Origin of the sequence: Brevundimonas sp. ZS04 (genome assembly GCF_001956865.1) — a bacterium.
Taxonomy (GTDB): domain Bacteria; phylum Pseudomonadota; class Alphaproteobacteria; order Caulobacterales; family Caulobacteraceae; genus Brevundimonas; species Brevundimonas diminuta.
This window is the reverse complement of the sequence record NZ_MTHE01000009.1, coordinates 1-56562: the sequence shown is the minus strand read 5'-3', so window position 1 is coordinate 56562 and position 56562 is coordinate 1. Positions and strand designations below refer to the sequence as shown.

Annotated in this window: 53 protein-coding genes, 1 tRNA gene and 1 pseudogene (1 of these 55 only partly in view); 24 read left to right on the top strand and 31 right to left on the bottom strand. The window is 65.0% G+C overall.

Annotated features, from left to right (window positions below; translation table 11 throughout):
* The 5 genes in view from BJP32_RS12160 to BJP32_RS12140 are tightly spaced (each overlapping or abutting the next) and all read left to right on the top strand, a layout consistent with a single transcriptional unit that may run on beyond the window.
* On the top strand, positions 1-683 hold the 3' end of the coding sequence (locus tag BJP32_RS12160) for an N-6 DNA methylase (protein ID WP_083673984.1). 1021 nt of this gene lie to the left of the window's left edge; 683 of the gene's 1704 nt are visible here — the last part of the coding sequence; its start codon lies off the left edge, out of view; the stop codon is at positions 681-683.
* Complete coding sequence (locus BJP32_RS12155) at positions 676-3432, top strand: hypothetical protein (protein WP_076224318.1); 2757 nt, start codon at positions 676-678, stop codon at positions 3430-3432. Before BJP32_RS12160 ends, BJP32_RS12155 begins: the two co-directional genes overlap by 8 nt.
* Positions 3429-7784, top strand: a complete 4356-nt coding sequence (locus BJP32_RS12150; RefSeq protein ID WP_076224316.1) for a DEAD/DEAH box helicase family protein — start codon at positions 3429-3431, stop codon at positions 7782-7784. Before BJP32_RS12155 ends, BJP32_RS12150 begins: the two co-directional genes overlap by 4 nt.
* On the top strand, positions 7777-9990 hold the full coding sequence (locus BJP32_RS12145) for a hypothetical protein (protein WP_076224315.1): 2214 nt from the start codon (positions 7777-7779) through the stop codon (positions 9988-9990). Before BJP32_RS12150 ends, BJP32_RS12145 begins: the two co-directional genes overlap by 8 nt.
* Complete coding sequence (locus BJP32_RS12140) at positions 9987-10547, top strand: phospholipase D-like domain-containing protein (protein ID WP_076224313.1); 561 nt, start codon at positions 9987-9989, stop codon at positions 10545-10547. The genes BJP32_RS12145 and BJP32_RS12140 overlap by 4 nt, the downstream gene beginning before the upstream one ends.
* A 48-nt stretch (positions 10548-10595) precedes the next feature.
* Here BJP32_RS12140 and BJP32_RS12135 read toward each other — a convergent pair whose 3' ends face one another.
* From BJP32_RS12135 to BJP32_RS12120, 4 genes are read right to left on the bottom strand one after another with little or no spacing between them, the layout of a single operon-like run.
* On the bottom strand, positions 10596-11228 hold the full coding sequence (locus tag BJP32_RS12135; RefSeq protein WP_083673983.1) for a hypothetical protein: 633 nt from the start codon (positions 11226-11228) through the stop codon (positions 10596-10598).
* Positions 11229-11286: 58 nt separating this feature from the next.
* Positions 11287-11532, bottom strand: coding sequence for a hypothetical protein (locus tag BJP32_RS12130; RefSeq protein WP_076224312.1), 246 nt, complete (start codon positions 11530-11532; stop codon positions 11287-11289).
* Positions 11529-11996: a hypothetical protein gene (locus BJP32_RS12125; RefSeq protein WP_076224310.1), complete on the bottom strand. Its 468-nt coding sequence runs from the start codon at positions 11994-11996 to the stop codon at positions 11529-11531. Before BJP32_RS12125 ends, BJP32_RS12130 begins: the two co-directional genes overlap by 4 nt.
* Positions 11996-12439, bottom strand: coding sequence for a helix-turn-helix domain-containing protein (locus tag BJP32_RS12120; RefSeq protein WP_076224309.1), 444 nt, complete (start codon positions 12437-12439; stop codon positions 11996-11998). The genes BJP32_RS12125 and BJP32_RS12120 overlap by 1 nt, the downstream gene beginning before the upstream one ends.
* A gap of 31 nt (positions 12440-12470) precedes the next feature.
* On the opposite strand from BJP32_RS12120, the gene BJP32_RS12115 reads away from it, so the two are divergent.
* The 7 genes from BJP32_RS12115 (at position 12471) to BJP32_RS12090 (ending at position 19825) form a co-directional block, all read left to right on the top strand.
* Positions 12471-12734: a helix-turn-helix domain-containing protein gene (locus tag BJP32_RS12115; RefSeq protein ID WP_076224307.1), complete on the top strand. Its 264-nt coding sequence runs from the start codon at positions 12471-12473 to the stop codon at positions 12732-12734.
* A gap of 234 nt (positions 12735-12968) precedes the next feature.
* Entirely contained in the window at positions 12969-13811 is an 843-nt protein-coding gene (locus tag BJP32_RS12110; RefSeq protein ID WP_083673982.1) for a TnsA endonuclease N-terminal domain-containing protein, read from the top strand.
* Positions 13808-15985, top strand: coding sequence for a Mu transposase C-terminal domain-containing protein (locus tag BJP32_RS12105; RefSeq protein WP_076224304.1), 2178 nt, complete (start codon positions 13808-13810; stop codon positions 15983-15985). Before BJP32_RS12110 ends, BJP32_RS12105 begins: the two co-directional genes overlap by 4 nt.
* Complete coding sequence (locus BJP32_RS12100) at positions 15982-16941, top strand: TniB family NTP-binding protein (RefSeq protein ID WP_233126828.1); 960 nt, start codon at positions 15982-15984, stop codon at positions 16939-16941. The genes BJP32_RS12105 and BJP32_RS12100 overlap by 4 nt, the downstream gene beginning before the upstream one ends.
* A gap of 698 nt (positions 16942-17639) precedes the next feature.
* On the top strand, positions 17640-18899 hold the full coding sequence (locus BJP32_RS12095; protein WP_076224303.1) for a hypothetical protein: 1260 nt from the start codon (positions 17640-17642) through the stop codon (positions 18897-18899).
* A 217-nt stretch (positions 18900-19116) separates the two neighbouring features.
* Entirely contained in the window at positions 19117-19272 is a 156-nt protein-coding gene (locus BJP32_RS17355) for a hypothetical protein (protein WP_158043311.1), read from the top strand.
* A 70-nt stretch (positions 19273-19342) separates the two neighbouring features.
* The gene (locus BJP32_RS12090) at positions 19343-19825 is read left to right on the top strand and encodes a hypothetical protein (protein ID WP_076224301.1); all 483 of its coding nucleotides are present in this window, start codon (positions 19343-19345) and stop codon (positions 19823-19825) included.
* A gap of 144 nt (positions 19826-19969) precedes the next feature.
* Here the strand turns inward: BJP32_RS12090 and BJP32_RS12085 are convergent, their stop codons facing one another.
* The 3 genes from BJP32_RS12085 to BJP32_RS12070 all read right to left on the bottom strand — a co-directional run bounded on the left by BJP32_RS12085 (position 19970) and on the right by BJP32_RS12070 (position 22604).
* A complete protein-coding gene (locus BJP32_RS12085) occupies positions 19970-20347 on the bottom strand; it encodes a tyrosine-type recombinase/integrase (RefSeq protein WP_076224300.1) in 378 nt (125 codons plus the stop codon).
* A 394-nt stretch (positions 20348-20741) separates the two neighbouring features.
* Positions 20742-21104 (bottom strand): hypothetical protein, encoded by a 363-nt coding sequence (locus BJP32_RS12080; protein ID WP_076224298.1) that lies wholly within the window; start codon positions 21102-21104, stop codon positions 20742-20744.
* Between the two features lie 912 nt (positions 21105-22016).
* Positions 22017-22604 (bottom strand): hypothetical protein, encoded by a 588-nt coding sequence (locus BJP32_RS12070; RefSeq protein WP_143255469.1) that lies wholly within the window; start codon positions 22602-22604, stop codon positions 22017-22019.
* A gap of 1185 nt (positions 22605-23789) precedes the next feature.
* On the opposite strand from BJP32_RS12070, the pseudogene BJP32_RS12065 reads away from it, so the two are divergent.
* Positions 23790-23897: pseudogene (locus BJP32_RS12065) on the top strand (integrase); the annotation flags it as partial.
* A gap of 135 nt (positions 23898-24032) precedes the next feature.
* Here the strand turns inward: BJP32_RS12065 and BJP32_RS12060 are convergent.
* Entirely contained in the window at positions 24033-24347 is a 315-nt protein-coding gene (locus tag BJP32_RS12060) for a GyrI-like domain-containing protein (RefSeq protein ID WP_046652316.1), read from the bottom strand.
* Between BJP32_RS12060 and BJP32_RS17905 the strand changes: the two genes are divergently transcribed.
* Complete coding sequence (locus tag BJP32_RS17905; RefSeq protein ID WP_083673990.1) at positions 24263-24760, top strand: thermonuclease family protein; 498 nt, start codon at positions 24263-24265, stop codon at positions 24758-24760. The genes BJP32_RS12060 and BJP32_RS17905 overlap by 85 nt on opposite strands.
* Before the next feature lie 165 nt (positions 24761-24925).
* On the top strand, positions 24926-25765 hold the full coding sequence (locus tag BJP32_RS12050) for a trypsin-like serine protease (RefSeq protein WP_046652804.1): 840 nt from the start codon (positions 24926-24928) through the stop codon (positions 25763-25765).
* A 172-nt stretch (positions 25766-25937) separates the two neighbouring features.
* Here the strand turns inward: BJP32_RS12050 and BJP32_RS12045 are convergent, their stop codons facing one another.
* The 5 genes from BJP32_RS12045 to BJP32_RS12025 all read right to left on the bottom strand — a co-directional run bounded on the left by BJP32_RS12045 (position 25938) and on the right by BJP32_RS12025 (position 32379).
* On the bottom strand, positions 25938-26285 hold the full coding sequence (locus BJP32_RS12045; protein ID WP_046652315.1) for a DUF1493 family protein: 348 nt from the start codon (positions 26283-26285) through the stop codon (positions 25938-25940).
* 110 nt (positions 26286-26395) lie between these two features.
* Positions 26396-29785: an error-prone DNA polymerase gene (locus BJP32_RS12040; protein WP_076224295.1), complete on the bottom strand. Its 3390-nt coding sequence runs from the start codon at positions 29783-29785 to the stop codon at positions 26396-26398.
* The gene (locus BJP32_RS17170; protein ID WP_143255468.1) at positions 29782-31341 is read right to left on the bottom strand and encodes a DNA polymerase Y family protein; all 1560 of its coding nucleotides are present in this window, start codon (positions 31339-31341) and stop codon (positions 29782-29784) included. Before BJP32_RS17170 ends, BJP32_RS12040 begins: the two co-directional genes overlap by 4 nt.
* Positions 31232-31924: an ImuA family protein gene (locus BJP32_RS12030; RefSeq protein WP_198935291.1), complete on the bottom strand. Its 693-nt coding sequence runs from the start codon at positions 31922-31924 to the stop codon at positions 31232-31234. The genes BJP32_RS17170 and BJP32_RS12030 overlap by 110 nt, the downstream gene beginning before the upstream one ends.
* A gap of 197 nt (positions 31925-32121) precedes the next feature.
* Entirely contained in the window at positions 32122-32379 is a 258-nt protein-coding gene (locus BJP32_RS12025) for an XRE family transcriptional regulator (protein WP_233126826.1), read from the bottom strand.
* Positions 32380-32593: 214 nt separating this feature from the next.
* Here BJP32_RS12025 and BJP32_RS12020 point away from each other — a divergent pair, with 214 nt between their 5' ends.
* Both BJP32_RS12020 and BJP32_RS12010 read left to right on the top strand, forming a co-directional pair.
* The gene (locus tag BJP32_RS12020; RefSeq protein WP_233126825.1) at positions 32594-33082 is read left to right on the top strand and encodes a hypothetical protein; all 489 of its coding nucleotides are present in this window, start codon (positions 32594-32596) and stop codon (positions 33080-33082) included.
* 403 nt (positions 33083-33485) lie between these two features.
* The gene (locus tag BJP32_RS12010; RefSeq protein ID WP_046652310.1) at positions 33486-34604 is read left to right on the top strand and encodes a site-specific integrase; all 1119 of its coding nucleotides are present in this window, start codon (positions 33486-33488) and stop codon (positions 34602-34604) included.
* An 86-nt stretch (positions 34605-34690) separates the two neighbouring features.
* Here the strand turns inward: BJP32_RS12010 and BJP32_RS12005 are convergent.
* A tRNA-Val gene (locus BJP32_RS12005) sits at positions 34691-34765 on the bottom strand.
* A gap of 116 nt (positions 34766-34881) precedes the next feature.
* Positions 34882-35238, bottom strand: a complete 357-nt coding sequence (gene cpdR / locus BJP32_RS12000) for a cell cycle two-component system response regulator CpdR (RefSeq protein ID WP_003166166.1) — start codon at positions 35236-35238, stop codon at positions 34882-34884.
* A 61-nt stretch (positions 35239-35299) separates the two neighbouring features.
* On the opposite strand from cpdR, the gene BJP32_RS11995 reads away from it, so the two are divergent.
* Positions 35300-36190, top strand: a complete 891-nt coding sequence (locus tag BJP32_RS11995; protein WP_233126824.1) for an N-formylglutamate amidohydrolase — start codon at positions 35300-35302, stop codon at positions 36188-36190.
* Between the two features lie 241 nt (positions 36191-36431).
* On the opposite strand, the gene BJP32_RS11990 is transcribed toward BJP32_RS11995, so the two are convergent.
* Positions 36432-37118, bottom strand: coding sequence for a DUF599 domain-containing protein (locus tag BJP32_RS11990; protein WP_003166164.1), 687 nt, complete (start codon positions 37116-37118; stop codon positions 36432-36434).
* A 125-nt stretch (positions 37119-37243) separates the two neighbouring features.
* Between BJP32_RS11990 and ppa the strand changes: the two genes are divergently transcribed.
* Positions 37244-37801 (top strand): inorganic diphosphatase, encoded by a 558-nt coding sequence (gene ppa / locus BJP32_RS11985; RefSeq protein WP_076224292.1) that lies wholly within the window; start codon positions 37244-37246, stop codon positions 37799-37801.
* Positions 37802-37948: 147 nt separating this feature from the next.
* Here ppa and BJP32_RS11980 read toward each other — a convergent pair whose 3' ends face one another.
* Both BJP32_RS11980 and BJP32_RS11975 read right to left on the bottom strand, forming a co-directional pair.
* Positions 37949-38620, bottom strand: coding sequence for a bifunctional 4-hydroxy-2-oxoglutarate aldolase/2-dehydro-3-deoxy-phosphogluconate aldolase (locus BJP32_RS11980; protein WP_046652282.1), 672 nt, complete (start codon positions 38618-38620; stop codon positions 37949-37951).
* A gap of 89 nt (positions 38621-38709) precedes the next feature.
* A complete protein-coding gene (locus BJP32_RS11975) occupies positions 38710-39549 on the bottom strand; it encodes an alpha/beta hydrolase (RefSeq protein WP_046652281.1) in 840 nt (279 codons plus the stop codon).
* A gap of 50 nt (positions 39550-39599) precedes the next feature.
* Between BJP32_RS11975 and BJP32_RS11970 the strand changes: the two genes are divergently transcribed.
* The 4 genes from BJP32_RS11970 to hmgA all read left to right on the top strand — a co-directional run bounded on the left by BJP32_RS11970 (position 39600) and on the right by hmgA (position 43612).
* Positions 39600-39857: an Lrp/AsnC ligand binding domain-containing protein gene (locus tag BJP32_RS11970; protein ID WP_040347054.1), complete on the top strand. Its 258-nt coding sequence runs from the start codon at positions 39600-39602 to the stop codon at positions 39855-39857.
* Positions 39858-39921: 64 nt separating this feature from the next.
* On the top strand, positions 39922-41106 hold the full coding sequence (locus tag BJP32_RS11965) for an acyl-CoA dehydrogenase family protein (RefSeq protein ID WP_046652280.1): 1185 nt from the start codon (positions 39922-39924) through the stop codon (positions 41104-41106).
* A gap of 4 nt (positions 41107-41110) precedes the next feature.
* Positions 41111-42229, top strand: a complete 1119-nt coding sequence (locus BJP32_RS11960) for an acyl-CoA dehydrogenase family protein (RefSeq protein WP_046652279.1) — start codon at positions 41111-41113, stop codon at positions 42227-42229.
* A gap of 90 nt (positions 42230-42319) precedes the next feature.
* The gene (hmgA, locus tag BJP32_RS11955; RefSeq protein WP_046652278.1) at positions 42320-43612 is read left to right on the top strand and encodes a homogentisate 1,2-dioxygenase; all 1293 of its coding nucleotides are present in this window, start codon (positions 42320-42322) and stop codon (positions 43610-43612) included.
* 71 nt (positions 43613-43683) lie between these two features.
* Here the strand turns inward: hmgA and BJP32_RS11950 are convergent, their stop codons facing one another.
* The 13 genes from BJP32_RS11950 to BJP32_RS11890 all read right to left on the bottom strand — a co-directional run bounded on the left by BJP32_RS11950 (position 43684) and on the right by BJP32_RS11890 (position 56133).
* Positions 43684-43986: a hypothetical protein gene (locus tag BJP32_RS11950; RefSeq protein ID WP_076224290.1), complete on the bottom strand. Its 303-nt coding sequence runs from the start codon at positions 43984-43986 to the stop codon at positions 43684-43686.
* Between the two features lie 73 nt (positions 43987-44059).
* Positions 44060-45028, bottom strand: coding sequence for a glucokinase (gene glk, locus BJP32_RS11945; RefSeq protein ID WP_046652275.1), 969 nt, complete (start codon positions 45026-45028; stop codon positions 44060-44062).
* Positions 45029-45039: 11 nt separating this feature from the next.
* Positions 45040-46929 (bottom strand): phosphogluconate dehydratase, encoded by a 1890-nt coding sequence (gene edd / locus BJP32_RS11940; protein ID WP_046652274.1) that lies wholly within the window; start codon positions 46927-46929, stop codon positions 45040-45042.
* Positions 46929-47630 (bottom strand): 6-phosphogluconolactonase, encoded by a 702-nt coding sequence (gene pgl / locus BJP32_RS11935; protein WP_046652272.1) that lies wholly within the window; start codon positions 47628-47630, stop codon positions 46929-46931. Before pgl ends, edd begins: the two co-directional genes overlap by 1 nt.
* A gap of 178 nt (positions 47631-47808) precedes the next feature.
* Positions 47809-49263: a glucose-6-phosphate dehydrogenase gene (gene zwf, locus BJP32_RS11930; protein WP_046652271.1), complete on the bottom strand. Its 1455-nt coding sequence runs from the start codon at positions 49261-49263 to the stop codon at positions 47809-47811.
* A gap of 47 nt (positions 49264-49310) precedes the next feature.
* Positions 49311-49952 (bottom strand): bifunctional phosphoribosyl-AMP cyclohydrolase/phosphoribosyl-ATP diphosphatase HisIE, encoded by a 642-nt coding sequence (gene hisIE / locus BJP32_RS11925; protein WP_046652270.1) that lies wholly within the window; start codon positions 49950-49952, stop codon positions 49311-49313.
* A complete protein-coding gene (hisF, locus tag BJP32_RS11920; RefSeq protein WP_046652268.1) occupies positions 49949-50716 on the bottom strand; it encodes an imidazole glycerol phosphate synthase subunit HisF in 768 nt (255 codons plus the stop codon). The genes hisIE and hisF overlap by 4 nt, the downstream gene beginning before the upstream one ends.
* Positions 50706-51464 (bottom strand): 1-(5-phosphoribosyl)-5-[(5-phosphoribosylamino)methylideneamino] imidazole-4-carboxamide isomerase, encoded by a 759-nt coding sequence (locus tag BJP32_RS11915; protein ID WP_046652266.1) that lies wholly within the window; start codon positions 51462-51464, stop codon positions 50706-50708. The genes hisF and BJP32_RS11915 overlap by 11 nt, the downstream gene beginning before the upstream one ends.
* Positions 51461-52060, bottom strand: a complete 600-nt coding sequence (gene hisH, locus BJP32_RS11910) for an imidazole glycerol phosphate synthase subunit HisH (protein ID WP_046652265.1) — start codon at positions 52058-52060, stop codon at positions 51461-51463. The genes BJP32_RS11915 and hisH overlap by 4 nt, the downstream gene beginning before the upstream one ends.
* Entirely contained in the window at positions 52057-53490 is a 1434-nt protein-coding gene (hisB, locus tag BJP32_RS11905) for an imidazoleglycerol-phosphate dehydratase HisB (RefSeq protein WP_076224289.1), read from the bottom strand. The genes hisH and hisB overlap by 4 nt, the downstream gene beginning before the upstream one ends.
* Positions 53491-53650: 160 nt before the next feature.
* Positions 53651-54958 carry a histidinol dehydrogenase gene (gene hisD / locus BJP32_RS11900; protein WP_076224287.1) on the bottom strand — a complete coding sequence of 436 codons (1308 nt, stop codon included), beginning with the start codon at positions 54956-54958 and terminating at the stop codon, positions 53651-53653.
* Positions 54958-55839 (bottom strand): ATP phosphoribosyltransferase, encoded by an 882-nt coding sequence (gene hisG, locus BJP32_RS11895; RefSeq protein WP_076224286.1) that lies wholly within the window; start codon positions 55837-55839, stop codon positions 54958-54960. The genes hisD and hisG overlap by 1 nt, the downstream gene beginning before the upstream one ends.
* A 9-nt stretch (positions 55840-55848) precedes the next feature.
* On the bottom strand, positions 55849-56133 hold the full coding sequence (locus tag BJP32_RS11890; protein ID WP_112999704.1) for a YerC/YecD family TrpR-related protein: 285 nt from the start codon (positions 56131-56133) through the stop codon (positions 55849-55851).
* A 116-nt stretch (positions 56134-56249) separates the two neighbouring features.
* Between BJP32_RS11890 and BJP32_RS11885 the strand changes: the two genes are divergently transcribed.
* Positions 56250-56562, top strand: a 313-nt coding sequence (locus BJP32_RS11885) for an FAD-dependent oxidoreductase (RefSeq protein WP_158043310.1), incomplete at its 3' end; no start/stop codon positions are given.

Genomic DNA, 56562 nt, shown 5'->3' with positions numbered 1-56562 from the left:
TGCTCACTCCACAAGGCAGTGGGGTCGTCGCCCGGCTTCAGCTCTCCGTGGCGAGCGGCGATCCGTGGCCGCTGCCCTCGACGAATGGAGGTCAAGCTGGCGGGGCCAAGCTGGCGGATTACGGCGTGGAAGCCCGCGCTGGATACTTCGTGTGGAACCGCGAGGGCGACAGGCTTTTGCCGCAACATCGGGAATCCGCCTTTCCGCTGATCTGGGCGAAGAACGTGAGGGTGGGGCAGCTCTGTCGCCCCGCCGGCAAAGATGGTCTGAAGACGGACTTCGTCCACTTCGACCGACCCAGCGCCTCGATCATCCGGACATCAGCCGCGGTGATGCAGAGAACGACCAACGACAAGCAGCCACGTCGGTTGCTGGCCGCAGTAGTCGCGCCAGATGTGGTCGAGACCTGGGGCGGCTTCGTCACCGAGAACCACACTATCGTTCTCACCAGCGAAGACGCCGAACAACTTGAGCTTGCCGTTGCGGTACTCAACACAGCTGCGGTCGACGACCGCTACAGGCTGGTTTCCGGCACCGCAGCCGTATCTGTCAAACTGCTCCGCGACCTCGATCTGCCGAAACCTGATGCCTTCCGCAGCGCGCTGAGCAGGCATGGCGGCGACGCCGAGGCAGCCGCCATCGAGGCTTACGGCGTCAACACCGCGGTGCCCGGAAATGGCTAGGCACCGCGACTCTCGCGCCCGCGGAGCGGGCTTTGCAGACCGCCTTCAGCAGCGTGGTGACAACGAGCAACGCCGGAAACAGCTAGCCGCCACCATTGCGGCGCATGCCCAGGAGCGCGTTAGCGCGCGGGTCGCGGCGTCAATCCGGCATCAACGCGACGTCGAGCAGTACCTCGAAGCGGCTCGAAAAGTTCCGCTCTACGCGGTCGGGGATTCCCAAGCGCGGGAGATCTCCTCGGTCTATCAGGCCTTGATGCGAACAGCGCTCGGCGTGATGAACACCGGCCAAGCCGAGGTCCTCCTGTGCTGGCCGTCGCACCAGCCATGCCTCTCCGCGCTCGTTGCACTTCTCTCGATAAGCGAGACGGCGTCCGCCCCGACGCGCCAGGCCGTTATCCAAGGCGCGAAGGGCCTGATTGCTGCCGCACCGGCCGGGCTTCGGGCCCTACTGTTTCCCTACGCCCGCACTGCGCATGCGCTTGCGCGTGAGGTCCACGTAGACCGCAACGCGCTCAGCAAGCTGCACCTGCAGCACCTGTCGCGTTCGGTCGAGCGGGAGGATGAGCCGGGGCTGAAGGACTATCACCAAGTTCTCACCCGAACCCAGAAGATCACCGGCCGGGGACTGGATGGAGCTGACTACGTCGAGCTCACACACCCGATCCTCGACGAGATCGTGCCTCATGGAAGCGCCAGAGAGGGTTGTCCGAAGACAGGCGAGCTCCTCTGGCACACGAAAACCAAGACCGACCTAAGCAAGCAGACTAGGTCGGGCGCAGCCGACCAGCCCGATACCGCGAAGTTCTTCCTCTTCGGGCTGCGGGCGAACGATCCGCTCGAACGAGAGCTGCGCGCAATCAAGAGCGCACCGGACATCGTCATTCTCGACCTCACTAAAGCAGGCCGTTCTCGGCTGGGGTGGGATTGGCTCCCCGCGTCCAAGACCGCACTGGAGAAGATTAGGGCCGCCTTTCCGAGCGCTGGCATCCTCGCGCTCACGGACGACCCGTGGACCTATGACGCGACGAGGTTCGAGCTCCTCGGCGTGAAGGCGCATCCGAAGCGGAACCACATCACCCCCGCATCCGGGCGGACTCTTCTAACACGCGCTGAGGGCATTCTCCGCCCGGCGAGCGCTTGCGACGAAGATGTGTGGCGCGGCGCATCGACGATTGATGTCGACGGATTTGTCGGCACGACGAGCGAAGTGATCGAAGCCTTTCGTGGCATTGCGGCGCGCCTCCGCGAGCGTGGCAACAGGATCGGCGCCGAAGCAGCCCGAGACATCATCGCGAAGCTGCGGCGCGCCGCGTGTCTGCCCGGCAGTCTGCGCGACTTCTCGGACTTCCTCGAACGCGAGAGCAACGAGAGGATCGCGCAGGACAACCTCGCCGCCTACCGGATCAAACCGGAGGTGGCCACGCTGCTCGACGTCCGCAACGGCGCGTCGTTGGTCGCCACGGATGAACTGGAAGCCGCAATCCGCGACGCGCGCGCGCTCCTTGAGAAGGCCGCGTCCGCGACGCCCATGTCGACGCTGGTGGAAGAAGCCGTCCTGCCAGCAGAGAGAGCGAGCTCTAGGACTGTGGTTCTCTTCCGCACCGAGGCCCTGGCTGACTTCTGCGCCTATCTGCTCGGTCGCGATCATCCCAAGCTGCAGGATCGGCTCGAAAACGGCTTCGTGAGGTTCACAACGAAGCAAGGCTTTCTCGACCTGGCGGCGCTCGAGCCCTCTGTGAAGAACCACTACAAGCGTGCCGTCATCGTCGCGCCGACGCGCCAGACCGTCCTCGAACTCTTTGCGCAGCCATGGCTGCCTGACCAGTTGACGTTCCTCGCCGACGGCGACACGCTGCAGTTTGCAGCGCGCGATGCAACGCGCCTCGCCGAACAGCTTTCGGATGACGAGCTCATTCGCCGGCTCAAGACTTTTGCTGCCCGAACCAACACTCGGCTGCGCGAGCTCGGGGACCATCAAGTCCAGCTCGATAGGTCAGTCGTTCCCCCGGAGGACGTCGAGTTCCCATCCGGTTCAGTCATCGACTTGGCCGGAGCGAGCCGTCGTGAGGACCGCTCCCTGATCGAACTGGTTATGGAAGACGGCCAACGGATCATCGCGCGGCCCGGAACCGTACTGGTCGGACGGGACGGCCACCGTTCCGTTCCTAGGTTCATCGAGGTCGCCGCAAAGGATGTGCACCGCGGTGAGGAAATCTGCGTCATCAGCCCCGCCTTCATCGAAAGGGCGCGCGGCATTCTCAACATCACCGCCGCGGCGGCCGAGTACATCGTTGACTACCATCAGCTCGTGCTGGAAAAGTTCAGCGAGATTCCCGGGACCAGCCAGGCTGCGAAGCTGCGCGAGCTTTGTAGCCGCATGGGCGCGCCTGAGATCGCGCCAGCGCGGGCGCACTACTGGATCGACCTGGAAGGCGAAGCCGACAAACCCCTCTACGAAGTCATTCCACACGCGCCTCAGGACGAAGTGACCTTCAAGCGGTTCACCGCGGCGCTCGGAATTGGACCCAACCTGACCAAGCGGTTCTGGTCATGGGCGGTGATTGCGCAGCGTTCTAGCCGTCTGCGCGCTGGCGTAGCCTTCCATGATGCCTATCGCGGGATTCTCACCGATCCCCATGCGGTTGCGGCGGAGAACAGAGAGCGGGTGGCCGACATCCGAGCGCTGCGCGCAGCCGCTGAGGAGTTCGTCGGCAGAGTGACTGACGTCAGGCCGGCAGGTGCGCGATGAAGGGCTTTAGCGATCGAGAGCTGAGTGCCGTCGATGTCGAGCTGAAGGAAGCTGTCTGCGACGCCATCGTTAACACGATAGTTAGCCGCGTAAGCGGCACGGACGAAGAAGGTCGCTTCGTCTTTGGGCGCTCGCCTCGGCGCGCCGTGGTCTCGGGTCAGCTGCTTCCGCGGTTCGACGCCCGTGGCGAGGACGAGACATCCGACATCACGATCGCAGCTCTCGGGGTCGACTTCTTCCTCGCCCGCGACGCCACAGGAACCCTGCTAGCCCAGCCCCAATTTTCGGTCTACGTGCGCGTCCTTCCTTCGTGGGACGATCTCGACCCAGAGGTCGGCTCCCTCGACTTCGACTTCCGCCTCAACCCTGAGATCCAGCGCGAAATCGACACGGAGATCAGGCAGAACCGCGTCGCGGCTTTCAAGACCGCTGGCGTCGAGAAGCCGGCCTGGCGCTCAATGGATGAGCCGGCTCGCGCTGAGATGCGACAGCGCCGCGCCCAAATCCAAGAGGAGGTCCGTCTTGCCGCCTATGCGAAGCGCGGCATCCGCTTGAACGCTGAGGACGTCAAAACGCTGAGCGATCCCAATGAGGTGGTCGAGGAAACGCAGACGACCGAACCGGATCAAAACGGACCCGACGAAACGTCTCCGCCAAGAGCGCCCGTGGCGAAGATGGTGCGCGAAGGCCGCGAAATACCTCACGCCCTGGTCGATCCATCGCCGATCCCACCGAAGTGGCGTCGGCTTGACCTCTCATTGCCGACTTTCAGTTGGCCTGCCGCTACCGATGGCGCTGCTCTGAGTTCACTGGTCGCCGCCTACAACGCCGAGCTTGCTACCCAAATCCGTCATCAACTGATCACGTGGCTCAAGGGTGATGGCTTGCGCGAGGCATGGCGTGACCTCAAGGTCCGACCAGAAAACGCCGAGAGCCGTGAACGTTGGGAAGCGTTCATTGCTGCCGCTCGCGAAATCGAGCCCGACCAGAACAAGTTACTGCCGGACCTTAGTCAGCTCGTCCTCAAGATCGAGCGGCAGGCCGACTTCCTAGACCGGGGACGCGTCTCGTATCGGGTGCTTCTCGACAATCAATGTCAGCAGCTAAGGCCCGGCGACGCGCTCGCCCGATGCAATGCCATCTTCGGCACGAGCCTGTCGGTCACTCTGCCGAAGGCGGAACACATCCCGCTGCAGCTCGATCGGGTCGAGCCGTCCTATCGATTCCGTCACTACCTCCAGTATCCGGCGATCGGTTTGAACTGCGGCGTCAAGCTCGATGCTACCGCTGAGTCCGTCGTGCTCTCCACCACATGGGCTCCTCGCTTCGTGCAGCCCCGCATCACCCCTACGAAGATCAGCATTGAAACCCGCTTCGGCGAACTCGCTCGCGCGGACTTGCCCGTCGAAGAACTCTCGGCACTGCCCAAGGCCTACGCCGAGTGGATCGATAAGAACGAAACCTCCCTGAAAGGCGCGGTTCGATCCGGCCTTGAGGCCCAAGAAGCTGATCGTGAAAGCGAGAGGCTCAAGCAAGACACAAAGGGCCAACGAGACGAAGCCGCCTTCATCGCGAAGGGCATCGAGGTGCTTGTCGAAGCAGCCTCGGCCGCAAAGCAGTTGGCGGGAGCAAAGACGGCTGCTGAGCGCGAGCAGCTAGAGCGCCGCGCCATTCCATGGCGCGCCTGGTCGATGATGAACGAGGCGTTCTTCAAGCGCGACGGGCAAGACCCAGACCGTGGCTGGCGTCTATTCCAGCTCGCCTTCATTCTCGCGCACATCCCGACCTTCGCATCGCGAATGGATGAGTTTCGGGAGTTCTCGAACGCCAGGCTCGATGAGGAGGCCGCCAGCCTTCTGTACTTCCCGACCGGCGGCGGCAAGTCAGAGGCGTTCTACGGCGCGCTGCTTTTTGCGCTCTTTGTGGATCGCCTGCGCGGCAAGGATCGCGGCATTACGGCGCTCATTCGCTACCCTTTGCGGTTGCTCACGCTTCAGCAGGCCCAGCGGCTCCTAAAGCTCCTGGCCTGGGCAGAGTTGGTTCGCCGCCAACATCGCGTCGGCAACTGGCCCTTCGAGATGGGCTTCTGGGTCGGCTCGGCGAACACGCCCAACAGCTACAGTGGCATTCGCGCCGATGTGCCGCTGTTTGGAGATCCAGCACATCTCGACGATGCCGCGTTGGAAGAAGGCGCGCAGACGAACGACGACGAGGCCGCGCGAGCGCGGCGCTACCGCGATATTCGGGATGCCTACAACAAGGTTCCCGAGTGCCCTGTCTGCAAGCGCGCCACCGGGCTTCGCCGCAACGAATCCGAAGGCCCGCGCGCGAAGCGGGCCGCGATCGTCTGCTTCGATGCTGGCTGCGCTTGGAACAAGGGCCATAGCGGTATCCATCCGCTGCCCTTCCTCCTCACCGACGACACGATCTACGAGCGCGCGCCGTCGATTGTCCTCGGCACCGTCGACAAGCTCGCCATGCTCGGGCAGCACACGAACACCGTTTCACGCGTGCTTGGCATGTTTGGCCTGGCGCGCTGGGTTGAGCCGAACGGACACCTGTTTGTCGAACGGAATGCTGAGCGATTGGCCGAGGGGCCAACGGCATCTGGATGTCAGCCGGTCTTCCCGGCCTACCGCGAAGGCACGCGCGTCTTCTACGACCCGTTTCCTTCCTTGATCATCCAGGACGAAGCCCACCTTCTCGAAGAGAGTCTGGGGACGTTCAGCGGCCTCTTTGACACTCTGCTTGAGAATGTCTTTGCACGCATCGGCGAGATCGCGGGCGATGACCTTAGCGTTGCGCGCGTATGGACAGGCGACGAATGGCGCGGCCTTCGCATGCCGAAGATTGTCGCCGCGACGGCGACGATCTCAAACCCCGAGCGACAACTGGAGACGCTCTATCAACGCCGCCCGCTTCGCTTTCCCTATCCCGGCCCAGACATCTACCGCTCATTCTTCGCTGAGCCGGCGACTCCTCCTGCGAATAACGCGGCGCGCGTCGCACTCGCAGCTGAACTTCCGTCGCACCTAGCACCCGAGGCGACGTCTCCCTGGATGCGCCTCTACGTGTCGTTGATGACCAATGACGCGACCCACACGGTGACGGCGGTTCACGTGTTGAGTGCGTTCCACACAATCATCAGCCGCCTTTGGGCCGATCTTCTCGACCCCGCACGTCGCGCTGCCGCAATCGAGGGCCTGAAAGCGGCGATCCCAACAACTCAGGACGGCGCATGGCGTCGCGCAGCCCTCGAACGAGCCGTTGGCCAAGGCCGAGAGGCCGAGATCATGGCTCTCGTCGACTTGCATCGGATCGCACTTGCCTACGTGACCAACAAGAAGGGCGGCGACCAGATCATGGACGCGCTCAGCGCTTCCGTGCAGCAGCATCACGACCGCGCGAAGCTTCCGTTTGAATCATTCGATAGCCGGCTGATTTCTGGCGGCGTCGACATGAAGGCGATCCAGCAAGTGATGAACGATGCGGGCGTGTCGTTCGAGGGCAAGGACTACCCGCCCATCGACACGACCGTGCGCAACATCGTGGCGACGGCAGCTATCAGTCACGGTGTCGACGTTGACCGCTTCAACAGCATGTTCTTCGCTGGTCTTCCGTCCGACATTGCCGAATACATTCAGGCATCAAGCCGCGTGGGCCGGACGCACGTCGGCTTCGTAATGCTCATCCCGACGCCTCAGAGCCGGCGCGACCGCTACGTCGTCGAAACGCACGACATCTTCCATCGCTTCCTCGAGCGGATGATCGCGCCACCAGCCGTCGAGCGCTGGGCCGAGAATGCCGTGCGCCGCGTCCTGGCCTCGTACATCCAAGCGTGGGCGATGCTTCGGGAAGCGGACGATTTCGCTCGCCTGGCTGACGACCGAAAGGCCGCGGTTCCCCCGGCGGATGCGCTCAGCCGCTTGCGAAACCGAACCAACGACATGGTCAGGTTCCGAAACGAGCTCGGCAGCTTCGCGCTGCGCTCGGCGGGATATCAAGGGCGAGGCCCTTCAAGGCTCGGGGAGCCACCGTATCGGGATCACTACGCGGGCATGGTCGATCACGAGATGGGACGCTTCGCCGAGTCGATGGCCCGTCAAACGACGTCGGCGCGGCTTGCGGAGTACTGGGACGGTACGGACACCGTATTCCAGAAGCCGATGACGTCGCTCCGTGACGTGGACGAGGCCGGCTACATCGTCGCGTCCGCCTATGACCCCCGCTCAACAGGCCGCAGCAAGGACGTGGACATCGGTGAGCTGACCTCTGTCATGCGGGCCATCCGAACCCAGAAGGGCGAAGCCGCAGAAACTGATGCCGACGGTGATGTGAGGCCGCATGAGTGAGTCACGCGATAACGCCGCTGATCGCTACCGTCGTCCCGGCGGCATAGGCGGGCGACGCCCGAAGGACGATGCGCCCAAGCCCCCCGTCATGGCGCGGTCGAAAACGCAGCTCGCGACTTCTTACGCTCCGGGCGTGCTCTTCACATGGGAGGGCGGCAAAGGGATTTGCCGTTCAGTTCCGGTTGATCGTGAACTCAAGCTCGACGGCACCACGCGCGCGCTGATCTTCGACAGCATGCGGGAGTTTGTTTCCAACTGGCGAGCCCGCATCGCAGCCACGCTTCCCGAAGCGCTCGATGACCTTTCGATCGACCGCGCATTCTACGATGCGCACAGCGGTCGCGTTCAAATCGACCCTGCCCAGTTCCGGACAACAAGCCCCGAGGCGGTGGGCTACGTGCCGTATCCGCTTATCTACCGGTGCGGCACGTGCGGCAGTGTCCGCGAGTACCAGAGCATCGAGGAGCAGGCCCGCTGGCCGCTTCCGAAGACGTGCCATGGACACCTTGCGCGATGGACGCAGATCGACGTCGTCTACGTGCACTGGTCGGGCAACGTCGAGCCGCTAAGCCCCTTCAATTACAACCCCGATCCCAACACCGGTCAGGTCAATCAGATCCGGCTCTGCACATGCGGGAGCGACCGCTTCATCCTCCGAAACGAGGCTCCCGTCTTCGCCGAGTGGCGCTTCGTTTGCGAGGGTTGCAAAGAGTCGCGTCCGTTGAAGAAAGCGGATCGCGAAACCCTTGAGCGTCTCTACGGCGAGCAACAAGCGGGTGGACGCCAGTTCCAGTATCTTGAAGTGAACATGATCCCGGTCTCCTACCGGGCCAACTCCGCTTTCTACCCACAGCGGAGCTCCTTCATAAAATTCCGCGACTCCTCAGTGGTCGACCTAATGACTGGGGAACGAACGAGTGATCTGCTCCGCACGCTCGCCCGCATTCATCGCATTCCATTCGATGAGCCTTCCCGTGAGGACATCAAGGCCGCCGTGGAAGGCGCCAATCGCTCGAGTGAATGGGACGAGTTCGAGACCTTCGAGCGCATGGCCGCGCGGGCCTCTGCTGAAGGCCGAGAGGAGCCGGCGCGCCGCTTCGCGGCTGACGCGGCCTCTATCAGGGAGAAGTGGTTCGCGGATGGCTTGGTAAGCCGCGGTCGGCTGGCCAGTCCGCCGCTGACGCAGGCAGTACTCTCGCGTCAGAACTGGGCCAGGCGCTACGATCCGATCCGACTGACGATTCAACACGATGTGTTTGAGCAAGAGCACATCGTTGAAGCGAAGGCTCGGCATGCTGCCGTTGACGTCCTCGACCCGGACATTGCCCTGAGTGAGGTCGCCAACGACCCTCTGGCTCTGGATCGCTACAAGCGGGAGGTTGGCGACCTGCTCAAGCACACCGGCATCGATCGGATGGTGCTTATCCGGGGCCTTCCGATTTGTGAGTTCAGCTTCGGCTTCACGCGCGTTTCGTCGACGCCGATTTACCAGCGCGAGCACAATGGCCAATCGCTCGCCATGCCAGTGAGGCTGAACGCCTTCGACACGCTGCCGCATACCGGCGGCAAGCATCCGATCTATGTGACTGAGCAGAACAACGAGGCGCTGTACGTAAAGCTCGATGAACGGCGCGCGCGCCGCTGGCTTGAGAGCAATGGCATTCTCGATCTGCCGCCGCCCGACGTCAGCCTGGGGCGTGCATATTTGGAGACCTACGAAGATTTCGGGCCGTTCCTTGAAGCCTACAAGGACCGCGAACGCAGCGGCTACGATCGGCACCTAGCACCATACATCTATCTGCTTCTACACAGCCTTTCGCATCAGCTGATGCACTCCCTCGCTGAGGTGTCAGGGTTAGATCGCGACGGCATCGGCGAACATATGTTCCCGGCCGATCTCGCCTTCGTCGTCTATCGAAAAGGGATGACGCCGGACCTCGGCAATGTCTCGGCGATGTGGCGCAACCACGCTCTCGAATTCCTCCGCCGCAATGTCGATCAGCGCATGCTTCGGTGCGGATCAGGGAGCCTCTGCGACTCTCGCGGTGGCGCATGCCCCGCATGCATCATGGTCAGCGAAGTTAGCTGCATCTCGTCCAATCTTCTCCTTTCCCGCTCCAGCCTGAAAGGCGGCTCGAAGCCGGAGTGGGAAGCGGCGGATGCGCCTGACCTCACCGGCTACTTCGACCCCGCGCTGGACGCATGAGCCAGGACTCCCTTGTCTCACCCGCAGCGACCGCTCGCTTCGTCGTCACCCTGCCGCCAGAACCGAGCCGGCTTGGCGAAGCACTTCGCAAAGACATCGCGTCGAAGTTCTCATCACTGACCGACACGACCGACGCCTTCCGGCATCTCGCGCTGCGTGCACAGCAGCGTTTGGTCGTCATGGTGCCATACATCGACACGGTGGGTGCGCAGTGGGCGATCGAACTCTTTGAGCTGACGTCTGCGTCGCAGCGAATTATCGTCCTGCGTGATGCCAGCCAGCTGCTAACGTGCGGACCCGCAGGCCGCAGAATCCAGGAACTCGCGACCGTCCGTGACTACGCGCCGGAGGGACATCCCGAGGGACACTCCGACGAAACTTTTCACGCGAAGATCGTGCTCGCGGATGGCGTTGCCGCCTATGTCGGCTCTGCCAATCTCCTGCGTCGGTCGAAGGGCGTGAACCTTGAATGCGGAATGCTCGTTGAGGGGCCTGCTGTTCGGGCGATCAAAGTTGTCGTTGATGCCGTCCTGTCCACCTTTGCCGCGGCCGGCTGAGATCATGATTCGCGCGCTTCCGCCCAAGCTAGTTGATGTCGCCTAGTGTCAGACTTGAGGCTCGCCCTGAGGTCCGCCAACGACAAACTGGGGCTTAGCTAAGATTCTAACGGCAAGTCCCACGGCGAACCGCGCATCTTCATACACAATGCGAGTGGATGACCTTCGCTGGTCCATCGACCGTCGTTCAAGGTTGGATGCGTGGTCAACGGATCGGAAGTGCGCGACGGCGTTTCGAAGGCCAGACAACCTCATGAGTTCACGGATTTCAACTGGAGACAACACGCCCAGGCGCTGACAGGCCTCCAGTGTCTCAAGGTAACTCGGCCGCTGCGGTAGGTTTTCGAAGGACCGCCCGTGGATCTCGGCGGAGCTGCGGTCGAGATTCACATGGGCCGCCAGAATGTTCTCAAGCAAGCATTGGCTGAGAAGAATCGCTGAAAGGAAGTTTCCACAGACGAAGGCGTGCCGAAGTTCGATGTACGCTCCGCTAGAAGCGTGGCCGCCGGGCATCATCAAGCGGCCTTGGCCGAAATCGGACTCCAAGACCCATAGGTGCCTAAGGCGTTCCGTACGGGTGGGCAGATCATCATGAAGATCCGCCAACAGTGTGCGGAAGGCGACCCAGTCGGGCGGCGTTTCGTCGAGCATACTGGCTTCCTGCGACTCGATGATTTCCAAGTCTTAGCGCCGAAGCTCGAAGCGGACATTCCGACCGGCGGCTATGAGTCAGGTCCGGTCATTCGAGAGTCGCGCCATCCTCGCCGCCATCCTTCAGCAGTTTGAACTGGATGCGAAGGCCTGCCGCCTTGGTGGCCTCAAACACATCCTCTGCATATAGGACGCCGTCTTCGGGAAGCGTAATGGCTAAGAGTTCGCAAATGGATTGGTCAGCTTCTTTTGGATTGTCGTCGTAGCGGTAAAGGATCTCGTTGAGTGCCTCCGCGAGCGCTTCTTGGCTGTCTGGCCCGGGCGATGTGCTCATTGATTTCCCGTCAGTTCATCTGATTTTTCCAATAGCGAACCCTTCTCGCTCTGGTCTGTTTCGGCGGTTAACGAGGAGCTGGGGCGCTCGATCCAGAACTCTTTCACGTATTTGCATAGAAGGGCGCCAACGAATGCCAAGACGCCAGCCACAATGGCGTACACTACGTCATATCGGAGGCCGCCTTCAGGCGTAGGGGGAAGCCAGAAAGCAGCGACAAAACTCAAGATCGCTAGAGTGAGCAGACATGCAATCGCGAGGCGATTGGGGTGCCTAGTTTCGCGTGGAGGGGAGAGGGCCAAGGGAGAAATTGCCCTGGGATTCTCGGCCCCGGCGTCTGGCACGAACGCTATCGCGCCTGCGTCTTGGAGCGCGGCGTCGATAGATTCGTTGACTAGCGACGGATCAGGCCAACGATTGTGCAGGACGATGACGTTGTCCTGGTCGGTAGGCGTGTCGGTCATCAGCCGGTCGTCCCCAAGGCTTCTCGCAGCCGTCGTACTGCGTCCGCTTCCTCAACCGGGAAAACCTCGTACAGACCCTTTACCAGGATGGAAGTTTGGGCCGCTGTGGGCTTACGTTTCAGGTCGATCATCATGTCATGGACGATCGTGTGCAGGCGATGCATCCGGTCCCAGTCGATCGTGGAGCCATGGTAGCGCGGGCGGTCGCCAGGACCGCTCAGAAGCCAAATCGGATCGACCTGGAACTCTTCCACCAAGCGTTCAAGAAAGGCGGCTGATGGGGTGATGCCGCCTTTCTCCCAGCTCAAGTATGTGCGCCGAGGAAAGCCGAGGCGCTCCGCGAAGGCCGTCTGATTGAGACCAAACAGGTGCCGAACGGCCTCTAACCTTCGGCCAATCCCCGCATGGCTTGTCTCATTCGCTGAATTGGCGATATCGTGCATACTAAGCTCATAGTTCAGCTAATCGGCAATTATGGTCATTGACGACAAAAAGCACGCGCAGATCAAGTCCGCCTTGGGTCTCAAGCGCATTTCCTTGTCCGATATCGCTCGGTCGCTCGATGTGACGCCTTCCACCGTTTCGATCGTCTCGCGGGGTTTTCGTCGATCGCGCAGGGTCGAGCGTGCGATCGCCGATGCGCTCGGACAAGCGCCAGAGGATGTCTGGCCTGATCGCTACAAAGGGCTGGCAGAAACGCCAGCAGTACTGAAGGAGCTACCGATGCCCTCTCCCTGATCGATCTCAGTCAAAAGACCGGAAACGAAAAAGCCCGCGCTCTGGAAAGCGCGGGCTCTTCGCGGGACGAAGCCCGAAGTCGCTAGATGCCGACAAACGGACTCTCCCTCAAAGCGCCAGCAGCGTCAAGTAAACCCGTGCAGATCCAAGCACGGGCATCGCACTCGGCTGCCTGACGCCCGGTCCTCTCCGCCAATCTCGTGCGAGCCGCACGCCTATATCTGAGAGACCTCTATGTCCGCGATCCCTTCTGACGGGAGCCGCTTGAGCGCCTTTGCGCCTGAAACGAGCCGGCTATCCGCAAATATTCCTATCCGCGCGCCGGCGCCTGGTCGGCTGATGCATGCCGTCCATAGCGCTTTGGCCCAGCCAGGCCATGACGAACAGATCGTCGCCGGCCGGATAGTCCTGACGCCTGATGGAAGGCCTATCCGGAGCATTATTACCGGTCGACGTCATCAGGTGACGGGCAGCTACGCCAGTCGAAAGGCGGGCCAAGGCCTCGTGTTCGAGAGCATGAATGAGCACGACTTCTATCAGGAATGCGAGGTCGACCCGCGTGTGATCGACTATCGCGCGCAACCCTTTCGGTTTGAGTTCGTCCTGGAAGGGCAAGTCAGGCGCTACATCCCGGACTGCGTGCGCCTTCTCGAGTGCGGCTCCGTCGAAGTCGTCGAGATCAAGGGATGCAGTCGACAGCTGCAGGAGCCGGATTACGCGGCCAAGCTGGAACGGGCCAAGGAGGTCTGCGGGCTGCTGGGTTGGCGTTTCTCAGTGGTGTTGGCGGAGCAGATCCGAAGTCCGGCCGTCCGCCGCCGGAACGTTCTATTGATCCAGCAGGACCGATTGGCCGCCTTCGATGAAAGGCATGTCTATCTCGCTCGCAAGGCCATTGACGAGGCAGGTGGAGAGGCGCTGTTCGGCGAGGCGGCGGCCGCTATCGAGGGGCCTCCTAGGGGCGAAGCAATTTTGCGAGCTCTCATGGTGGTTCGCGTGGTTGAGATCGAACTCGAACGCCCGCTTTGCGCTGAAAGCCGAGTGCGCTTGCACCATCCGCGAGGGAGGCGCGACGCATGAGCGGGTTCTTGAGACTGAGCCATGGGGATCGCTGGCGCTTCAATGGTCAGACGCTTCGATTCGAGGCGCGGCTTGGGGATGGCTTGCTCCATTTCATCAGGGAAACGAGCGGCGGGCCTTTCCAGCTAGAGCAAGACGGTCTCATGACCCTTCCAACCGAGGAATGGGTGATGCAGGCCTATGGTTCTGGAGAACTGACCCGCATCCCGAATGTCCATGCCGCTGCAGCCAGGCGCGCTGCTTCGGAGCGTGAGTACGATCCCGCCACGATCCAGAAGATGGATCCGGACGCGCAACGCCGAAGCTTCATCCTGCGCGGCTTTGACGCCATGGGCGTGGTCAATGGCAGCGAGGCGCGGGTGCGATACGCTCTGAACCGCCTTTGGCAAGATCAGCCAGCGCAAGCGGCGGCGTTCGTCCAGCCTCACCCTCGCACGGTCATTCGCTGGCTTGAGCAGCGGGGCCGCCCGGGCGATCGACCGCTTGAGCAGATGGTCTCGATGCGGGGACGTGTGCCCCGCGCGCAGCGTCTTCCCCCAGTTCTGCATTCGCTTATGGATCGATATGCCGCTCGGTACTGGTCGAGCATGGGGCTAACGATCACCGACGCCTTTGCCTTGATGGCAAGCCGTCTGTTTCGGCTAAATCGCTGGCGTGTAAGAGCGGGGCTCGATCCTTTCACGCTGCCCAGCACGGAGCTTTTTCGGCAGACGGTCCGTAAGAGTGAAACGCCAGCGGCGCTTGCGGCAAAGTGGGGCGTGAAGAAGGCTGCGAGCCGGTTCAAACCGGTGGAGGGGCAGCTTCATGCCGCACGCCTACTGGCGCTCGGCTGCATGGATCACACGTCGCTGGACACCATCGCCGTGCTGGACGCCGACTGGATGCTGCCTGTGGGCACGCCATGGCTAACCCTTCTGATCGATGTGAGGACGAGGTGTGTAGTCGGCTTCTTTGTCGGCTTTGAACCTCCCTCGATCCATTCCGTCATGGAGTGCCTCAGGCGGGCGAACCTGCCCAAAAGTGTCTACGAGGATCGGCGAGGCGCGCCTCAGAGCCTTGTGAATATTTATGGCCGGTTCGACGAGATTATCGTCGACAATGGCAAGGAGTTCGCCGGCGTTGCGATGGAGCACACGCTGGCGGATCTGGGCACGACATTGCGTCTGGCGCCAGTGGCGTCTCCCCAGCACAAGGCGATCGTCGAACGTTTTTTCGGCACGCTAAACAGCTTGTTGGTGCGGAAACTTCCCGGCGCCAAACTCCCCATCCACACCATGCGCCAGCTTGGTTACGATCCCCAAGCAACGGCGGTGCTGACCGTCCAGGAGGTCGAGCAACTCATCTGGGAGGCGCTGGCCGTCTATCACCTCGATGTCCACTCCGGCATCGGTACACCTCCAGCGCTGCAATGGACCAAGGATGCAGAGGCTTACGGGATCGCCGTCTACGACAGTGTGAGAGAACTGGAAAAAATGCTGGGCGTGCCAGTCAAAAGGCAACTCAGCCGTTCCGGCATCGAGTTGCATGGTCTCCAGTATCACGACCCGGCTGCCGTCGGTGCTTTGCTGACCGAACTGGCTGTTGTCGCGCCCCAGAGGGAGCAGCGGCGCTTGGGATCGATCACCTGCAAGGTCACGGTGAAATACAATCCCGCCAACCTGAATGAGGTCCAGGTCTGGCACCATCTGCAGAAGCGTTACGTGACCTTGCCCTGTACCGAGCCTGAGTATGCGCAGGGGCTTTCGCTTTGGCACCACGAACGGGTCAAGCAGTGGTCCAAAGAAGCGGGGCTTCGCTTCAGTTCGCTTCAGGACCGTCTTGAAGCGCGGGCCAGGATGATCGAGCAGGTCGAGCGCCTGGCTCCCGAGCTGAAGATGCGACAGAGACGTGCCTTGGCGCGGTTGCTGCACTCGCCGGCCAACAGGGTGGGCAAGGGCCTGGTCTCCGGGGTAGTGGAGGTGGACGTTGCGCCGTCTCGCCACGATGGCCTGGCGCCGATCATTCCGCAGGTGGCGTTGGCCTCAGAACGGACTGACGGGAGTGTGCGGCCTTCTCGCCCGCCGAGACCGCCATCTCGGCCAAAAATTGTAAGGACGAGAAAAAAGAAATCGAACGATACGGCGCCTGCTTTTCCATCCCGGCTTGCTGATACGCCGTGGAAGGAATTCGAATGATGGGGCGCCTGGATGCGACGCCTCAAACCGGCGAAATGATCGAGGACATGTCGGCGGCTGCCAATAAACGGGTAGCGGACATTGTGGCGTCCTTCCGCCAGATATTCATCCCGTACCCGCGCCACGTCGAGTTTCATTCCCGATGCGACTATCTGGTGCAACTGGGCCAGGCGACCAAGGGGGCTCCGCAAAAGGGCATGAGAGTTCTTGCCCCGTCCGGTTCAGGCAAGACGACTGCTGCGCGGGCCTTCGCCGAGCTCATTGAGCGTCGATCACCGCCGACCGGCGACTTCAAGCCTGTACTGATGGTGTCCCTGGATCGAGCGACAACCGTGAAAAAGTTGTTCGGCTCGATCCTGGCTGAGTTCGGTGATGGCTTTTCCGATCGAGGCACTGAGCAGACGCTTCGCAAGCGGGCTCTGTCGTGCTTCGGACACTATGGAACGCAGTTGCTGATCATTGACGAAGTCCAGCACCTCAATTTCCGTAGCACCGCCACCAACGATGTCACCGACAGTCTGAAGTCGCTCCTGGATACGGGTGTCATCCCGATCGTGTTCATCGGGACAGAAGACGCGGAGGGCATGTTCAAGCGCAACCTCCAGCTCAACGGGCGCCTTCTGCCGCCTTGTGATTTTCTGCCCTTACGCGCCACCGTCGCCGAGGATGCGGCCCTCTTCACCAGCTACTGGCGTCGGCTGGATCAGGAGATGGTTCAGCGCGGCCTGATCCGGCGCCCAAGCGGACTTGAGGGCGTCGAATTTCTAGGGGCGCTGCACAAGGTTTCTGCTGGCGTGATCGGGCGTGTGTCTCGCTTGACGGAAGCAGCTCTGGAGATCGCATGCAGGCGATCAGCGGACCGGATCGAACTCTATGACTTCATGGTGGCGACCGAGAGGTGGGCGCTCGCGCAGAACTTTGTCGAGAGCAATCCCTTTCGGTCGATGCTGAAATGAGCAGGCAGGTGGCCACCAGGGGAATGCTGGCGATTCCAGTGACCCCTGAGATGAATGAAAGCCTCCTGGGCTACCTGACGCGCGTGGCGGAGCGAAACGTCCTTGAGCGCCCAGCGGTCCTTCTGGAGGGTATTGCAAGTTGGCCGCCTAGCCAGCTTACAACGCAGCAGCAGGCCCAGCTGGCGCGCGTTCTCGGCCTCTGGCCTCGCCAGGTTAAGGCGTTGTTCGACAGAACCTATCGATCGGGTTTGTCAGCAAATCTCGTGAGCCACGAGCGCCGGCGTGTGTCGCCCCTGATGCTTAAGCAAACAGGTTGTGACCAGGCGCTTTGGGCCGTGAAGCCGCTGAGCTGTTGCTGCGAGTCCTGGCGCGAACTGATCGACGCTTGTCCGCACTGTGGGCAAGCGCTTCGATGGGGGCACCCATATCTCACAAGATGCCAGTCCTGCGAGGCGGATCTCACCACTGTCGAAACGCGTGCGGTCCCGCCCGAACTCCGGGCACCACTTCGCGCAGCTGCTCGGCTCGCTGCCGGGGCTATGCCTAAATGGCATGCCTTAGGTTCGTCTCTTCACCCAGATCTCTCCGCCTTGAGCCCCGCAGAAATATTCGAATTGGCGGTTGTGTGCGGGCGGGCCGCGGCGCCCAAGGGACAGAAGGGCCTGCGGTCAGATGCACGGGGCGTTTGCTATGAGGACTTGGCCGCGGGATTAAAGCTGGCCCTCGGTTATCCCAAGTCTTTCAGGGCCATCGCCGACAGCACAGACAACGCTATTGAGCATACATTTTTCAGGATGTTTGCGGCGAGCGCTTTGGACCGCGAAGGTGAACTGAAGCGCGTGATGGCGGTCATCAGCTGCATGGCTCCCGAGAAACGGGGCGTACAACGCCTGAAAGCCGTTCGCATCCAACAGGGTCGTCTCACCACGACGGAGCTTGCGGCAACCCTGGGAGTGGAGAAAGCCCGCATACCGCAGATGGTGCAGGCTGGGGTGTTTGGTCCTCGATCGCCGCGGGGACGCGAGCGTAGCTACGACTGGTTCTCTGCTGAGGATGTGAGGAAGGCGCAGGCGCTTCTGGCAGATCGAATGTTTGCCTCGACATGGGCCAAACGGATCGGCCTCAATCCGATCGACGTCTGTCAGCTTGTAGGAAGCGGCTTGGTGAAAGCTGCCGCCGATCCGATAACGACAGCCATTTTTCCGGCCAAGCTGCAAATCGACACGCAAAGTCGAGTTGAGTTTGAGGCAGACGTTCTTGCTCGTGTGCAGTTCTCGCAACCCTGCGAAGATTGGGTTTCTATTCCCAGGGCGTTCACGATAATCGGAGGTTCCCACAAGCCATGGGGTCCGGTGATCCGCGCGGCAATAGGCGGATCACTGCCGTATGGCTTGCGGTGCTTCGAAGGCGCTCGACTGAACTTCCGGCGCCTTCATATCCATAGGTTTCTCGTTGAGGACATGCGGAGAAGGGGCGTCTGCGGGATGCCCCAAGTCTATAGCGCTTCGACGGCGTGCCTCGGGGCGCATTACCCCGAGGCGATGACTCGTACTGAGGTGGAGACTTATCTGAATTGCTATCCGGCGGAGGTCAGCCGCTTGGTCGCTACGGGAGAAATCGACGTGATTGCTCTCGATCCGATGATGGCGCGTTCGTCCTCCGTGGAGAAGTTTGGAGCGAAGTACATAAGCATGCGCGAGATGGCGGAGCTTTACGCCATGCCGCCCATCCTGGCGCGCTTCATGATGCTTGAAGCGGGTGTGAAGAGATCCAAAAATGGATTCTGGAACCGAGCGGATCTCCGAGGAGGCGGGGTGTTCCAAGCGCTGATATCCAGGCAGTTGATTGTGGGCGTCTGGGAGATGCCGGGGCCGCCGAAGGCTCTGCAACGACCTGGAGATTGCCCATCTCCGAGGGAAGAAGCTTCCTCACGCTTGGTGTTTATGAGGCCGTCGTGAGTGTGCGTAACGAATTCTGTGCAACAAGCTATGGCTTGACGGAACTGTCGACCGCGGCGCTCCAACGAAGACACATGTCGGCCTTAGGTCTGCGGCCTTATGTTGAGGCCGCTTTCGGCGGCGGCATTCAGAGTGTCGTTTATTTTCAATGCTTGATATGATTTAGATGCTCTTCTCATTTTTCCTAGTGCGCCGCCACTTTCGAATGGATCATGCCGTGACCGACAAGCGAACGCCCGAGCAACGGCGTGACGATAATTTTGAAGGCATTATGCGCGGTCTGACCGAGGCGCTCGCCAACGTAAAGGGCGAGCCGGAAGGGGCGGGGGTCCGTATCCATCGTCCCGCCACGCGCATTCAGCCAGAGAACTGATCGCCTAGATTTTGGTTGTTGTTCAGCTTTTGCAGTTACTGACCCGCTTCAATTTTTAATGAGGCGGCAGATGCTGAACCAACTTCCCATGCCGTTGAGGGACGTAAAGATCCAGGGGCTATCGGCAGCCACAGGAGCGGTCGTCGCTTTTGGCGTGCTGATGGAAGCGGGGGCGGCCGACTCTGCATTTGCTAAAGGTTCATCGGCCAACGTGGCTGCTTTCTTACTCGTTGTGAGCGCGTTCCACTACGTGGCGAGTTGGCAATGTCAGGGGGCGAATTCATTTGAGAAGAAGAACGTAGATCTGGTGCGAATCCGGGTGGCTGCTTGGAGGGTCGCGCAGAGGGTCACTCGTATCCTTCTACCCGTGCTTCTGGTGCTCTTGGGGTGGCATGTTTGCAAGGCAGTCAGCACAGCTGCCTGGGCTTGGTTCGTCGCTGCTTTTGCGCTGTTCTACATCCCGCTGGGATTATTGGATCTAGTTGCATCCTATTATTTGAACTTTAAAGAGATGCTCGCAGATTTCCGGCGGACGTTTAGCAGAAATCTTTGAGTGGCGCTCTTAGCTTGGTCGGCGGCTTCGCTAGTGCCCCGGAACTAGCGTTTAAGGTGGTTTTTTAGGACAGTCTTAAATTGTCACGACACCTCATGTTTTCCTGTTTGAGATCAGGAGGATAAGGGTGAAGTGTCTAACCGGTTAGACACCGCCTGTTCTCGTTTCGGCCTTTTCAAGCATCGTCATGGCGTCGTCTGCGAGGGCGACTTGGCTTGCTTCGCGGGTGTAGCGAGCAACCTCGTTGAGGCTGCGGTGGCCAAGGATCGCCGCGATTTGCTTCTCAGTGCAGCCCGCTTCGGCCAGCCTGCGGCCCGCTGCCTTACGTAGGCCGTGAGGGCTCTTGCCTTTGAGCCCGGCCGCCGCGCAGGCTTCACGGAAGAAGTTGCCGAAGCCCTCGACAGTGAACGCAGCGCCCTTGGCGGTGGTCATGTAGGTCAGGTGATCGCCCGCGCCGGGATGCTGAGCATCGTAGGCCGCGATCTCCTCAGCTATCAACGGGAATGTTACGCCGTTCTCCATGCCCACTTCTCGGGCAAACGGGGCGGGCTTGAACCGGCCAACGATCTGCCGGACGGCACCCGCACCTTCGGAGAGAGCATCCGTTTGGTGACGGAGGTTCGACAGACGTGGGGATCACAGGCAGCTCGGGAGATCTACTTCCATGAGAAGCTCCCGGTTACGCCTTCGATGCTCCAGCAGCCCCAAGCGGATCTGTTCACCTACACCGCGATCCGTCGAGACCCGGAGGCGGCGTAATGAACCTCCCGACCTCCGAAAGCGAAAAGCGGGAGTTGGTCGAGGAGTGTCGCCGTTTGTGGGGCGACGAGATCGCCACGCTTCTCGCGGAAGACCTCGGCCTTAGGTCGAAACCGGGCTCTCAAGAGACCCTACATTGAACGGGGGAGGGCGATCCTTACGGGTCGCCCTTGTTGGTCGATGGGGGCGGCGACGCATTCCAAGATAGGTTCAGAAAGAACACGTCGTAGCCGAACGTCACGATTGAGCCGGCTATAGCGAAGGCGAAGAGCACCAAGGGCAAGCTCGGCCTGGCCGCCTGCCAGTTAAACGCTGCCCAGATCGCATAGGCGATGAAGGCACCCGCTACGATCAGTCGAAAGATGAGATGACGGAAGCGCTGTTCGCGGTCGACGGGCTTTGGCATCGCAGCCTTGGACGGTTTCTCGGCCGCAGCGGCAGCAGGCTTGGGCGTCTTCTGCTCGAGGCGGCTGATGAGCTCGTCCAGCTCGCCGAAACGGTCTTCGGGGTTCTTGGGCATGTGTCCTATCCCCAGCTGGGAGGCGGATCTTCCGTCCAGCACGGTAACAGGCGAGCCAGGCTCTCAACCACGGCCGGCGCCAATGGGGAGGCCGATCCTCCGGTCATCGACAATTTGTCAGAGTGCACATTTCCCGCAGGTACGCCCCGCATGGTTATCCGGTATGTATTGTCGTGCAGGTAGCCGCCGAAATCGAGCGCCGTACCGCCAAAACGATTAGGCAACGCGGGCGCTTTAGGTGTCACAGGCGGAAGTGTCGCTATCTGGTCGAGGGACTGTTGGATGCCCGGACATTCCCGCTCGTCGGCGAAACGCTCGAGGGTGCGACCATTAACTGATGCCCTAAGCCTAGCCACCCAGTGCGGGCGTCGGTTCCCCGCCTGACCTGTCCAGGTCCAGTTGAAGGCTACGGATAGCGAGATCGGGCGCATATCTTCGCGGGCCCAGATCTCCACTTGGGGCGGTGTAACGGGCAGCGGTTCTTCCGCTCCAGCCGCCACAAAGGCAGTAGCCCCGTCGGAGGGCGGGCCTACTGCGATCAGCGGGATGTATTCTTGCAATCGCACCAGCGGGTAAAGCGGGCGCTGGGGCTCTGTCTGGGCGCTCAACACGAGCGTTAGGGCAAGGGGCAGGATCATGACGCAACCTCGGCTCTTCAAAGAGTGAGGGGTGCGACCAAGTCGGTCAAGCGCGGGCTCGCGCCCAGGAGGTCACCATGACTGAGGAAGAGGCGAGGGAGATCGTGGAGCGGTATGAGGGCCTTCTTGCTCGAGTTGCTGGTCATAGCGCCCTGGACTGCGACCTTCCTCTCTATTTCGACGGCGCAGGCAATGTTCTCGTCAGCCAAACGGAGAGGATGACATGGCCATGTGTTCGCATCGTCCGCTCGGTCAGGGAAGTTTTCGCGAAAGGCTAGAACTTCAGAAGCGCGTCGATCTGTTGTCGCTTGGTGTGGCCGGCGTCTGTCACACCTAACGTCAACGCTTCTCCGAATGCGACCAGCGCCACCGACGCCTTGCCAGCTTGGCGTTTCACGAGGTCGAAATCGCTCATTCGCCATATCTGTGCGGCCTGTCGCATCTGCGCTTGGACATTCTTGGCCGCCTCAATGGAGATCGGCCCCTGATCACTCAGAGCCTCGCTTTTGATGCTTAGGCGCCACATAGCCGCTGGCTCATATAGCACCACGGCGTCGGGGAACTGGTCGTCCATGAGCCACAACCGGTGAGAGATGGTATCTCGCCCTGTTGAGGCGGCTTTGCAGCAGTCCATAATCTTGAAGAGCAGCGCTTTGTCGTCGGGAGTTAGGGCTTCGTTCGCCACTCTCTTCAGAGCTTTTGCCTGAGCTTGCGCACCGCTCAAGCCCTCAAAAATCGCAATCGACGCCCCGGGGTTTTTGCCAAGCAACTTTGTAAGGAGGTGGCTGACATGCGCCTCCATCAATGAATGCTCCGCAACAGCCTCCATTCCCGCGGCGAAAAAGACCATTCGCTTCAGCACCACCTGATCATTGGTGAGCTATGGTGAGACGTCGTCTGGATAGGCGCTAGACACGCTGTCACCCCCGTATGAGCGGCTAAGCTGCCTCGCTCGCAGAACTTCGTCACCCTGAACAGAATTCGAACAAGGCTCGCTCCGGCGGGCCTTTTTCTTTGCCCCAAGGCTCACTTCAGTCTGTCGTCGGCATAGCGAAAAAGAGTCGCTGCGCGAGGGCGCAGGGGCTCTTCCAGTTCCGATATTAGGTCTAGGCTTTAGACGAAGCAGCGCCACCCTAGCGCGGTCCAGGTGCAGCGCGACGCACAATCCTCATCCCAAGGGGAAAGCAGGCCTTCACAGACCGACGGGAACCCGTTCACTACGGGCCGCGCATGGACGCCGCTGCTGGCCGACAAGGCTGCGACGAACACCATAGCTGCCAATACTCTAGTCATTGGTCCCTCCCATTCTTATTGACCATCGTTATCTGTAGCTGCTGGCCGCACCCGATTCAAGCCACCAGCATCCTTAACGGCAATCCCATGCGGCCCGCTTCGGCGGGCCTTTTTCATGCCCGCAGCCCACCCCTAATCCCGGAGCCTCCCCATGTCCGACGCCCCCGTTGTGGGTTCGGCAGCCTTTGAGCTGCGTGCGAGCCGAAAGAAACTAGCGGAGGACATTCGAGCCTCCGAGCGCGATCTGAAGGCCTCCATGGGCCAGATTGAGCGCGATGCCGACAAGGGTGCAAAAAGCATCGGCGCCAGCATCGGCCGAATGGCTACCGTCGCCGTGACAGCCGTCACTGCCTTGGTCACGGTCCTCGGCATGGCCGCCGCCGGGGCGTTGGACCTCGGCTTGCAGGGCATGCGGATGGCCGACGACATGGCCAACACGGCACGGAAAATCGGGATTGGCACAGATGCGCTTCAGGAGTGGAGGCACGTGACTGAAAGAACGGGCGGCACCGCTCGTGATGCTGATCAGGCGCTGGACAAGTTCTCCCTCAAGCTAGCCCAAGCATCAGCGGGCGTGAAAAAGGATGCTGTCGACGCCTTCAACTTGATCCGCCTGAAGCCGGACCAACTCAAGTCGTTCTCGTCGGTAGAAGCCGCCCTAGGGGAGGTGATTGATCGTATCCGGTCGCTGAAATCTGAGGCCGACAGGATCGCAGCAATCGAAGCGCTGGGTCTCGGCGGTCTGAGCCCCGCCCTGAAGGTCGCGAGGAGGGTGCGCGACCTTGCGATGTTCAACTGCGCCCTGGACTCCAAGCTGCGGGCCTGTGACCTGGTTCGGCTCCAGGTTAGCGATGTGGTGCCTATAGTCAGGCTATCTTGGGTCGACATCGGGCGACATTGGATTGCTGTGCTCATGTCCGCAATGGGGCGTGAACCGAAGTTCGCTTAAGGGGGGGAGCGGACGTAGTCGCCTGCTCCCCAGCTCCGGTTTTGTTGACTATAGGATCGGCAGATACACGTCTGTGATGGCCTCATGCTCGGGCACATCAGGGAAAAAACTGATCCGCTTCGCGAACATCGGATAATCGCGCGGTTCTTCGCCACTTCCAACCAGCCAATGGCCGTAGAGCCAGGTCGCGGTCGCTCGAAGGTCATCACCGCCGCCGACCTGGCGCAACACTGCGCAGCGTCCCGCAGGAATGACGCCGGCGGTCACCCCCTCGGCATTTGGCGCAACGGGCTGGTCGGTCACTGCACACACATCTACCTGATCGAGCTCGGCGAGCGTGTCATGAGGGTTTGGGTGAGGCATCACGCCCGCAGCCCCCAGTTGCTGAGATTTCGGGTCGTGCCACGGCGATCAGCGCGGACACCATAGAGCTCAGGGGGGAACGCGTTCGGCTCGCGGGAATCACGGGTCCGGATATCGGCCAAACCTGTGAGCTACAGGGCGCTCCTACACGGTGTGGTGAACAGTCAGCCCAGCAATTGCGCGCTGCAATCGGAGGCGAGTTCGTGTTTTGTGACCATCTCGAAGTGAATGCAGCGGGCGTGAGGGTCGGGCGGTGCTGGTTGGCCATACCAGCGGTCCCGTCCGCGCCGGATCTCAACCTCAGCCGGTTCATGGTGCGATCGGGTTGGGCATGGACCACGCCCCAAAGCGAATACGCGGCCGATGAAGAATATGCCCGCCAAAGCCGACTGGGGCTTTGGAGCGATCAGTAGCTGATGGAGAGCTTGGTCGGCTATGGGGCGCGAGCCGAAGTTCGCTTAAAGGTGGATTGCGGAAGTGTAACTTGCAGCCAGAACGACAGCGTCTAGCTTAACCGTGAGAACGGCACTGGTCCGCCTCGTCGCTGGTCTGTTACCATGGCCGATAGAAATCTCGGTATGCTGCGATCCCTTCTACTAGGCTTCACGCTTCTTGTCGCCTCCTCCGCAGAGGCCATCGTCATCAGGCATGATGTCGACGACAGCAGGTATCGGATACCTGCGTCCGATTTTCCGGCGCTCGCGGACATGCCGTCCGAAGGTCACGGCGTACTGATTGCCCCCCGATGGGTGATTACAGCAGCTCACGCGGTCCCTCGAAGCGCTACCCTGAAAGACATTGAGATCGGCGGTGTGCCGAGAGAAGTACAAAAGGTCTTCATCCACTCTGGAGCGAAACAGCCGCCGCAGGGGATGATTGATCAGGCCCTTTCCACGGGCGATTGGATCCTTGCGGTCTTTTCCATTGCGTCGTCTAACGATATTGCGCTGATCAAGTTGACGCACGCCGTAACCGACGTTGAGCCAGTTCCTATCTACGATGGCGATGGCGAGGTTGGCAGCGTCGTCAAAATTATCGGGAAGGGTGCGACGGGAACGGGATTATCCGGCCACAGCCCGCAAGGTCCGAACCGGACAGCGCTGCGTCGTGCTTTCAACACCATAACCAGCGCCGATGATCGGTGGATTTGTTACGTCTTCGATGACCCTGCCAAGGCCCTGCCCCTTGAAGGCAAGACGGGCAGCGGCGATAGCGGCGGACCGGCGTTAATTGAAGAGGGCGGCGAGTGGAAGTTAGCGGGGCTGGCTTCGTGGGGGTTCATCTTTGGCGACGTCAAGACTACCAACCCGGGGCTCTATGGACAGTTGACCTGCAATGTTCGCCTCAGTCGTTACACCGACTGGATCAGGAGTGTGATGGCAGAGCCTTCCGATGCTGCAGGCATGTCTGCGCGGTGAACAGTTCTGTCAGCCCAGTGCGGTGACAGGACGTCCCAGCTATCACCATCCGAATGGTCGAACCGAGCAAATGGTTTCGGACCTGAAACCCGCCGAAGGTGACCGGACGGTGTGACGATCTACGCAAAGCACACGTCGGGAATGCGGATAACGAAATACCCGCAACGGGTGGCTAGCGGTCGCTCCACGAACCAGCCTGAATTGCCTCAATCAAGCTGGCCACAGTCAGGCTGCGATAAGTCCGTTTCCCTCGCCATTCGCGGAAATCGCGAAGGATATTGAAACCGGGGTCATAGCCCTCGCCCGGTGCGTAGCGGCGCAGGTCCATTCCGCTGAAATCGGTCCCGTAAGGCGCTCTTATCTCATCGATAGCATCAGCCAAATCTTCGCCGGAGAGCCCAAGATCGTAGTACAACTCGGTCGCCTCGGTGACGGCCTCACCCTCGGACATAGTAACGCCGCGCAACACGCCAACGACGTGTTCAAGAATGATTTCCCGGGCCTGTTCGCTCTGGGTCATGGGCGGAGGAGAGCATACCCCGCTAATGTCCGCCATGGGTCGAAAGCGGACCTTTGCAGACCGGTTAAACGTCCGCTTCCAGGCTCGGCACCAATGTCCGCTACTGGCGCTTAGTGGAAATCCCGCGACCCCGGCAGGATGCGCACGTCGCGCGGATGCCGGTGCGACGGGCGTCGCGGCGGTTGCGGATTAGCGACGACATTGGCGCGGGCGAGCTGGATGTCGGCTTCGTGGTCCTCTGACAGGCGGGACAGCTCGGCGCTGCGGTCGATGACGCGGCGGGCGACGACGTGGACCACGCCTTCGGGACTTTTCTCGACGACGCCTTCGACCTGCATCAGGCGGGCGCCCATGATCTCGCGTCGGTACTGGTCCAGCATCCGCGCCCACAGGACCACGTTGGTGATGCCGGTCTCGTCCTCCAGGGTGACGAAGACGGCGTTGCCCTTGCCGGGGCGCTGACGCACCAGAACGACACCGGCGACCTGCACGATGGAGCCGCCGCGTTTGGCTTCGGTTTCGGCGCAGCTCAGCACCCGGTCGGCGGCGAGAACGGGGCGCAGGATGGCCATGGGGTGGGCCTTCAACGACAGGCGGGCGGTCTGGTAGTCGGCGGCGACGTGTTCGCCCAGGGGCATCAGGGGTAGATGGGCGTCGGGCTCCGCACCCAGTTCGCGGGCGCCGCGCTCGCGCGCCTCGGCGGCGGCGAACAGGGGCAGGGGATCGTCGTCGGGCAGGCGTCGCACCGCCCACAGGGCCTCGCGCCGATCCTGTCCCAGGGAGCGGAAGGCGTCGGCGTCGGCCAGCTTGCGCATGGCGGCGGCGGGCAGTTCGGCGCGTCGGGCCAGGGTTTCGATATCGGCGAAGGGCGCCGCGGCTCGCGCCGCCGACAGGGCCCTGGCCCAATCCTCCCTGAAGCCGTCGATCTGGCGCAGGCCCAGACGCAGGATGGGCGCGCTCGCCGGCCCCTCCAGACTGTTGTCCCAGTCGCTGTGCGAGACGTCGATGGGGCGCACCTCGACCCTGCCGACCTCCTGCGCCTCGCGCACGATTTGGGCGGGGGCGTAGAAACCCATCGGCTGGCTGTTCAACAGGGCGCAGGCGAAGGCCGCCGGGTGGCGATGCTTGATCCACGAAGAGACATAGACCAGCCGAGCGAAACTGGCGGCGTGGCTTTCGGGGAAGCCGTAGGAGCCGAAGCCCTTGATCTGTTCGAAGCAGCGCCGCGCGAAGTCTGGATCATAGCCGCGCGCGATCATCCGCCCGACCATGCGGTCTTCGTAGGTGTGCAAGGTCCCGTCGCCCCGGAACGTGCCCATGGCTTTGCGCAGACCGTTGGCCTCGGCGTCCGTGAAGCGGGCGGCGACCATGGCGACCTTCATGGCCTGTTCCTGGAACAGGGGGACGCCTAGCGTCCGGTGCAGCACCTGCTTCAACTCGTCAGGCGGACCGTAGAGGCGACCGGGCGGTGGATAGTGAACCTCTTCCACGCCGTTGCGGCGACGCAGGTAGGGATGGACCATGTCGCCCTGGATCGGACCGGGACGCACGATGGCGACCTGGATCACCAGATCGTAGAACTCTCGCGGCTTCAGCCGCGGCAGCATGTTGATCTGGGCGCGGCTCTCGACCTGGAAGACGCCGATGGACTGGCCCCGGCACAGCATGTCGTAGACCTCGGGTTCCTCCGGCGGGACGGAGGCCAGGTCGTGCTCGACGCCCGAATGGGCCTTCATCAGGTCGAAGGCCTTACGGATGCTGGTCAGCATGCCCAGGGCCAGGACGTCGACCTTCATCAGGCCCAGGGCGTCGATGTCGTCCTTGTCCCATTCGATGAAGGTGCGGTCCGGCATGGCGGCGTTGCCTATGGGGACGGTTTCGTCCAATCGCCCCTGGGTCAGGACGAAGCCGCCGACGTGCTGGGACAGGTGGCGCGGAAAGCCCAGCAGGCGCGTCGCCATGCGCACGGCGCGATCGACCATGGGATTGGCGGCGTCCAGACCAGCCTGTTCGATCTGGCGGCCGCTGATCTCGGAGCCCCAACTGCCCCACTGGGTCGAGGCCAGGCGCGCGGTGACGTCCTCGGTCAGGCCCAGGATCTTGCCGACTTCGCGGATGGCGCTGCGGGGGCGATAGCGGATGACGGTGGCGGCGATGCCGGCGCGATGCCGCCCATAGCGCTCATAGACGTACTGGATGATCTCCTCGCGCCGCTCGTGCTCGAAGTCGACGTCGATGTCGGGCGGCTCGTCGCGGTTGGAGGACAGGAAGCGCTCGAACAGCAGGTCGTGGCAGGCGGGATCGACGCTGGTGATCCCCAGGACGTAGCAAACCGCCGAGTTGGCGGCTGATCCGCGCCCCTGGCACAGGATGCCCTTGTCCTCGGCCGTGCGGACGATGTCGTGGATGGTCAGGAAATAGGGGGCCAGGCTGCGATCGGCGATGAAGGCCAGCTCCTTCGCAAGCAGGGCCGTGACCTTGGGCGAAGCGCCGTCCGGATAACGGAGGAGCGTGCGGCGACGCACTAGTTCTTCCAGCCAGCCCTGAGGTGTTTCGCCCGGCGGCACGGGCTCCTCGGGGTATTCATACTTCAGATCGCTCAGATCGAAGGTCGCGCGTGACAGGAAGGCGGTCGTCTCGGCCACCGCCTCGGGCGCGTCTTTGAACAGACGCGTCATTTCGTCCACGGGCTTTAGCCAGCGTTCGGCGTTGGCCTCCAGCCGACGGCCGGCGGTCTCGATGGTCGCACCTTCGCGGATGCAGGTCAGGACGTCCTGCAGGTCGCGGTCATCGGGCGCGGCGTAGAGGACGTCATTGAGCGCCAGCAAGGGAATCTGGGCCCGCTCCGCCATGGCTTTGAGCCGGGCCAGCCGGCGTCGGTCGTCGCCGCGCCTGTGCAGGGCGGCGCCCAGCCAGACTGCGCCTGGCGTCGCCGAGTTCATACGGACCAGCACCTCATCCAGCCCTGTCAGCCGGTCCGATGGGACGAGGATCAGCAGCAGGCCTTCGGGATCAGCCAACAGGTCACGCAGGCCGATCTCGCACTCGCCCTTCTTCGCCCGACGGTTGCCCAGGGTCAGCAGACGCGTCAGTCGGCCCCAACCCGCCCGCGTCTCGGGATAGACGATGACGTCCGGCGTCCCATCGTTGAAGACCAGCCGCGTTCCGGTCAGCAGGCGAAAGTCCGCCGCACGGCGCTTCACCTCTTCGGACAGGGCCGGATCGTTCAGCGGGTCCTCGATGAAGGCGATCTCGCCGGGACTGCCGCCGTCGCGCACCTTGTCCGGTGGGGCTAGGCCTTCTGCCCGTAGCTCCTTCAGCGCGCTCCAGGCCCGCACCACGCCCGCCACGGTGTTGCGATCAGCCAGCCCCAGTCCGGCATGGCCGCGCAGGATCGCCGTCAGCACCAGGTCCTTGGGATGCGAGGCGCCGCGCAGGAAGGAGAAGTTGCTGGCCGTCGCCAGTTCGGCGTAGGCGCCGCAAGGGTCGAGCTTCCTCATGCGAACAGGCCGTGGATGAACCAGCGCGGTTCGGGCGTCTCGCCATAGAGGCCCTGGCGGAACAGCCAGAAACGGCGGCCGTCCCGGTCTTCGACCCGGTAATAGTCGCGGGTGCGCTGGTTCGGCGCGCGCCACCATTCGCCGCTGATCCGCTCGGGCCCTTCGGCGCGCGTCACCTCGTGCAGGACGCGGCGCCAGCGGAACTTCAGCGGATAGCCGTCGGGAACCTCGGCCAGGGTTTCGACCGGTTGCGGCGGGTCGAATATCTGCAGCGGCCGCAAAGGGGGATCGTCGGGGTCGAGGTCGGGCCAGGTCTCGTCGCCATGACGGGCGGCGGCCGGGACCAGTCGCGCCGCGCGTTCGGGAATGTGGGAGGCGAAGGGTTCGAAGCGCAGCACCGCCTCCGGTCCCAGGCGCGCGGTCAGCCGATCGACCAGGCGACTGAAGGCCTCCTCGCCGGGCGCCTCGCGCTCCAGCCCTTGCTGGGTCGGCGCCAGGACCTGGGTCCAGGGCACGGACATTCGCATCTGATCGAAGCCGAAGCCTGGGTCCAGCGGGGGGGCCAGCGCCGCCATCCGCTCTCTGAACAGCCGCAGGGTCGCGGGGGCGTCGCGGGTCGGACGGCCGGTGCGGACGACGATGCGGCGCGTCTCGCCGTCCACGCGATAGAAGCCGGCCTCGAAGGCGCGGCCGCCCAGGCCCGTCTGGTCCAGCTGGTCCATGGTCTCGATCAGCAGGTCGGACAGGACCCGCTCCACGTCCTCGGGCGCCGAGATCGGCTCGAAGAAGACGCGGTCGACGACCACGGGCGCGGGAGGCCGATGCGGGGTGATGCGCATGTCCTCGTCGCCTAGAACCCGCGCCAGTCGGGTGGGAAAGTCGGCGCCGAAGCGGGCGGCCAGGGGCGCGCGGGGCCGGTCGTCCAGATCGCCCAGCCGCTTCAGGCCCAGGCGACGCAGGGCCTCGTCCTCCTTGTCCGATAGCTCCAGGGCGGCGACCGGCAGGCGGCGCGCGGCGGCGCGGTCCTGCCCGGGCTCGAACCGGCCGCCGGGGCCGAAGCGGGCCAGGGCGCGAGCGACCTGGGGCGTTCCGGCCAGGGCGCACCGGATTTTGAGTCCGGCGCGTTCGGCCCGCGCCTGAACCGTCCGCATCAGGCCTGCTTCACCGCCGAACAGGTGGGCGCAGCCGGTCACGTCCAGCATCAGACCGTGCGGCGGGTCCAACGCGATCATGGGGCTGAAGCGGCCGAAATCCTCCAGCACCCGCGCCAAGAGGGCGTCATCGAGGTCCGGTCGATGGGCGACGACGCGTAAGGCGGGGGTCCGCGCTCTTGCATCGGCCAGGGCCAGGCCAGGGGTCAGTCCCGCTCGGGCCGCCGCCGGATCGACAGCCGCCAGCCGCAGCGCGCCCTTGATCTTCTCAGCCAGGACGATGGGTGACGCATCCTCAGGCGGCGCGCCGTCCCGCTGCTCCTGGCGCCGCAGCCGGTCGCTGGGCAGCCAGGGAAACCAGACCGCCAGATAGCGGCGCGGGCGGGCGGAAGGTTCGCTGTTCACGATCCCACTCCATGATCCAGGTTCCGGTCGCCCCGCCGCCGCGCCGCCGCAGCAGGGTCGCCGAAAAAGACGGCCGCCCCGGCGCCTCAACTTCCAGGGGGTCTGAAGCACAGGACGCCACCGACCAGCGGGTCTCGGCCGCGCTGGGGCAGGGCAGGGCGCCTGCCCGCGCCAGGAACAGGGTCACGCCGCCCGTCTCGGCCGCCAGAGCCAGTCGCCGGCTGGCCGTCAGGCTGAAGGCCTTGGCCTCGCCCCAGGCGCTCAGCAGCACCGCGCCCACGGCAGGACTGCGCAGGGCTTCTTCGCCGACGGCCAACAGGGTTTGCACGTCGCGCGTCCTCACCAGCAGCAGGTCGCGCGGCGACAGGCCCATCTCATGCAGACCCGGACCGTGCGGCCGCCCTGCCTCCTGGGCCATCATCTCATGCAGGCCCCAGACGATGGGCCGTCCCGCCGCCGCCCGCAGCGCCATGCCCAGACCGAAGGCGTTGACCGCCACGGCGTCGGCAGGGGCGGCGGCGTAGAGATCATGCAGAACGCCCGTGGCCAACGGCGCAAAGGCGTCGTCGCTTCCTGCGCGCACGTCTGCGCTGGCGCGACGACCGCCGGCCCGATCCAGGGCCTCCAGGCGAGTCTTCAGTACCGCTAGAGCGTCAGATTGTGAACAAGTGTTCCTCATTTGTTCTATATGCGCGCCAACCCCCTGGGGGAGTCAAGCGAGGCGGGAGGCAAGGCTTAATACGGTCACCGACAATGACCGATTCTGGCGTTTGGTTGGCCTCACTCCCCACTTCGACGTCGTGCAAACGCGGGCGTGTTTGAAGCCTCCAGCCGAACGCCTGCCCCAATCGTGTCGTCAGCGGGCAAAAAAACCACCCCCAAGTTTTGAAGCACTGTGACCAACAGGTTGGCGTTTGCGCGGTTGATCGGCGCGAAGTCGTTCGTCGCTTCGGCGCGCTTGATGGTGTTGACGGCCAGCCCTGTGCGCTCCGACAGGTCCAGGACCGACAGATTCAGAAGGCCTCGGGCGCCGCGCAACTGGGCGCCTGTGGGGTGGTTGGGAGAGCGCGCTCGAGGTGTCTTCATAGTTAAATTTGACTCTTTAGACTCATTTTGAATTTATGAACTCATTATCAACGTGGAGTCTTATCTGTCCATGAAGAACCAATTCGAATTGAATTGTCCCATTCATGGGGCGCAGTTGAAGCGCGCGAAATGTCGGCGCTGCAACGCCCTCTATATGAGCGCCTACATGCGCCAGCGACGTCGCCGCGATCCGGTGGCGGCCTTGCTGGAGCGGGCGCGGGAAAGGGCGGCGCGCCTAGGCCTGCCGTTCAATCTGCACCGTCGCGATGTGGTGGTGCCGCCGGTTTGCCCTGTGCTCGGTGTGCCGCTGGCGGCAGGTTCCGAACGGTCGAGCGGATCGCCCTCGCTGGACCGCATCAGGCCTGCCCAAGGCTATGTGCGCGGGAATGTTCGCGTGATCAGCGACCGGGCCAATCGCCTCAAGGGCGCCTGTACGCAGGAGCAGGCCAAGGAGCGCGCTCAGTCGGCGCCCCCGCTGCGTCGGCCTGACCTAGAAAAGATCGCGGCCTATATCGAACGGGAGGAGCTTCTGGCGGAGGTGCGCCGGAAGGCCGCGCAAGGCGGTCGTGCAGGAGCCGAATGGGAGAAGGTGGCGATCTTTCTGGACAAGGCCTTCGTAGCTGCGGACTGGCTGCGGAAAGATCAGAACACGTGATTTGTTGATGTGCGCATATCATTCCTTAACAAAAACAACAAGATAAGTGATTTTTCTTGTTGCAATCGGAACGCTGTTCGATATATATGAACGGCGACGACAAATGACGCCCGCCGGGGTGTCTGTCCCGGTATCCCGCCGGTCGCCTCTAGCGATTGTCGTCTTTGACGATCGAGTTCGCTGTTTTGTCCCATGTAGAGCGTTATCTTCACGACCGCAGGTTTGACGCCATCACGTCTTCGACCCCGCTTCGCCTGACTGTGGCGGCGCGTCTCGCCTTTCCTGACGGCTCCGTCTCGGTGCGCACCTTGCGGTTGGAGGCCAGCCGGGGGCGCCTGGTCATCGAGCGGATCGGCAACAAGGATTTCACCACTCTGGCCGCCATCGAAGCGATGAGGGAACTGTGCCGCGTCCCGCCCAACCCCCGCGCCTCTATCTGCGCGAACGAAAGGGCCGAGAGGCCCGCTATGTCATCCTCGACCGTGGACGTGAAATCGGCACGGGCTTTGGCGAGTCGGACCAGCGAGGCGCTGAAGAAGCGTTCGGCCGCTATCTAGCCGACAAGCACCGGCCTGATTTCGGCGATGGCCACCCGTCCAAGGTCGCCGTCGCCGACGCGCTGACCTATTATCTGGAATCTCTGCGGGACGATCATTCCGGTCCGGAGCCCTATCATGTCGACCGTCTGCTGGAGGGGTTGGGAGACCTGACCTGCGACGCGATCAACATCGACGTCTGCCGCACGTATGTGAAGGCGAGAACCAGCGGCGCCCATGGGCGCAGGCCGGTAGTGGAGGCCACCGCCCGGCGTGAACTCGAGACCTTGGCGGCCGCGCTGAACCTGCTCCATCGGCACGGAAAACTGGATCGGCCGATCCCGATCGCCAAGCCGGACGCGGGACAGCCCAATGAGCGCTGGCTTACGCGGATGGAAGCGGCGCGACTTCTACGCGGGGCGTTGGGGTATGAGGCTGTCGGTGTTGACGACCAGGGCGGCGTCAAAGGGTGGCGCCGTGTCGCCGAGCCCAACTATCATGTGGCCCGTTTCATCCTGATCGCGCTCTATACGGCGACGCGCCATTCGGCCGTGCTGGCCTTGCGCTGGAGGCGGAACCCGGCGGCGGGTTCGGTCGATCTGGTCACGGAAACCATCCATCGTCGGGGCACGGCGGAGCGGGAAACGCGGAAGCGTAGGCCGCCCTGTCCGATCCCGCATCGGTTGATGCCGCACCTACGGCGGTGGCGCCGGCTGACGATCCACGGCCCCTGCGAATACGATGGAGAGATCATCCAGCGTCAGCGCAGCGGCTTTGAAAGCGCCAAGGAGCGGGCGGGTCTGGGAGCGGACGTGACGCCGCACACGCTGAAGCACACCTGCATCACCTGGCTGCTTCAGAAGGGGGTGCCGACCTGGCAGGTCGCGGGCTTCACCGGCACCAGCGAGGGGCTGATCAGTAGGGTCTATGGGCACCATAGCCCGAACTACATGGAGGAGGCGCGCTCAGCGATTGGTCGGCGATGACCTGGGCGGGGAGCATTTCATGGGCGTTTCCTGGGCGGCGCACTCTCCCGAAGGGGGAGCAGTTCCAAAAAACCTAGGAAAGAGAATGGTGGACGCGACAGGGATTGAACCTGTGACCCCTACGATGTCAACGTAGTGCTCTCCCGCTGAGCTACGCGTCCGCCTGTTCTGCGGCCCGGCCGACTGATGTGTCGGTGGGCGGGAAGGCGGCGTCTATAACCCGCAGTTTGCGGGGCCTGCAAGGGGCTTTGACGCCTTTCTTCGACTTTTCTTTTGGTTAGGCCGCGATCATGCGCTCGACCTCGTTCACCAGGTCGCGCAGGTGGACGGGTTTGGACAGAACCTTGGCCTGGGGCGAGGCCTGGGCGGCGCTGAGGGCGACGGCGGCGAAGCCGGTGATGAACATGATGCGCAGGCCCGGCTGGCGGGCGGCGGCGACGCGGGCGACCTCGATCCCGTCGGCGCCCGGCATGACGATGTCGGTCAGCAACAGATCGTAGGGGCCCTGGTCGAGGGCGTCGATGGCGTCGTCGCCGTTCTCGCAGGCCACGACCTCATGATCGGCTCGCTCCAGGGCGCGGGTCAGGAAGCCGCGAAGAGAATTGTCGTCTTCGGCCAGAAGAATGCGCGCCATGATCGTATCGAAACCGTTGGGGAATTGGCGGCCAACCTAGGCCTAGCCGGGTAAACCGGCGATGAAGACGAGCGGGGGCGCGGCGGCGTCGGGACGCGCCTTTCGCTGCGAAGCAGGCTATGGCGAAGGCATGGATGCGCCTCAGCCGCCCTTCTGGATCGTTCCGGCGGACGCCGGGCGGGCGACGCCCCTGGTGTTCGCTTCGCCGCATTCGGGCGACCTCTATCCCGACGACATGGGGGCGACGGCCTCCGTGCGCGCGGTTCGCAGCGCCGAAGACGCGGCGGTCGATCAGTTGATCGACTGCGCGCCGGGGGAGGGGGCGGGCCTGATCGCTGCGCGTATCGGTCGGGCCTATGTCGATCTGAACCGGGCGCCGGACGAGTGGGATCCAGCCCTGATCGTCGATGCGGTCGCGTCGCGCGTCAGCGCCAAGGCCCAGGCCGGCTATGGCGTGCTGGCGCGGTTGGCGGGCGATGGGACGCCTCTTTATGGGCGACGGCTGACGCGGAGCGAGGCGGAGGCGCGGGTGGCGCGGGTGCACGCCCCCTATCACGCGGCCCTGGCGGAGATGATGCAGGCGGCGCGGGCGCGGTCCGGGCGGGCGGTGTTGATCGACTGGCATTCCATGCCTGCGCGGGCGACGAACGGGGCGGTGGACGTGGTGCTGGGCGACCGGCACGGGACCAGTTGCGAGGCGCTGCTGACGCGACGTCTGCGGCGCTTGTTCGAGGCGCAAGGGCTGACGGTGGGGCTGAACCGGCCCTATGCGGGCGGCTATGCGACCCAGATCTGGGGGCGGCCGGACGAGGGCTTTCAGGCGGTTCAGGTGGAGCTGAGCCGGGGACTGTACTGGGATGAGGCGGCCTGGGCGCCGTCGCCGGGGTGGAAGCGCTGCCGCTCAGCCCTGCGGCGGGTGATCGCCGAGCTTTGCGCCGACCAGCGCGCTTGAGCGGCGCTCGAGACGAAAAAAGAGCCGCGCCAAACGGCGCGGCTTTGGAAAGTCTATAGGGAGGAAACGCCCAGGAAGGGCAAGACGCTCGAAAGCGTCGAAAGCCAAGTTAGTTTGCAGCGCACAAAAATACAAGTCCCGATTCAATCATATACAATCACGGGGTGTTACGAAGTTCGACGCTCAATCCCATGATCCTGAAATACGGGCGCGCTTCGTTGATTTCGCAGTTGCGAGATGATCAGCCCCGCTCCAGCAGGCGGCGAGCCTGTCGAATGGCGCCGGCGGCGGGCGAGGCCAGCTGCCGCCAGGCCAGGAGGGCGAACACCGACACCGCTCCCAACATCAGCCATAGCGGCCCGAACAGCCAGGCGGCGGCGGCCAGGGCGAAATAATAGCCGCGAACGCCCTGGTTGAAGTTGGTCAGGGCGGGGTTGAGCACCCGCGCCACGGCGCGGCCATAGGCGACGCGGTCGGCTTCCTCGTGGATTTCCGGCGCGGCGCCGATCAGGGCGACGGTGTAGTTCAACTGACGCAGCGACCAGATGAAGTCGAGGAAGCCGCGCGCCAGGCACAGTAGCACCAGGGCCAGCTTGGCCTCCATCAGGCGCGGCGTGACGGGCTCGGCGCCGACGGCGGCGAAACCGCGTATGGCCGCTTCGCCCCCGAACAGCACCCCGGCCACGGCGGCGATCAACAGCAGATTGGTCGAGGCGAAGAAGGAGCCGGAGTTGATCGAATGGCCCATCAGCTGGCTGTCGATCAGCCGCATCTCGCGGTGGGTCATGGCGCGCATCCAGGCGTCGCGCACCGCCAGCATGTCCATGTTGAGCGAACCGCTGCGCCGCGCCACCAGGCGGATCAGCGGGCCGTAGCCCAGCCAGGCGACGACAAAGACGAACAGGGCGATCCAATCAAACAGACTCATGCCTGATTGACGCCACGTCGGCCGCCGCAAGGCAAGCGTGATCGCCGCGACGCTTGCCGTAAAGCCGCGCAAAGCTTATCACGCGCGTCAATTCTCCCCGTTCGCACCTGCAACAAGAGCGTATCATGAATATCGACGCCATCCCGGTCGGCCCCAACGCGCCGTGGGACATCAACGTCATCATCGAGATCCCGCAGGGCGGCCTGCCGGTGAAGTATGAAATGGACAAGGAATCGGGCGCCCTGTTCGTCGACCGCTTCCTGCACACCGCCATGTACTATCCGGGCAACTACGGCTTCGTGCCGCACACCCTGTCGGACGACGGCGATCCCTGCGACGTGATCGTGCTGAACCCGACGCCGGTGGTGCCGGGCTGCGTCATCCGTTCGCGTCCGATCGGCGTGCTGAAGATGGTCGATGAAGCCGGCGGCGACGAAAAGATCCTGGCCGTGCCGGTCGATAAGCTGAACCCCTATTACACCGAGGTCTCCAGCTACCGTCAGCTGCCCGCCATCCTGATCGAGCAGATCGAGCACTTCTTCACCCGCTACAAGGATCTGGAGAAGGGCAAGTCGGTTACGGTCAAGGGCTGGGGCGACGCTGGCGAGGCCGCCGAGCTGATCGCCGCCGGCATGGCCGCCCACCAGGCCAAGCTGGCCGCCAAGGGCGACGTCGCCACCTGATTGGCGTCTGCATCTGAATATGAAGAGGCCCCGCTGGTTCGACCGGCGGGGCCTTTTTTTGGGACTGTTACTTGCTTCCTCTCCGCCGTCGTTCTCGGGTCAAGCCCGAGAATGACGGCAGGATAGGGAGGGGGGAAGGAGGCGTGGCTACTTCGCCCGGAACGCCGCGATCGCCTCGACGGTCTGGCGCACCTTAGCCTCGATGCCGGCCCAGTCCTTCGCCTGAATGGCGGCCTCGGTAATCAGCTTGGACCCCATTCCGGTCGCCACGATGCCGGCGCCGAACCATTTTGCGATGGAGGCTTCATCCGGGTCGACGCCCCCGGTCGGCATGATCTTGCTCCAGGGCATGGGGCCCAGCACCGCCTTGACGAAGTCCGGTCCGCCGACGGATGCGCCGGGGAACAGCTTGACGATCTCGCAGCCCAACTCCTGCGCCTCGGAGATGTCGCGCACCGAGCCGCAGCCGGGCGAATAGGCCACCTGGCGACGGTTGCAGACGCGGGCGACCTCTGGGACCAGGCAGGGGCTGATGACGAAGCGCGCGCCCGACGCCAGGTAGAGGGCCGCCGTCGGCGCATCCAGGATCGAGCCCACGCCCATGATGATGTCGGGGTCGGTGCGCGCGAACTCCTTCGACAGGGCGGTGAAGGTCTCCCAGGCGAAGTCGCCGCGATTGGTGAACTCGATCGCCTTGGCGCCGCCGCGCGCGCAGGCCCGGATCACCTCGACGCAGACCTCGAAATCGGGGTGATAGAAGACCGGCACCACGCCCTGGGTTTCAAGGGCGGTGAGCACGCTGAGGCGGTCGTGGCGCATGGGGTCTCCTTCGCAAGTCTGACGGCCGCAGATCGACGGTCGTCGCCCTTGGCGTCAAGGGCGGCGGGGATCAATCCTGGTAAGCGCCGCTATTCGGCGGTCGCCAGCTCCACCAGCCGCTTCACCATGGCGCTGTCCGCATCGGCCAGAGGGTCCAGCACGGTGAAGTGGTCGGCCCCCTCGACGATCTCGACATGGGTGTCGGCGCCCTTGCCGCCCCAGGCGGCGGCCATTTCGCGGCTTTGGCGGACGAACTCATTGCTTTCGTCGCCGCCCACCCAGCAGTCCAGGGCGGTGCCGCCGGGCGTCGCGCCGTTCGGCGCGGGCCAGTGGATCGGCGACAGGGCGCGCGCGACCGGCGTATCCAGCTTCAGCGCCTCGTTCAGCGAGGTGTGGACCAGCGGCTCCAGGTCGAACACGCCCGAGATCGCCAGCGCCGCCCGCGCCCGACCCTCGGACAGCATGCCCGCCGCCATATGGCCGCCGACCGAATGGCCGAACACCAGCGGCCGTTTGCCGGTGCGCGCGCGGACGAACTCCGTCGCCTCGCGCATCTGGCCGATGATCTTGCCGACCGTGACGGCGGGCGCCAGGTCGTAGCCGGGGACGACGACGCTGATCCCATGCTCCAGCAGGGCGGGCGCCACCCAGGCGAACCAGCCGCGGTCCAGCGCCTGCCAGTAGCCGCCGTGCATGAAGACGGCGACGGGCGCGCCCGCGCCCGCGTCGAACCACTCCATCTTCTGCCGTTCGGACGGGCCGTATTCGATCGTCTCGGGCCGCCGGGCGTCGATCACCCGCAGCGAGTCCTTGCGCCAGCGATCCAGAATGGCGGGGTGGCCCGGCACGCGGGCGCGGTTGTTATAGGCCGCCTCATAGGCCGCGGCCCGTTCCATCTGCGTCGCCTCGGGCGACAAAGCCTTACCCATGTCGTCTCCATCCGCTAGAGACCTCCGCTTGAACGGGAGGCTTGAAGGCCATGATGACCGCCATTTTCGTCTTCATCAAATGCGAGTTGGGCTACGCCAACGATGTTGCGGCCGATCTGGTCGATAATGTCGAGAATGTGAGCGAGGTCTATTCGACGTCGGGCCAGCATGACCTGCTGGCCAAGTTCCAGCTGCCCAAGGACGCCGACATCGGCACCTTCGTGACCAAGCAGGTCCAGACGCGCCCGCACATCCGCGACACCTTCACCGTCATCACCTTCTCGCCCTTCCTGCCCTCGAAGAAGTAGGGTTCCGTTTTCAAAAAGGACCGGCTAGCGTCCTTCCCAAGCAAGAACGCGAGGGAGGGCGGCCATGGCCGATCTGGAGACGTTCCGCGCGCAGACGCGCGCCTGGCTGGAGGCGAACTGCCCGCCGGAGTGTCGCGGCGCGCCGCCGCTTGAGGCGGATATGGTCTGGGGCGGGCGCAACGCCGTCTTTCCGACCCCAGCGCACAAGGTCTGGCTGGAGCGCATGGCCGAACGCGGCTGGACCGCGCCGGAATGGCCGAGCGAATACGGCGGCGGCGGGCTGAGCCGCGAAGAGGCCAAGGTGCTGGCCGCCGAGCTGCGCCGCATCAAGGCCCATCCGGCGCTCTACAGTTTCGGCGTCTGGATGCTGGGGCCGGCCCTGCTGGCCTTCGGCACCGAGGAACAGAAACAGCGCTTCCTGCCGCCCATCGTGCGCGGCGAGATCCGCTGGTGTCAGGGCTATTCCGAACCGGGCGCCGGGTCCGACCTCGCCTCCGTCCAGACCCGCGCCGTGGATCAGGGCGACCACTGGATCGTCAACGGCCAGAAGATCTGGACCTCCTACGCCGACAAGGCCGACTGGATCTTCTGCCTGGTCCGCACCGACCCGGAGGCGCCCAAGCATCTGGGCATCAGCTTCGTGCTGTTCGACATGGCGACGCCGGGCGTGACGACACGGCCCATCACACTGATCAGCGGCAAGTCGCCCTTCTGCGAGACCTTCTTCGACGACGTGCGGGTCGAGAAGGAGAACCTGATCGGCGCGCTGAACCGCGGCTGGGACGTGGCCAAGGCCCTGCTGGCGCATGAGCGGACCATGATCGGCGCCATGGGCGACACTGGCGTCGGCCGCCCGCTGGGACAGGTCGCGGCCGATAATCTGGGGCTGGACGAGGCCGGGCGGCTGGACGAGCCGCTGCTGCGCGCCCGCATCGCCGATTACGACATCGACGCCGCCGCCTTCCGTCTGGCGATGGAGCGGGCGGGCGATCAGATGAAGGCGAAGCAGGCCCATCCGGCCATCGCCTCCATGCTGAAATACTACGGCTCGGAGCTGAACAAGCGCCGCCACGAACTGGCCATGGCGGCGGGCGGATCGGAGGCGCTGGAATGGGAAGGCGACCGCTCGAACGACGGCCAGGCCGCCCGCGACTGGCTGCGCACCAAGGCTAACTCCATCGAGGGCGGCACCAGCGAAGTCCAGCTCAACATCATCGCCAAACACCTGCTGCAACTGCCGGGAGCCTGAGCCCATGCCCCTGATCCTGACCGAAGAGCAGACCCTGCTTCAGGACGCCGCCGACGGCTTCCTGAAAGAACACGCGCCCATCGCCCACTTGCGCCAGTTGCGCGACAGCCGCGACCCCGACGGCGTCTCGCGCGACCTATGGCGGGCGTTCGGCGAGATGGGCTTTTCCGGCGTCGTCATCCCTGAGGAAGACGGCGGATCGGGCCTCGGCGCCGTCGAGGCGGGCGTCATCGCCGAAAGTCTGGGCCGCACCCTGACGCCGTCGCCCTTCATGGGTTCGTCCGTGCTGGCGGCGACGGTGCTGAAGACGGCGGGATCAGAGACGCAGAAGCAGTGGCTGGGCCGGATCGCGGCGGGCGAGGCCATCCTCAGTCTCGCCGTCGACGAAGGGCCCAAACACGCCCCGGCGAAGATCGCTGCGCGCGCCGAACGCTCCGGCAACGGCTTCAAGCTGAACGGCGCCAAGGGCTTCGTGCTGGACGGCCATGTCGCCGACGCCCTGATCCTCGCGGCGCAGACGGATGAGGGCCTGACCCTGTTCCTGATCGATCCGGCGACGTCGGGCGTGACGGTCGAGCGCACCGTCATGGTCGACGCCCACAACGCCGCCCGCGTGACCCTGAGCGAGGTTCAGGTCGACGCCGACGCCGTTATCGGCGCTGTAGGCGAGGGACAGGGGCCGCTGGACGCCGCCTTGACGCTGGGCCGCGCCTGCGCTGCTTCGTCGCTGGTTGGGGCAGGCGATCAGGCGTTCAAGACCACCCTCGACTATCTGAAAACCCGCAAGCAATTCGGCAAGCTTATCGGCGAGTTTCAGGCTCTCCAGCACCGCGCCGCCCACCTGTTCACTGAGCTGGAACTGGCCAAGGCGGCCACGCTGGCCGCGCTTCAGGCCATCGACGAGGGCCGCCCCGACGCCGAACAGGCCGCCGGCATCGCCAAGGCCAAGGCGGGCCGCGTCGCCGAACTGGCGGTGCAGGAGGCGGTCCAGATGCACGGCGGCGTCGGCATGACAGACGAGTTCGACGTCGGCCTGTTCATGAAGCGCGTCCGCGTCCTGAACGAGCTGCTCGGCGACGCCCACTTCTACGCCGAACGCCTGGCCCGCGCGCAAGGATTCTGACGCTTCTCGTTTGATCCAGGGCAAAGCCGTGCGGCTCGGGGTGACGGTTGGGCGAGGATCGCTTACACCTCCCGGCAAGGGAGAAACGACATGACGCGATCCAACGCGCCTGCCTATCAGACAGGCTTCGCCAACCACTTCGCCACCGAGGCGGTGGACGGCGCCCTGCCGGTCGGCCGCAACTCGCCGCAGCGCCCGGCGCTGGGCCTCTATGCCGAACAGCTGTCGGGCGCGGCCTTCACCGCTCCGCGCGACCACAATCTGCGCAGCTGGCTGTATCGCCTGCGGCCCTCGGCCCAGCACGGGCCGTATCAGCCGTTCGCGCAAGGCCGCGTGCGCTCCGGCCCTTTCACCGAGACGCCGCCCAATCCCAACCGGATGCGTTGGGATCCCCTGCCCATGCCGGACCAGCCGACCGACTGGGTCGAGGGGCTGACCACCTACGGCGGCAACGGTTGCGCCGATTCCGGCACGGGGGTGGGCGTCCACCTCTATGTCGCCAACCGCTCGATGGTCGACCGCGTCTTCTATTCCGCCGACGGCGAACTGCTGATCGTGCCGCAGCACGGGACGCAGCGTTTCGTCACCGAGATGGGGGTGATCGAGGCGGCGCCGGGCCACATCCTCGTCATCCCGCGCGGTGTCCGCTTCCGCGTCGAGGTGGACGGAGAGGCGCGCGGCTATGTCTGCGAGAACTACGGCGCGCCCTTCCGCCTGCCGGACCTCGGCCCCATCGGCTCCAACGGTCTGGCCAATCCGCGCGATTTCGAGACGCCGGTCGCCGCCTTCGAGGATGTGGATCGCTCGACTGAGTGCGTTCAGAAATACGGCGGCCAGCTGTGGGCCACGACCTTCGACCACAGCCCGCTGGACGTGGTGGCCTGGCACGGCAACTACGCCCCCTATCGCTATGATACGGCGCGGTTCAACACCATCGGCACGGTCAGCTACGACCACCCGGACCCGTCGATCTTCACCGTCCTGACCTCGCCCAGCGACACGCCCGGCACGGCCAACTGCGACTTCGTCATCTTCCCGCCGCGCTGGATGGTGGCCGAGGACACCTTCCGTCCGCCGTGGTTCCACCGCAACGTCATGAGCGAGTTCATGGGGCTGATCTTCGGCGAGTACGACGCCAAGGCGGGCGGCTTCGCCCCCGGCGGGGCCAGCCTGCACAACCGTATGAGCGGCCACGGACCGGATCAGGCCAGCTGGGACGGCGCGACCAAGGCGGACCTCAAACCGCACAAGATCGAGAACACCCTGGCCTTCATGTTCGAGACGCGGATGCCGATCCGCACCACGGCCTGGGCGGAACAGACGCCGTTGATGCAGCTGGACTACGACGACTGCTGGACCGGCTTCGAGAAGGGCAAGGTCTGACCGCCTTCAAAGCGATATGAAAAGGGCCCCGCCGCGATCGCGACGGGGCCCTTGTTCTGTGCGAGGTCTGCTTAGGACTTCGGCGGGGTGTTCGAGGTGGTCATGCCGCCGTCGCGATTGCCGGCCTCAGCCTTGATGGCGTCGGCCTTTTCATCGGCCTTCTTCTCCACGGCGTCCGCCTGAGCGTTCAGGGCGTCGGCCTGGGCTGCGGTCGGGGCGGCGTCGGCCTGGTTCTCAAGCTGGGTCGCCGTCACATCGGCCTGAGCCTCGACGGCGTCGGCGCGGGCGTCGGCTTCCTTTTCGGCCGGGTTCTGGCAGGCGGCCAGGCCGGTCAGGGCGGCGATGGAGACGGCGGCGAGAACGAGTTTGCGCATGATGGTGCTCCAGATGGTTGAGCCTTGGAAACTCGCTGGATCACATTCGGTTCACGCACCTGTGATCACATTTTCAGCCCGCCTCGGCGAAGGCCACGCGCGCGGCGCCCAGCAAGGCGGCGTGTTTATGCAGGATCACCTTGGTCGGAATGGCGGCCATATAGTCCTGGAACCGACCCTTGCGCTCGAACCGTCGACGGAAGGGGCTGGCCTGGATGAAGGGCAGGATGCGCGGGACGATCCCGCCGGCGATATAGACTCCGCCGCGCGCCCCGGTGGTCAGGGCGATGTCCCCGGCGACAGCCCCCAGCATGGCGCAGAAACGGGCCAGGGTGGCGCCGCAGGGGCTGGTCGGATCCTCCAGCGCCTGGGCGGTGATCTGGGCGGGATCGTCGATATGGGTCTCGCGTCCGTCGATCTCGGCCAGGGCGCGGTGCAGGTTCAGCAGGCCCGGCCCGCAGATCAGCCGTTCGATCGAGACGCGGTCGTAGCGGCGACGCAGGATGCGCAGGACTTCGTCCTCGACTTCGTCGCCTGGCGCGAAACAGGCGTGGCCGCCCTCGCTGGGCAGGGCCATCTCGCGGCCGTGGGCGTCGCGCGCCAGGGCGGAGACGCCGAAGCCCGTGCCCGGCCCGACCAGGGCGATGGCGGCGTGGGGATCGCCCTGGGCCGGGCCGCCCAGGGACGCCAGTTCGTCTTCGGGCACGACCGGCGCGCCCCAGGCCAGGGCCTCGAAATCGTTGATCAGCCGGATCGGGTTCAGCCCCAGCGTCTGAAGTTCGCCCTCCGACACGCGCCAGGGCGAGTTGGTCAGGTCGATGGCGCCGTCCGTCACCGGCCCCGCCACGGCGATGACGCCGCCCGTCGGCTTGACCGGACAGCCGTCGAGATAGGCCTTCACGCCGTCCAGAAAGGTCGGGTGGGTCTCGGCGGGGAAGCCCTCGAAATGCTGCAGCCGGGGGCGACCGTCGACCATGCGGGCTAGGGCGAAGCGAGCGTTTGTGCCGCCGACGTCGCCGACCAGAAGCAGGGGATCGGTCATGCGGCTCTCCTTCAGGCGTCCACGGCGCGATCGACCAGGTTGGGATCGGGCGGGCCGTCGACGTGGCCGTTCGCGCCGATGGGGGCGACGAAACAGACGCTGGCCCCTTCCTCCGCCGTCGACACAGCCTGACGGAAGGCGCCGAACAGCTCACGGCCATAGCCCCAGGACGAACCCTCGGCATGGGCGCGCGAGCGCGTCGCCGCCGGGCGCGCGCCCAGGTCGCCGACCCCGACCGTGGTCAGCACACCGGCCTCCGGGTCCAGCCGGATCAGGTCGCCGTCGCGCACGTGGGCCAGGGGGCCGCCTGCTAAGGCTTCGGGGCTGACGTGAATGGCGGCGGGCGTCTTGCCGCTGGCGCCCGACATGCGGCCGTCGGTGACGAAGGCGACTTTGAAGCCCTTGTCCTGCAGCACGCTGAGCGCCGGCGACAGGCTGTGCAGTTCGGGCATCCCATTGGCGCGCGGTCCTTGGAAGCGCAGCACCACCACGACATCGCGGTTCAGCTTGCCGTCCTTGAAGGCTTGAAGCGCGTCTTCCTGGGTTTCGAACACGGCGGCGGGGGCCTCGACGATGCGGTTCTCAGGCTTCACGGCCGAGATCTTGATGACCGCCCGTCCCAGATCGCCCTGCACCAGCCGCAGACCCCCCTCGCGGTCGAACGGGTCCGAGGCGGGGCGCAGGATGCTGAGGTCCAGACTCTCCTTCACCGTGTCGCGCCAGACCAGTGCGCCGTCCTCCAGCCGGGGCTCCTTGAAATAAGGCTCCAGCCCTTGGCCCATGATGGTGGTCACGTCGGCGTGCAGGTTGCCCGCCTCAACCAATTCGCGGGTGACGAAGGCGACCCCGCCCGCCGCCTGGAAGGCGTTCACATCGGCCGAACCGTTCGGATAGACCCGCGCCAGCAGCGGCGTGACCGAGGACAACTGGTCCATGTCGGTCCAGTTGATCAGCACCCCCGCCGCGCGCGCCATGGCGACCAGATGGATGGCGTGATTGGTCGAGCCGCCGGTGGCCAGCAGGGCGACGATCATGTTGACGATGGTCTTCTCCGACACGACGTCGGCCATGCGTCCGCGCCCCTCGCGCGCCAGCTCGATCGCCCGCCTGGCCGCCGCCGCCGTCAGGGCGTCGCGCAGGCCGGTGTCGGGGTGAACGAAAGCGGTCGAGGGCAGGTGCAGCCCGGCGACCTCCATCATCATCTGGTTGGAATTGGCCGTGCCGTAGAAGGTGCAGGTGCCGGGCGAGTGATAGCTGGCGATCTCGCTCTTCAGCAGTTCAGCGCGACCGATCAGCCCCTGGGCGTATTCGGCGCGGACGCGGGCCTTCTCGGCGTTGGGAAGACCGCTGGGCATCGGTCCGGCCGGGGCGAAGACGACGGGCAGGTGTCCGAACGCCAGCGCTCCCATGAACAGCCCCGGCACGATCTTGTCGCACACCCCCAGCATCAGGGCGGCGTCGAAGGCGTCGTGGGTCAGGGCCACCCCTGTCGACATGGCGATGACGTCGCGGCTGAACAGGCTCAGCTCCATGCCGGGGCGGCCTTGGGTGACGCCGTCGCACATGGCCGGGGTTCCGCCCGCCACCTGCGCCGTGGCTCCGACCTCGCGTGCGGCCTTGCGGATGATCTCCGGAAAGTGCTCGAACGGCTGATGCGCCGACAGCATGTCGTTATAGGCGGTGACGACGCCGAGGTTGGGCTGGGCGCCGGTCATGGCTGTCAGCTTGTCCGCCACCGTCTGCCCGGCGAAGGCGTGGGCCCAGTTGGCGCATGACAGCTTGGCCCGACCCGACCCGGAGCCGGTCGCCGCGTCCATGCGGCGCAGATAGTCGGCGCGGGTCTTGCGGCTGCGTTCGACGATACGGGCGGTGACGCCCGTCACCACGGGATTGAGCGCCATCAGTCGGCCTCCGTCCAGATTACTTCAAGGGGGGCGTTCGCCGCGACCAGGGCGGCGATGGGGCTGACGGCCGGATCGCCGGCCGCCTCACGCTCGAACACGGCGCGTTTCTTGGCCCCGGTCAGGGCCAGCACCACGCATCGCGCCGAGACCAGCCACGGCAGGTTGAGCGTCAGTCGCTCCTGCGGCGGCGCCGCGCCGTCACGCCCGGCCGGCACGCCATAGACGGCGGGTTTCAGGCTGGGGGTCAGCAGGGTGGTCAGCGTCGGACTGCCGGGGAACATCGAGCAGATATGCCCGTCCTCGCCCATGCCCAGCAGGACGGCGTCCAGCGGGCGGCCCTCAGCGGCCAGCGCCTGAGAGGCGAGGGCGGCCGCGCGATCCACCGTCACGGCGGGGCTGTAGAGCGGGATAAACCGCACGGCGGCGGCCGGGCCGGTCAGCAGGGTTTGTTTCAACAGGGCCGCGTTCGAGGCGGGTGAAGCTTCAGGCACATAGCGTTCATCCACCAAGGTCGCCGTGACCTTGGTCCAGTCGAGATCGGCCTGCGCCAGCCGTGCATAGATGGGCGAGGGCGTCGATCCGCCCGACCCGGCGAACAGGGCGCGCCCGTCGGCGGTCAGAGCCTCCGCCAGCGCCCCGGCCAAGCGGTCGGCGGCGGCCTCGGCCCAAGTATCGCGGGTGGGGAGCCTCTGGATCATGCCGACACTTCCCTTCTCCCTTGGGGGGAGAAGGTGGCTCGCGGAGCGAGACGGATGAGGGGGCTGTGTCTACCCGCTCGACCTTTGATGTAGTGTCCGCATCGGGCGTCCCCCTCATCCGAGCCGCGCTGCAGCCCGCCTTCTCCCCCGAGGGGAGAAGGAAGAGTGTTTGCGTTTCTCATCTCACGTTCCACTTCCGTCCCGTGCGCGACAGCAGCAGGTCGGCCGCCTCCGGTCCCCAGCTGCCCGCCGCATAGTCCAGCGGTTTGCACTCGCGACACGCCCAGGCGTCCGCCAGCTCATCGACCCATTTCCAGGCCTGCTCGGCCTCGTCCCGGCGCACGAACAGAGTGGAGTCGCCGTTGAGGGCGTCCAGCAGCAGCCGCTCATAGGCGACGCGGCGACGCGGCGGGGCGGCCTCCTTGCCGTCCTGCCCCCACGACAGGCTCATCCGGATCGGCTGAAGCTGCATGCGCTGCTCCAGCCCCGGCTTTTTGTTCATCACCGACAGGGAGATGTCCTCGTCCGGCTGAAGCTCGATCACCAGCCGGTTGTCATAGATGTCGCCGCGCTCGCCGTGACCGAAGATGGAGTGGGGCACCGGCTTGAACTGGATGACGATCTCGGTGCGCTTCTCGGCCAGCCGCTTGCCGGTGCGCATGAAGAAGGGCACGCCCGCCCAGCGCCAGTTGTCGATGTCGGCGCGGATGGCGACGAAGGTCTCGGTGTCCGACGGCTGGCCGCGCTCGGTCTGATAGCTTTCGACCGGGCGTCCTTCGACCTTCCCGGCGGCATACTGGCCGCGCACGGTGACGCGTTCGGCGTCCTCGGCGGTGACGTGGCGAAGCGAGCGCAGCACCTTCACCTTTTCGTTGCGCACAGAGTCGGGGTCCAGATCGCTGGGCGGCTCCATCGCCACCAGACACAGCAGTTGCAGCATATGGTTCTGCACCATGTCCCGCAGGGCGCCGTATTCGTCATAATAGGGCCAGCGGTCGCCGACGCCGACCGTTTCTCCGATCGTGATCTGCACATGGTCGATGGTCAGATTGTTCCACAACGGCTCGAAGATGGCGTTGCCGAAGCGCAGGGCGATTAGGTTCTGCACCGTCTCCTTGCCGAGATAATGGTCGATGCGGAACACCTGGCTCTCGTCAAAGGCGTGAGCCACGGCGTCGTCGATGGCGCGGAAGCTTTCCAGATCGCGCCCGACCGGCTTCTCCAGCACGATGCGGTCGTCGGGACCGGCCAGACCGGCCGTCTTCATCGCCGTGACGATGCGGCCGTAGAGCGAAGGCGACACAGCCAGGAAAGAGGTGATCGGGCCATCGCTCGTCAGCGCCTTCAGCGCGCGCAGGCTTTCGGCGTCGGTGGCGTCCACCGCCAGGTAATCGAGCCGCCGGGCCAGGCGCGCCCAACTGGCCTCGTTCCAGGCGCCGTCGGCCTCGGCGCGGGGCTGCACCGCCTGGCGCACCTTGGCGATGTAGTCCTCGGCGGTTTCCTGCGACCGGGCGGCGCCGATGATCTTCAGTTCCGGCGGCAGAAGCCCGTCATGATCCAGGAAGTAGAGCGACGGCAACAGCATCCGCATGGCCAGGTCGCCGCCGCCGCCGAACAGGATCAAAGCCGCCATCTTGAGGCCTCCCTTGCAGAAGATCGGCCCGCCAAGCGTGACCGTGGTCAGCCAGAGTGATTGGCCGGTTCCGCCCGCTGGGCCAAGACGTCCAGCACGTCCTGAAACACCATGTGACGCGCGTGCAGAAGCACCAGCAGGTGATAGATCAAATCCGCCGCCTCGCCGGCGAGTTCCGTATTATCTCCCGCCGCCCCGGCCAGGGCTGTCTCGACGCCCTCTTCACCGACCTTCTGGGCCGCGCGTTTGGGCCCCTGCGCGATCAGCCGCGCGGTCCAGCTGTCGTTGGGATCGGCCTTCGCCCGGACGTGAATGGTGCGCTCCAGCCGCCCGATGCGGCCCAGGCCGGGCGCGTCCTCCTCGCCGAAACAGCTGATGCGGTTCAGGTGGCAGGCGTTTCCGACCGGGCGCACTTTCACCACCACGGCGTCGCCGTCGCAGTCGGGCGTCACCGAGACGACGTTGAGGAAGTCGCCCGAGGTCTCGCCCTTGCGCCACCGTCCGCCGCGCGAGCGCGAGAAGAAGGTGGCCTGTCCGCTGTCCAGCGTCTCGCGCAGCGCCGCCTCGTCCATATAGGTCAGGGTCAGCACCTGAAGGGTGTCGGCGTCCTGCACCACGGCCGGGATCAGCCCGCCGCCCTTGGCGAAGTCCAGTTGGGAGAAGTCGATCTGAGAGATGTCGAGGGTCATATCCTCACCTCCACGCCTTGCGCATCCAGGTAACGCTTGAGTTCCGGGATCGCGATCGCGCCTGAGTGAAACACGCTGGCCGCCAGCGCGCCCGACACGTCCGCCTCCACGAATACATCGCGGAAGTGCTCGGCAGCTCCGGCCCCGCCGGACGCCACCAGCGGAATGGTCAGCCGACGCCGCGCCTCCGCCAGTTGCGCCCTGTCATAACCGCGCCGCACCCCGTCCTGATCGATGCAGTTCAGCACGATCTCGCCGGCGCCCAGCTCCTGCGCCTCGACGATCCACTCCATCGTCAGCCGCCCGGCGCCGCGCCGCGCGTCCGGATCGCCGGTGTATTGGTGCACCCGCCATTCGCTGTCCTGAAAGGCGCTGTCGACGCCGACGACGACGCATTGCCGCCCCAGCCGCTGCGCCATCTCGCCGATCAGTTCGGGCCGCTCCAGCGCGGGCGAGTTGATCGACACCTTGTCCGCCCCGTGATCGAGGCACCGCGCCGCCTGTTCCACGTTGCGGATGCCGCCCGCGACGCAGAAGGGAATGTCCAGCAGCCGGGCGATGTCCTGCACCCAGCCATAGTCCAGCGTGCGCCCCTGCGGGCTCGCGGTGATGTCGTAGAAGACCAGTTCGTCGGCGCCCTGATCGCGATAGCGCGCGGCCAGTTCGGCGGCGTCGCCCATGTCGACGTGCCCCTCGAACCGCACGCCCTTGACCACGCGGCCGTCCTTCACGTCGAGGCAGGGGATGATGCGCCTAGCGGTCATTGGCCGAAACCGGAGCCATGTTCACGGCCCTGATGGCTTCGGCCACGGTGAAGCGGCCGGCGTAGAGGGCGCGGCCGGTAATGGCGCCGGCGCAGCCGATGGCCTTGGCGGCGATCAGGTCGTCCAGACCGGCGGCCCCGCCCGAGGCTTGAATCTCCAGCTCGGGGCGACGACGGATGGCCTCGGACAGCAGCTCTTGGTTCAGGCCGGTCAGGGCGCCGTCGCGACCGACGTCCGTGATCAGGATGTGGCGCAGCATCCCGACCGGATAGCGCTCCAGCACGCTCCACAGACCCACGCCCGACGACTGGGTCCAGCCCTTCAGGGCGGGCACGGGCAGGCCGTCCTCATAGCGGACGTCCAGGGCCAGGGCGATGGCGTCGGGGCCGAACTGCTCCAGCCATTTCAGCACCTGATCCGTGTCGGTGACGGCCAGCGAGCCGATGACGACACGGCTGATCCCGGCGCCCAGCAGGTGCTCGATATCCTTTGCCGAGCGGACGCCGCCGCCGGACTGAACCTTGATGTCCACGGCCCGGGCCATGTCGCCGATCAGTTCATACTGACGCGCCTCGCCGGCCTTGGCTCCATCCAGATCGATCACGTGGATCCACTCGGCCCCTTCGGCGGCAAAGGCCGCCAGCCGGTTGGCGGGGTGGGAATCATAGCGGGTCACGTGATTGAAATCGCCGTGCAACAGGCGAACCGCATGGCCCTCGATCAGGTCAATGGCGGGATAGATGATCACGCGGGCAACTCCAGGAAGTTCTTCAAGATACGCGCGCCGAGGACGGCCGACCGTTCCGGGTGGAACTGGCAGCCCCAACGGTTGGCGCTGTTGACCACGGCGGGCACGGGCGCGCCATAGTCGGCGGCGGCGAGGGTCGCCGGACCGTCGGGGCAGACGAAGCCGTGAACGAAATAGGCCCAGTCGCCGTCTTTCACGCCGTCCAGCAGCGGGTCGTCGCGGCGGATCGTCAGACGGCTCCACCCCATATGCGGCGACGGGCGCGACGGGGCGGGAAGGATGGCCTCGACCCGACCGGGGATCAGCCCCAGCAGGTCGGCCCCGCGGTCTTCTGCGCTGGCGTCGAACAACAGCTGCTGGCCCAGGCAGACGCCCAGCAGCGGACGTGGAAACCGGCGCAGCGGTTCGATCAGGTCCAGCGCCTGCAGTCTCTGCATGGCGTAACCGGCCGCGCCGACGCCGGGCAGGATGATCCGCTCGGCTTCAGCCACATCGGCCGGATCGTCGGTGATCCGCACCCGCGCGCCCAGCCGCTCCAACGCGAACCGCACCGAGGCCACATTGCCCGAGCCGTAACCGATCAAGGTGACGTTCACAGCACCCCCTTGGTGCTCGGCACGACATCGCCCTCGACCCGGATCGCTTGTCGCAGGGCGCGGCCCAGCGCTTTGAACACGGCCTCGGTCTTGTGGTGGTCGTCGTCGCCGGTGACGCGGACGTGGACGGCAGCGCCCAGATTCTCGGCCAGCGACCGTACGACATGCGCCGTCAGGTCGGTGCGGTAATCGCCCAGCATCGGCGTCGCGAACGTTCCCTCGAACACCGGATAGGGCCGCCCCGACAGGTCGATAGACACAGCCGCCTCGGCCTCGTCCATCGGCAGCACGAAGCCGTAACGGCCAATGCCGCGCCGCTCGCCCAGCGCCTGTTTCAGCGCCTGACCCAGCGCAATGGCGCAGTCCTCGATCGTGTGGTGCGGGTCGATGTGCAGGTCGCCTTCGCACGCCAGGCGGATCGAGAACCCGCCGTGCGCCGCCACCTGTTCGATCATGTGGTCGAAGAAGCCGACGCCGGTTTCGATCTTCACCGGCCCGGGGCTGTCCAGATCGACGGCGCAGACGATGCGCGTCTCCTTGGTGTCGCGGATCGCCTGACCCGTGCGGCTGCGGCGCGCGGCGGGGCTGGCGGCGCCGAGCGCGGCCAGCAGGCGGTCGTTGACCTCGGGCTTCAGCGAGACGGGCAGGCGCAGCCGCTCGCCTGCCGGATCGGCGCTCAACCCGTAACGGCGCAGGGCCTCTACGGCGCCTGTCGGGTCGGAGGGTCTGGCGATGATCACCGGCCCGACCCCGGCCTCCAACGTCATGATGCGCGACAGGGCCTCGGCCACGCGGACGCGCTCGCGGCGCACGGCGCTGATGCGTTCGGCCGTTTCCATCATCCGCGACGGGTCCAGCGCCTGCATCGCCAGCCGCACCGAGACCTCGGGCAGGGCGTAGGGCTCAAGCACGCTGGCCAGCCGCGCCAGCGTCTGCGCCTGTGCTATCGCCGCCCCGACCCGCGCCCCGGCCAGCCCATAGGCCAGCGACAGGCTGCGCAGCACGATCAGATTGGCGTGGTCCTTCACCACGACGGCGGCCGAGGGGGCCTCGGCGAACTCGACCAGCCCTTCGTCCACGACCAGCAAGGCGGGGGCGACGCGCTTGGCCATCTCGGCCACGGCCTCGGACGAGCCGAGGGCGCGGATGACCACGGTGGCGGTGTCGGCGTCTTCGGCCGGGCGCGCATAGAGTGCGGCGAGCGCCTGATAGGGTTCGGCGTCGGGCGCCTGCACCCTCAGCCCGTCACGCGCGGCCACGCGCCAGACCAGTTCCAGCCCGTGCGTCAGTCCGCGCGTCGGCAGCACCTGATCGGCGCCGACGCCATAGAGGGCGGCCATGCGGGCCGCCAGCACGGCGGGCTCGGCCGGATAATGCTCCAGACCGTCGCCGCCCGACACCAGTGGGGGATAAGGGGCGGGCAGCGTCATGATCCTTCTCCCCTCGTGGGAGAAGGCAACCTGCGCAGCGAGACGGATGAGGGGGCTGTGTCCGCGCATGAGAGGGAGGAGGGCGAGGCAAGCACACCCCTCATCCGAGCGCCTCCGGCGCCCACCTTCTCCCTCAAGGGGAGAAGGAAGAGATCGTTGGTCATCCCGCGCTCCTCAGATCGGCGGCCCTCGCGTGGGCTTCCAGCCCCTCCATCCGCGCCAGTGCGGCGGCGACGGGGGCCAGTGCGGCGGCGCCCGGTTCGGTGACGGTCTGCACCGACATGGTCGTCATGAAGCTGGCGGTGGTGACGCCGCCCAGCGTCCGGGCCGCGCCGTCGGTCGGCAGGACGTGGCTGGGCCCCGCCGCATAGTCGCCCAGCGTCTCCGCCGCCCAGCGCCCGACGAAGACGGCGCCCGCCGCGCTGATCCGTTCGACCAGCCGCTCGGCTTCTTCCGTCTGGATCGACAGGTGTTCGGGACCATAGAGGTTCGCCACCTCGCACGCCTCGGCCATGTCGCGCACGCGGATGGCGCGGGCCTCGGCCAGCGAGGCGCGGGCGATGGCGGCGCGCGGCAGGCTGTCGACCTGACGTTCGACCTCGGCGATGATCTCGCTCAGGGCCGTGCCGCTGTCGGAGACAAGGATCACCTGCGCATCGGCGTCGTGCTCGGCCTGGCTTAACAGGTCGGCGGCGACGATCTCGAAATCAGCGTCGCGGTCGGCGATGACCAGCAGTTCCGACGGCCCCGCAGGCAGGTCGCAGGCCGGGCCGCCGGGCAGGGACGAGGCGTAGCGCTTCGCCCCGGCCACATAGGCGTTGCCGGGACCGAACAGTTTGTCGACGGGCGCGATGACGCCGTCTTCCAGTTCGGCGCCGAAGGTCAGGGCGGCGATGGCCTGCGCCCCGCCCAGCAGCCACAGCTCGTCCAACCCCGCCTCGGCGGCGGCGGCGATCATGGCGGGATGGACCGAGCCGTCCTTGGACGGCGGCGTCACGGCGACGCGCCGCCCGACCCTGGCCACGTCCGCCGGTATGGCCAGCATCAGCAGCGATGAGAACAACGGCGCCGTCCCGCCCGGAACATAAAGCCCGGCCGAGCCGATGGGCCGCCAGACCAGTTTCGACTTTACGCCCGGCGTGGTCTCGATGAAGGGCGTGTCCTCTGGCCGGGTCGCCTGATGGAAGACGCGCACATTGTCGGCGGCGACGCGCAGGGCGCGGGCGGCGGCGGGCGGCAGGTCGCGGCGGGCCTTGGTCGCGGCGGCCTCGGTGACTTCGATGCGGCGCGGGGCGGCGCCGTCCAGTCGGGTCGCCCAGTCGGTCACGGCCTCGCCGCCGCGCGCCCGCACGTCGTCGAATATCTCGCGCACCACGCTGGAGACGAAGCCTTCAGTGCGGCGCTGCGGGCGGGCCAGGGCGGCGGTGCGTCCGGCGGCGTCGAGTTGGTTCCAGTCGATACGCTTCATCACATCATCTTCTCGATGGGCAGTACTAGGATGGCCGACGCCCCTTCCGCCTTCAGTTTCTCCAGCGTCTCCCAGAAGACGGCCTCCTGGCAGACGGCGTGGACGGCCACGGCGTCGTCGCGCCCCGACAGGGGCATGACCGTCGGCGACCCTGCGCCGGGCAACAGGGCGGTGATCCGATCCAGCGCCGCGCGCGGGGCGTTCAGCATCACGTATTTGGCGCCCTGAGAGGACACCACGCCGGCCATCCGCTCGACGATGGAGTCCAACAGGTGCTGCAGACCCGCTTCGGGCGCGGTCGGCGCCTTGATCAGCACCGCCTGGCTGTCCAGCACGGTGTCGCGCGCCGTCAGCCCGTTGGCCTCCAGCGTGGCTCCCGTCGAGACCAGATCACAGATGGCGGCGGCCAGCTTCAGCCGCGGCGCCACCTCGACCGCGCCGCGCATGGTGACGATGTCGGCCTGCACCCCCGCCTCATCCAGAAAGCGGCGCAGGATCCTGGGGTAGGAGGTGGCGATCCGCAGCCCTTGCAACGACGACGGTCCGGCGTAGTCCAGCCCCGGCGGCGTCGCGATCTTCAGCGTGCAGCGGCCGAAGCCCAGCGGCATGACGACCTCTGCGTTCGGGCCGCCGTTCTTCACCTCTTCCAGCACGTTCTCGCCGACGATGCCCAGATCGCAGACCCCGTCCGCCACGAAGGTCGGGATGTCGTCGTCGCGCACCCGCAGCAGGTCGATCGGATAGTTCTCGATCCGGTACAGCAGATCGTTGTTGCCCTTGATCACGCGCAGGCCCGCATCGCGGACCAGATCGAGGCTGCGTTCGGCCAGGCGGCCGGATTTCTGGACGGCGATGCGCAGCCGCCCCTGAACCGTACTCATGATCTCATCTCAGGCTTTCAGTCTGTCCAGCACCAGCCGATAGCCCTGGTGCGGCATGTCCTTCAGGGAGCGCGCGACGCGCACGACAGTGGTCGGGCTGGCCGGCGCCTCGGCGGCGATCTCGCGATAGGTCTTGTCCCCGGCGTCCAGCATCCGCGCCACCTGCCACCGCTCGGCCATGGCGCGCAGCTCGGCCGGGGTGCACAGATCGGCCAGAAAGGCGTCCGCCTCCTCCCGCGTTTTCAGCGAAAGCAGGGCGTCCAGCAATGCGGTCCTGGCGGCGTCGGTGCTCATGGCGCGTTCCATTATGCTGTAACAATGGAACGGTCAACCTGCTTCCCGGTCTGTCGTGCTCAGAATGGATGCAAAGGCGGTGGCGCTTCGCTTCCGGCGTCTCTATCTGCGCTGTCATGAGCAAGGTTGTGATCATCGGCGCGGGACACGCGGGGGGCTCGGCGGCGGCGCTGCTGAGGCAGTATGGGTTTGAGGGCGAGATCGTCCTGGCGGGGCAGGAAAGCGCGCCGCCCTATCAGCGGCCGCCCTTGTCGAAAGCCTGGCTGAAAGGGGAGGCGGGTCTGGAAGACCTGCTGCTGCGCCCCGAGAGCTTCTACGCCGAGCAGAATATCGCGCTGCGCACCGGCGTCACGGCGAGCGCCATCGACGCGGCCGCCAGGACCGTGACCTTCGCCGACGGAACGGTCGAGACCTACGACGTGCTGATCC

What these genes read in the sequence shown, in the direction of transcription:
- BJP32_RS12155 (WP_076224318.1), top strand. Translation starts at nt 676, where the DNA reads ATGGCTAGGCACCGCGACTCTCGCGCCCGCGGAGCGGGCTTTGCAGAC.
- BJP32_RS12150 (WP_076224316.1), top strand. Translation starts at nt 3,429, where the DNA reads ATGAAGGGCTTTAGCGATCGAGAGCTGAGTGCCGTCGATGTCGAGCTG.
- BJP32_RS12145 (WP_076224315.1), top strand. Translation starts at nt 7,777, where the DNA reads ATGAGTGAGTCACGCGATAACGCCGCTGATCGCTACCGTCGTCCCGGC.
- BJP32_RS12140 (WP_076224313.1), top strand. Translation starts at nt 9,987, where the DNA reads ATGAGCCAGGACTCCCTTGTCTCACCCGCAGCGACCGCTCGCTTCGTC.
- BJP32_RS12130 (WP_076224312.1), bottom strand. Translation starts at nt 11,532, where the DNA reads ATGAGCACATCGCCCGGGCCAGACAGCCAAGAAGCGCTCGCGGAGGCA.
- BJP32_RS12125 (WP_076224310.1), bottom strand. Translation starts at nt 11,996, where the DNA reads ATGACCGACACGCCTACCGACCAGGACAACGTCATCGTCCTGCACAAT.
- BJP32_RS12120 (WP_076224309.1), bottom strand. Translation starts at nt 12,439, where the DNA reads ATGCACGATATCGCCAATTCAGCGAATGAGACAAGCCATGCGGGGATT.
- BJP32_RS12115 (WP_076224307.1), top strand. Translation starts at nt 12,471, where the DNA reads ATGGTCATTGACGACAAAAAGCACGCGCAGATCAAGTCCGCCTTGGGT.
- BJP32_RS12110 (WP_083673982.1), top strand. Translation starts at nt 12,969, where the DNA reads ATGTCCGCGATCCCTTCTGACGGGAGCCGCTTGAGCGCCTTTGCGCCT.
- BJP32_RS12105 (WP_076224304.1), top strand. Translation starts at nt 13,808, where the DNA reads ATGAGCGGGTTCTTGAGACTGAGCCATGGGGATCGCTGGCGCTTCAAT.
- BJP32_RS12100 (WP_233126828.1), top strand. Translation starts at nt 15,982, where the DNA reads ATGATGGGGCGCCTGGATGCGACGCCTCAAACCGGCGAAATGATCGAG.
- BJP32_RS12090 (WP_076224301.1), top strand. Translation starts at nt 19,343, where the DNA reads ATGCTGAACCAACTTCCCATGCCGTTGAGGGACGTAAAGATCCAGGGG.
- BJP32_RS12085 (WP_076224300.1), bottom strand. Translation starts at nt 20,347, where the DNA reads ATGGAGAACGGCGTAACATTCCCGTTGATAGCTGAGGAGATCGCGGCC.
- BJP32_RS12080 (WP_076224298.1), bottom strand. Translation starts at nt 21,104, where the DNA reads ATGCCCAAGAACCCCGAAGACCGTTTCGGCGAGCTGGACGAGCTCATC.
- BJP32_RS12060 (WP_046652316.1), bottom strand. Translation starts at nt 24,347, where the DNA reads ATGCCTCACCCAAACCCTCATGACACGCTCGCCGAGCTCGATCAGGTA.
- BJP32_RS12050 (WP_046652804.1), top strand. Translation starts at nt 24,926, where the DNA reads ATGCTGCGATCCCTTCTACTAGGCTTCACGCTTCTTGTCGCCTCCTCC.
- BJP32_RS12045 (WP_046652315.1), bottom strand. Translation starts at nt 26,285, where the DNA reads ATGACCCAGAGCGAACAGGCCCGGGAAATCATTCTTGAACACGTCGTT.
- BJP32_RS12040 (WP_076224295.1), bottom strand. Translation starts at nt 29,785, where the DNA reads ATGAGGAAGCTCGACCCTTGCGGCGCCTACGCCGAACTGGCGACGGCC.
- BJP32_RS12020 (WP_233126825.1), top strand. Translation starts at nt 32,594, where the DNA reads ATGCGCCAGCGACGTCGCCGCGATCCGGTGGCGGCCTTGCTGGAGCGG.
- cpdR (WP_003166166.1), bottom strand. Translation starts at nt 35,238, where the DNA reads ATGGCGCGCATTCTTCTGGCCGAAGACGACAATTCTCTTCGCGGCTTC.
- BJP32_RS11995 (WP_233126824.1), top strand. Translation starts at nt 35,300, where the DNA reads ATGAAGACGAGCGGGGGCGCGGCGGCGTCGGGACGCGCCTTTCGCTGC.
- BJP32_RS11990 (WP_003166164.1), bottom strand. Translation starts at nt 37,118, where the DNA reads ATGAGTCTGTTTGATTGGATCGCCCTGTTCGTCTTTGTCGTCGCCTGG.
- ppa (WP_076224292.1), top strand. Translation starts at nt 37,244, where the DNA reads ATGAATATCGACGCCATCCCGGTCGGCCCCAACGCGCCGTGGGACATC.
- BJP32_RS11980 (WP_046652282.1), bottom strand. Translation starts at nt 38,620, where the DNA reads ATGCGCCACGACCGCCTCAGCGTGCTCACCGCCCTTGAAACCCAGGGC.
- BJP32_RS11975 (WP_046652281.1), bottom strand. Translation starts at nt 39,549, where the DNA reads ATGGGTAAGGCTTTGTCGCCCGAGGCGACGCAGATGGAACGGGCCGCG.
- BJP32_RS11970 (WP_040347054.1), top strand. Translation starts at nt 39,600, where the DNA reads ATGATGACCGCCATTTTCGTCTTCATCAAATGCGAGTTGGGCTACGCC.
- BJP32_RS11965 (WP_046652280.1), top strand. Translation starts at nt 39,922, where the DNA reads ATGGCCGATCTGGAGACGTTCCGCGCGCAGACGCGCGCCTGGCTGGAG.
- BJP32_RS11960 (WP_046652279.1), top strand. Translation starts at nt 41,111, where the DNA reads ATGCCCCTGATCCTGACCGAAGAGCAGACCCTGCTTCAGGACGCCGCC.
- hmgA (WP_046652278.1), top strand. Translation starts at nt 42,320, where the DNA reads ATGACGCGATCCAACGCGCCTGCCTATCAGACAGGCTTCGCCAACCAC.
- BJP32_RS11950 (WP_076224290.1), bottom strand. Translation starts at nt 43,986, where the DNA reads ATGCGCAAACTCGTTCTCGCCGCCGTCTCCATCGCCGCCCTGACCGGC.
- glk (WP_046652275.1), bottom strand. Translation starts at nt 45,028, where the DNA reads ATGACCGATCCCCTGCTTCTGGTCGGCGACGTCGGCGGCACAAACGCT.
- edd (WP_046652274.1), bottom strand. Translation starts at nt 46,929, where the DNA reads ATGGCGCTCAATCCCGTGGTGACGGGCGTCACCGCCCGTATCGTCGAA.
- pgl (WP_046652272.1), bottom strand. Translation starts at nt 47,630, where the DNA reads ATGATCCAGAGGCTCCCCACCCGCGATACTTGGGCCGAGGCCGCCGCC.
- zwf (WP_046652271.1), bottom strand. Translation starts at nt 49,263, where the DNA reads ATGGCGGCTTTGATCCTGTTCGGCGGCGGCGGCGACCTGGCCATGCGG.
- hisIE (WP_046652270.1), bottom strand. Translation starts at nt 49,952, where the DNA reads ATGACCCTCGACATCTCTCAGATCGACTTCTCCCAACTGGACTTCGCC.
- hisF (WP_046652268.1), bottom strand. Translation starts at nt 50,716, where the DNA reads ATGACCGCTAGGCGCATCATCCCCTGCCTCGACGTGAAGGACGGCCGC.
- hisB (WP_076224289.1), bottom strand. Translation starts at nt 53,490, where the DNA reads ATGACGCTGCCCGCCCCTTATCCCCCACTGGTGTCGGGCGGCGACGGT.
- hisD (WP_076224287.1), bottom strand. Translation starts at nt 54,958, where the DNA reads ATGAAGCGTATCGACTGGAACCAACTCGACGCCGCCGGACGCACCGCC.
- hisG (WP_076224286.1), bottom strand. Translation starts at nt 55,839, where the DNA reads ATGAGTACGGTTCAGGGGCGGCTGCGCATCGCCGTCCAGAAATCCGGC.
- BJP32_RS11890 (WP_112999704.1), bottom strand. Translation starts at nt 56,133, where the DNA reads ATGAGCACCGACGCCGCCAGGACCGCATTGCTGGACGCCCTGCTTTCG.